A 57,671-nucleotide genomic window follows, 5' to 3' on the forward strand; every position below is an offset into this window, starting at 1 on the left:
CCCAGAATCAGCGCGTGCCCCCTCATCGCGGCGAGTTTCCCCTGCCCGGCCGACGCTGCCAAGTCCTTGATACAGAAACGTGACGGGGACCGCGGCTTGGGGCGGCCGGCGGCTATACTGATTGAGGAACGAGTTCAGAGGAGTGAGGAGTGAGTAAAAGGCGGTGCTGCCAAGCTTCCACTCACTCCTCACTCCTCTGAACTCGTTCCTCGCTCGCCCCCTCCTAGCCACTCCGGCGCGGATTAACCGCCGCCCTCCCCGGAACCGGATCGCCATGACCGACCTGCATCCCCTGCCCACGGCGCCCGCCGCGGGCGCCGCCCGGCCCTCGACGCCGGGCGCCAAGAAACTGTTCATCGAGACCCACGGTTGCCAGATGAACGAGTACGACTCGGCCAAGATGGCCGACGTGCTCGCCGCCAGCGACGGCCTGGAACTCACCACCGACGCCAGCGAAGCCGACGTCATCCTGATCAACACTTGCTCGATCCGCGAGAAGGCGCAGGAAAAGGTGTTCAGCCAGCTCGGCCGCTGGAAGCAGCACAAACAGGGCGAGCGTCAGGTCATCATCGGCGTCGGCGGCTGCGTCGCCTCGCAGGAAGGCGCGGCCATCGTCAAGCGCGCGCCTTACGTCGATCTGGTGTTCGGCCCGCAGACCCTGCACCGCCTGCCCGAGCTGATCCGCGCCAAGCGCGAAACCGGGCTGCCGCAGGTCGATATCAGCTTCCCGGAGATCGAAAAGTTCGACCGCATGCCCGAGCCGCGCGCCGAAGGCCCCAGCGCGTTCGTCTCGATCATGGAAGGCTGCAGCAAGTACTGCTCGTTCTGCGTGGTGCCCTACACCCGCGGCGAAGAGGTCAGCCGCCCGTTCGAGGACGTGCTGGTCGAGGTCGCGCAACTGGCCGCGCAGGGCGTGCGCGAGGTCAACCTGCTCGGCCAGAACGTCAACGCCTACCGCGGCCCGATGGCCGGCGAAGACGGCGCGGCCGAAGGCGAAGTCGCCGACCTGGGCCTGCTGATCCGCACCATCGCCCAGATCGACGGTATCGACCGCATCCGCTTCACCACCTCGCACCCGCTGGAGTTCAGCGACTCGCTGGTGGAGGCCTACCGCGACGTGCCGGAGCTGGCCAACTACCTGCACCTGCCCGTGCAGGCCGGCAGCGACCGCATCCTGGCGGCGATGAAGCGCGGCTACACCGCGCTGGAATTCAAGCAGAAGATCCGCAAGCTGCGCGCGGTGCGTCCGGACATCTCGATCTCCTCGGATTTCATCGTCGGCTTTCCCGGCGAGACCGAGGCCGATTTCGAGAAGACCATGAAGCTGATCGAAGACGTCGGCTTCGACCAATCGTTTTCCTTCATCTACTCGCGCCGCCCCGGCACCCCGGCCGCCGACCTGGAAGACAGCGTCACCGACGCGGAAAAGCACGCGCGCCTGTCGCGCCTGCAGGCGGCGATCACCGCCCATTCGATGACGATCTCGCAGTCGATGGTCGGCAGCGTCCAGCGCGTGCTGGTCGAAGGCCCGTCGCGCAAGGACCCGAACGAGCTCACCGGCAAGACCGAGAACATGCGTTCGGTGAACTTCCCCGCCCCGCAGCGTTTGATCGGCCAGTTCGTCGATGTGATGATCACCGAAGCGATGCCCAACTCACTTCGCGGCCGGGTCCACCTCGGCGACAGCCAAGCCGCCGCCTGACCGGCGGCGCACGACAGGAACCCACGCATGGATCGCGACTTCCACATCCGCGAAATCGGCCCGGAAGAATTCGAACGGGTCTGGCCGATCTTCCGCGAGGTGCTCGCGCGCGGGGAGAGCTACAACTACCCCGCCGAACTGTCGATGTCGCGCGCGCGGGCGATGTGGACCTCGCCGCCGTACCGGACCTTCATCGCCGAAGTGGACGCGGGCGAGATCCTGGGCTGCTACAAACTCGGCCCCAACCAACTTGGCCGCGGCGATCACGTCGCCAACGCCAGCTACATGGTCGCCGAAGCCGCCTGGGGCCAGGGCGTGGGCGGCGCGCTATGCGAGCACTCGCTGGCGCAGGCGCGCAGCGCGGGGTTCATCGCGATGCAGTTCAACTATGTGGTCAGCAGCAATACGGCCGCGGTGCATTTGTGGCGCAAGCACGGGTTCGAGATCGTCGGGCGAATTCCGGGCGCGTTCCGCCATTCCTCGCTGGGGTTGGTGGATGTTTATGTGATGCATCGGGTGCTTTGAGGGGGGCGAGTTCTGCTTCCGCATTCGACTCTGACTCTGACTCTGACTCTGACTCTGACTCGGATTCGGGATTCGGGATTCGGACTAGGACTAGGACCAGTCTCCCGGAGCCAGCGCCCCCTACCAACCCCACCGCACCCACCTGCCGTCATTCCCGCGAACGCGGGAATCCAGTGCCTTTCGTGCGAGAACGCCTGAAGTCGCTGGATTCCCGCGTTCGCGGGAATGACGGCCTGGAAAGATGGCGCTGAAGTCTCTGGATTCCCGCCTTCGCGGGAATGACGGTCTGGAAGGATGGCGCTGAAGTCTCTGGATGTTCGGCTACCGCCGAAGTAAAGCAGAGCCCGCTTCCGCGGGAATGACGGCATTGAGGGGTCGCGCTGAAGTCTCCGAACTCCCGCCTTTGCGGGAATGCCAGCGGAGCAATGCCCCGGAAAAGACGTCCCCGCCCTACCCCATAAACCCCAAATCCCGCCGCGGCGAAAAATTCCCCAGGTTCGGAAAGATCAAATCCAGATCCGTATCCGCCACCCCGAACCACTTCGCCAGCGTCGCCGCATACAAATCCACCGGCGTGGTCGGAATGATCTGTCCCCAACCCGCATCGTCGTTGCCGCCATTGACCAGCGTCGGCATCTGGCCGAAGAAGCGTCCGCCGCGCACCGCGCCGCCGACGACGAAGTGATGCCCGCCCCAGCCGTGATCGGAACCATCGCCATTCGACGACAAGGTCCGGCCGAAATCCGAAGCCGTGAACGCGGTGACCTTGTCGGCCACGCCCAGCTCGACCGTCGCCGCATGAAACGCCGTCATCGCCTGCGACAGGCGCGACAACAACGCCGGCTGCTCGCTGAGCAGACGATCGTGGTTGTCGAATCCGCCCATCGACACGAAATACACCTGCCGCTTCAGCCCCAGCACTTCGCGCACCTTGATCATGCGCGCCACCATCTGCAGCTGCGCGGCCAGATCGTTGTTCGCGGGAAACACCGTCTGCAACGGCGTGGACGAATCCAGCGCCGTGCCGACCGCATCGGCGTTCTCTCGCGCGCGCCGGAACGAGTTGGCGTAGCTGCGGCCGAAGACATGCGGCTGCGCGTTGGGCGCCATCAACGCCAGGAACGCGCGGCGGCTGTCGCCGTCCCATTCGAAACGGCTGAAATAACGCGGGCCGTCGTTGCCGATCACGTACTGGCTGCCGGTCGCCGCGCGCTGCAGGATGCTTTCGAAATTCAGCGACACCGACATCGGAATGAAGGCATCGGGATTGGCGTCGTGCAGCAGATCGGCGATGCGCCCGCCCCAGCCCAGATTGCGGCCGTCGCCGGTACGCGACACCTGCCAGTACTGCTGCTGATCGTTGTGCGAGAACAACTGCGGCGGCAGTTCGACCGCGTGATTGGCGTAGTCGGCCTTGCTGGTCGGGCGAATCAGCGTGCCGACATTGCCCAGCACCGCCGCCTTCCCGTTGTTGAACAAGCCCTGCAGCCCGCTCATGCCGACGGTGTCGTCGCCGATGATCGAGGACTGCAAACCGTAATCGGCGCCATCCGACGCGCCGCCTCCGGTCTGCGGCACCAGCGGCAGCAGTTGGCTCTGCTCCACCGCCAGCGTCGCGCGGGCGGTGCGGTATTGCTGATAGTGATCGTTGTCGCGCGGTATGACCATGTTCAACGAGTCGTTGCCGCCGAACATGAAGACGCACACCAGCGCCTTGTAGTCGTCGAAGCTCGATGCCCCGTAGGCGCGCGTGGCCGCCTCGACCAGGCGCAGGTTGCCCAGCGCCGAATACAGGCCGGCGCCGCCGAGCGCGGTGCAGATCGAATTACGCAGGAATTCACGACGTTTCATGGCGTTCTCCTCAGTCCTGCTTACTTCTGCACGATGTATTCGGGCGAATTGACGATCAGGTACAACGCTTCCTGCACCCGTTCGCGCTTGGCCGCCGTCGTGTTGGCCGGCATGCCGTTGAGCCGTTCCAGCAGCACCTGACGCATCGGCGCCGACATCTGCCCGGACAGGAACAACAGGTTGTAGCGATCGATCAACGCACCGGGATTGGTCGCCAGCGCCACGTCGCGGCTGAGACTGATCGCGACCTCGTCGTTGCCGATGCCAGCCGGATTGCCGACATAGGAATCAAAGATCTTGCGCATCAGATAGCCTTCGTTGGCCGGCAACATGTAGTCGGTCGCCAACTGCAGTTCCGGCGCGGCCAGATTCAGTTGCGAGGGCTCGCCCATCGGCCGGTAGTTCGGGCTGAAGAAATTGAACACCGAAGAGGCGTACATCGGCGCCTGGCCGAGGTTGCCGTCCATGGTCCAGAACTCATCGAGAAAGCCCGACTTCGACTTGGCGCCGAGCGTGCGCCACAGATGGGTCAGGCGCAGGATCGGCTCGCGCACCTTGCCGAAATTCTCCGGCTGCGAGGCCGGATCGCGCGCCTCAGGGTCCATCAACACCGCGGTCACCACCGCGCGCAGATCGCCGCGCACGCCCTGGCCGTTATCGTTGAACGCCGCCGCGACGCGGCCGACATAGGCCGGACTGGGATTGCTGGTGACCAGCCGCTGGATCAACTGCCGGCCGATGAAAGGCCCGACGTTGGGATGATTGAAGATGTTGTCGAGCGCCGCGGCCAGATCGCCGCGCCCGCTGCCACCGCCGGCGAGCTTGCCGCCCGGCAGGCTCACGCCGGTGTATTCCAGCAACTGCTTTTCCTGCGCCGAGGCGTGATAGGCCGCCTGATTCTCCATCGGCGTCACCCACGCCGGCGCGCTGGAATCGTAGTAGTAGCAATCGAAATAACCTTGCGCCTGGCAGCCGTTGAAGGTCCAGCCGGTGAACACGTGGGCGAAGCCTTTGACCGTGTCCTGGTTGTAGGTCGGCACCGGCTGCTGATTGGCATCGAGGATCGGCGTGCCGTCGGGATTGAGCCGCACCAGGCCGACGCTGAACAACTGCAGCACTTCGCGCGCGTAGTTTTCGTCCGGCCGGATGTTGTTGACCGGATCGGGCTTCTGGTTCTGCATCATCGACAGGTAGATGCCCATCACCGGATGCAAGGTCACGTCTTCGATCAAGGTGCGGAAATTGCCGAAGGAATCGCGCGCCAGGGTGTCGTAGTAATGGGTCATCCCGTGCGGCGTGTTGCCGAGCAGATCGGAGGTCGCATCCGAAACCACGAAGATTTCGCTGAGCGCGAACGCCACGCGCTGGCGCAGCTGATCGTTGTGCACGATCTGGGTCGGCTTGATCGGGTCCTTGCCGCCGATCGCGTTGACGAACCAGGCATCCAGGCGCCAATCGCGACGCACATCGGTGCCCGCGCGCGCCGCCGCGTTCTTCATGAAGGTCAACTGCGAGGACACCGGATAACCGACCTGCTCGTTGATCCACGCGGTGTAGCCGACCTGTCGCAGCTTGGCGATGTCCTCCAGCGTCGGCCCGAATGTCGCTTGCGTCAGGAATCGCGCGGCCTCGGCGTCGGTGGCCGGAATATCGGCGACCTTCGCCACCGGCGCGGCGCCACCGGCGCGCGACTCGATGCCCTGGCTAGCTCGATCCCGCGCATCCGGATACGGCCCCGCGTACTCGGGCAGCGGCGTAACACCGCGCAACACGGCGAAGATTCCCAGCACCAGCAACAGGCGCGGCGACGCGCCCATCCACGCTGAGCGCAGAAGTGTCGATTTCATTGCGGGCCCCCAAGGCTGGCGATTCGGGAGCGATGCTAGGCGCGTGACAGGTACAGAAGTTTGATAGCCGACACGCTTCGAATTCGGACTACGGCTTAATTCCGGATTGACAATCACGGAATCTAACGTCGGTGACAATCGTCATCGGCGGTGAGTGATGGCCGCAAGGCTGCGGAACTCAACCTGCCTGTAAGCCCTCCGACTACATTTATTTCAACTTCTTTCAGTGTGAGCCACTCTCACAATTAATCCGCTCACAACTTACAAACCAACCTCTACAACATAGCCTCCATCACTCCGACTCGCACACGCGACCTTCTTTTAATTCACCGACCAAATAAACGCACTCGGATTTTACACAAAATAACTCGCGCAGCACTCCTCGGCGGAGAACCGGACATTTTGGAATTCCCTCCTCATTTCGCAACGACTTAAGTATTTCGGCCTTCGCCGCCAATCCCCCAGCATCAAAACCAGAACTGTAAAGCTCAGTTCGCCCACCCACATACAATGCAACAACAACCGCCACCATAATAAGCGAGAAAAGCGCAAATATCGTACCCGGCCTCGCCCGTTTTATTTTACCAATGAACATGCACACCTCCGAACCACCGGCTTATTTTTCTCGCGAAACCCCCAATCATTCTCTACGACACTCCTGTCAACCGAGGCAGATATAGTTTTCCCATCACCCACATAGATTCCAACATGCCCAGCCATTGCCACCAGGTCACCCGGCATAATCTCCTTACCCGCCTCAACGATCGGCCAACCGGGCACGTCATAGTCAGGATCAGACAAAGATTTCGCACCTGGAGGATACCGACCCACTAAATTAGAAATGATCCCACTACCAATACTCGGAAGATCATATGCGGACGCCCCGCACATTATACCTGCCAATAAATTACATTTATTCTGCCCGCAACAAATACCGAATTAACACCAGATCGATGCGGACGCATCCTTACGTAAGCGGCACACATTAAATGCAGACGCCAACATTCAGTTCGCTTTTGGCTTTTATCGTATTGGCGCCTCAATATCGAAGCGGCAACCTTCGCCACGGAGCGTAAGAACTCCTCAGGTAGCGGCACCACCTCCGAAAATCCGGTGGTTTTTGCACCTGTAATTTGGGGCGTAAGTTCGGCGTTTCTTTGCGTCGGGAGGGCGGCTAATACAATACCCGCAAGGGAAATACGCCTACCATCTACTTGCGGCTCTTAATCTCCCGACTCCTCGCCTGCGATTTCACGCAACGCGGGCCAAAGGTCTATGAAAAGGAGAACCACCATGTCTCGCAAAACGCCGACCGCTGTATTCGCGAACAACGTCCTGCTACCCGTCGATGCTTATTTACATCTCCAGGCATCCCACCACGAACTAGTGGGCATCGCCCACACCATCGCTCCCACCGCCCCAGTCACGACGCCTGTTCGTAAGCACAAACAATCGCGCCGCCGTGCTTTGGCCCGAGTGTTCCGCTTATGGCTGGGCAAATCGAGCGCCCGCTTACTTCTGCACGCCAGCCTTGAAACCCATCGACCGCCGTCGTGTTGGCGACGATCTGTGGTCAATACACAATTGGTTATGATGAAAAATAAAATTCCTGACACTTCGCAGGAAGACATCAATTGCAGCCAGATCGCTTCCGAAAATTATTGACAGAAAATCCTGATTACTTCAAGCAGCCCTAAAGCCTTGCAACAAACCCAACCAGCGCGGTTGCGATTAGTTGACTAACCACAACCATTGCCAGAAAATTATTTCGAATTAAAGCTGCCGACAACAATCCAGCAATAAGCGAAGCGACAGATGTAACCACGCATATTGTCACAAGCAATTCCAGATCAACTCTTCCTAAAGCTCGCATTGCCAGCCCTTGAAATGCCAGCATCAACCAAGTCGAACCAACTGCCAGCATCGCACGATATGTAAAGCCCTGCTTATTTATCTGGCGGTCCATAAATCCATTCCCGGGCAGAATTGAACCAGTTAGGGCACCCTTCTTGACTGGCGTTATCAAGCATGACGACCGGCAAATCATAAAGACTGCGCATTTCAGCATGCCCCGTATACATTGAATTCAATAGTTCGAGAGCCTGATCCGCGCAAGCTCCTGACCTCGTGAATATCCAGCGGCTTCGCACTCATCTTTCAACCTGATCTCCGACGCCAACTCGTTCGCATCGTGCAGGTCACTAATCAGACGCTTGAGCGGATCGTAGTTGCGATCCGTGACGCGACCAAGAGCATCGGTGGCGGTATCCGGTGAGCAGCCGCCTTTTCAAAAATCAATACCGAAGGAGCCCTGTCCATTCGTTAACCAGCCTGAAAAGCATGCGTCATAAAAATTTGAAGCACCAAATATTCGGAACTGCATTGAATCTGTGATTTCGTGTCCAAGCAGCTCAACACCGTAGTTTGCCCGGACCGAAGGATCTATCGCGCCAGGCATATCACTTGCTAGCGTCCTGGGCATGACTTACCGGAAAGCGCCGGGCGGCAATTGTTTGGACAAATCGCGCTATCGCTTCCCGCCTGCGATTCCGACAATGAGAATTGCAAGAGATGAAAATAAAACAACAATCTTAACCGGCATCATTTCCTTATTCATCCTGGCCAGCCCCTCAACATATTCAAATGTGCGACCTTCAGCCCTGGCAATGTCCGCGAGGGCGCGTAAACTCCCGCCCCCAAATGCCAACTCGAAAATTATAAAGGCAAAAATCGCGATTACTATAACGCACCTAGTCCCATGAACCCTTGAGCGCACACCAACAAAGGTCAGGACAGATAAAATTAATATTGCAATAATTAAGCTAGTCATGGCGGATTTTGGCCACACCCACATGTAGAAAGCCCATTTTCAATTTCATTTCTTGCCCGGCGGGCTCCGTTTGCGATGTCTTCCCTGCTATCCAGATCAAATTGAAATTTTGAAATCGGATTGTCTTTAAAGTCATAGAGCACGCCGCCCCACATCATGGCAGCCAATCCATATGCGCCTTCATAATAGTAACCCGCATATCCCGCAATGTAGTTTCCAAACTGAGCGTTACTCATCTTTTGGCCGCCGTAGTTAAATGTATCAGCATTACTGAATCTAGTTTTTATATCCAAATATCCAATATCCGGCCCATGAAATCCAAACTCGGAATGATTAGAAAGCATGGCATTTGTTCGTTTGAGGATAGAGCCTGTGACCGCTCCGATCCTGGCAACATCTAACAACTTCTTCGTTTCGCAAACAGAATAATCTTTTAAGCCAGCGGGGTCGATTCTCGTCGCTGGACTGGATCGACCATAAGAATATGTATTTACGCCTCCAAACAACCCAATCGGATCACTCTGCCCATACCGCCCCGTAGCCGCCTCGTAATCCCGGAAGTAGTTGTAGTTCAAACCACTCGCCGCATCGTACCGCTGTCCCGGGAAACGCATGTCTAACACGAACTTGGCGCCGTCCAAATCCGGATCCTGATTCGGCTGGCTGTTCCCGAACGCTTCGCCCTTCAAGTCCCACTTCCAAACGGCAGCATTGCGGCCCGGATCGATCACCACGCGCGGGCTGCCTAGGTGGTCGGGTTCGATATAGAACAGCTTCTGCGCGCTGCCGATCCCGCTGATGACGCCCACCGGCAGATCGTCCAGCCAGATGACTTGCTGATTCGCCACGCCGGTGTCGCCGTACTCGCCCAACCAACGGCCGTCCTCGGCGTAGATCGAGTGGAGAATGCTGGTGCTGCTATAGCGGCGTACCTGCTGACCTTCGCCGTTGTAGGCGTAGTACATCTTGGCGACACCATCGACCTTGTACTGGCTCAGGCGACCTAGGTCGTTGTAGACCAGTTGCTGCGCGGTGCCGCCGATGCTGGTGGTGTTGCCCGTGGCGTCGTAAGTGCGGGCGATGCCGGCCACGCTCTGCAGGCGGTGGCTGTCGGTCGGATAGACGTAGGTTTGCGGGCCCGCCGCGCCGCTCTGCACGCTGGTGCGGTTGCCGGTGGCGTCGTAGGCGTAGGTCTCCAGCGGCGTGCCGGTCGGGCCGTCCTGGGTTTGGGTCAGGCGGTTGAGCCGGTCGTATTGGTAACGCGCCAGGATCGTGGTCTGGTTTTCGTTGCTCAAGCGGCTCACGTTGCCGACGGCGTCGCGCGTGAGGTGCAAGGACAAGCCGTCCGCGGATGCACCGGCCACCCGGGCAACCACGTAGTTGCGATCGATGTTGCGGGTCATCGGCCGGTTGTTGCCGTAGACCCAGCCGGCCGAGGGGCCATAAGGCGCATAGCCCACGGCAGTAAGCAGGATCTCGCGCGTGCTGCCCGGACGGGTCACGCCTATCTGGGTGATCTGGCCGTGGGTGCCGCGCACATAGTCGGCGACCGTGCCGTCCGGGTACGTCACTGCTTGCAGTGCACCGGTCGGCGTGTAGGCATATCGCAGGGTCAGCAGCGGGCCGGTGGTCTGCACGATCTTGCGGACCATGCGGCCGAAGCGGTCATAGCAATAACGGAACACACCGCCGGTGCCGCTGGTCTGGCTCAATCGGCCATTGGAGAAGGTCTCACCAGCCGGGCAACCGGAGGCGACCGTGTCGTAGGTGTAGCTCGTACCCAGCACTGCGGTGGGATAGGCCTGCTGGGTCATCCGGCCCAGCGCGTCATAGCTGTAGGTCACCGTGACATTGCGTGCGTCGGTGCGGGTTTTGACGTTACCCGCCGAATCGTAGGTATAGGCCGTGACGCCGGTGTCCGGACTGGTCAGTTGGGTCAGCTCGCCCAGGTTGTTGCGGGCATAGACCGTCTGCAGTCCCTTGGGGTCGATGACCTTGGTGACTTGATCAAGCGCGTCGTACTCGACCTTGGTCTCCGCGTTGATGCGTCCGACGCCGACGTCCTGCAAGGTCCGCACCAGCCGACCGAGCGGATCGTAGTCGTTGTCGCTGACCCGCCCGAGCGCATCGGTGGTCGTATCGGGATGGTCTTCGGCGTCGTAGGTGTAGCCGGTAGTGTTGTTTAACCCATCCTTGTGGGTCTGCAACTGACCCAGGGCGTTGAAGACGCGAGACACCGACTTGTAGACGGTCCCGGCGGCGTTCTTGAAATCCTCGGCCTTGCGGTTGCCGGCCAGATCGAGGGCGTACTGGATCGTGGCGCCGGATCGATCGGTGATGCCGGTCAGACGTTGTGCGGCGTCATAGGCGTAGGTGGTGAAATTGCCGTCCGGCAACGTCACTTGCTTGACCAGGCCGGTGGGGAAGTAATCGATGCGGGTGATCAGATCGTCGGTTTCAGCCCCAGCATCACTCCCGCGCACCTTGACAGCGGTTAACCAGCCCTGCGCGTTGTATTCGCGTTCGGCGACAACGCCATTGGCATCTCTCGACGACAAGACCCGCCCCGCGCCGTCATAACTCAATACTTCATCGACCATGCCACCGGCGTCTATTACTTTCCATAAGTCGCCCCTTCGATAAGGGCAACCCCAGGGAGTAGACGCGCATTCGACCGCATCACCAGAGCGGTACACATAGGTTGTTACATCGGAGACATCGGTTCGCGGACCGTCCACGGAAGCCAGTAATCCGACTCTCGGGCAAGCAGCGGCATCCACCTGAGCCTGCTCGCAATAGGCTTTCGTCACCGCGCGAACTGAACCGGTTGCAGGATCGATGTCAGACGTCGTCAACTCCTGCCCACGTGCGTTGTAAGTCCAACTTGTCCTGGTCATCAGGCTCCCGGATACGCCATAGATCCTACGCTCCTTCGGCACTGCCCAGGTTGGATCCCAATCCGTCTCCACCGTTCGCTTGGCAGATGCGGAATTCTTCGCTTCGACGATGCGCTCCGGCAGCCCGCGCGGGCTGTAGTCGTAGTCCGTCACCACCCCCAAAGAGTCGGTCTTAGTGTCAAGGTAACCGTTGGCATCGAAGGTGTAATTGACTATACGGCTAACGCACCCCTGGCACTGCTCGGACACAGAAGAAGCCTTCTTCACGCCATAAATAGTGGTGAAGGATCTGACCTGAGTGCTGCCATTGGGAGTGGTTACCGTGGTGCTACCGCTGCCGTACTGAGCCGTGAACTTGTCAACCCCTCCCGCATGCTCACTGGAAAGCGCGCGCCCGTCGGCCTGATAAGTGAATGTCGCATAGCGCCCACCGTCCTCGCGGGTGATGCCAGTCAAACCATTCGGCAAGTTCGCACCGTTAGTGTACGTTGACTCATTGTAGTGATAGAGCCGCTGGGAACCACCTGGGTATGTAATGGAAGCCAATCGCCCAAGACTGTCGTAACCGTATTGGTACTCGCTGCCCCTAGGATCGAACACCTTGCTGACTCGCAAGCTGGAGTCGTATTGAAAATTCAGGCCGCGCCCGTCCTGGCTTTCAACTCGCGAGAGCAGAAAATCGGCCTCGGTATTCGATATAGGTGAGCCGTTTGCGTAGGTGAAGAACAACCCACTGCCGTCGGCGCGGATGATGCGCACCAAGCGCCCGATCTTGTCGTACTGCTCCGTCTCGCGCCCATCTCGCGGAACGTACGTCCAGCCCGTCAATGTCCCGGACACATCGTTATGCTGGATCAGACTCGCATATACATCTGCGTCCGCGCGCCATTGCCCGGCGATGTAGCTGAATGCAACTCCATTTCCGTCAGGCCGCACCATCGCTACCGCCTTGGTACCGATCGAGTCGACCATGTAGTTCAGGCGGTAATCATAGCTATGCGTCCACTGACGGCCTATGTGCCGCTCAGGGGTCGCGGCATGACTGTTGTAATGACGCGAAAAGGAAAGACCGGCTACCGGCCCGATATCGTCTTCCCGCTGATATTTATTGCCGATCGCGACGTTGATCGGATTGCCGCAATGGGTCCCTGGCGCAGAACATGTGCTTGGACCAAGGTTTTTGTCGGGATCGTAGGTATATCCCGTCGCATACCCATATGCCGTGCCGCTACAAGGCGCGCCGGGAGACATGCTGACGACCGCTCCGCCGTTCGTCTTTGGGTCCAGGAGCTTGAAGGAATAGCCACACGAAACATCGGCAGGCCAATGAATTTTCCAATCATTCCACCACGCTGTAACGGTCGCCGGAATCGATGGATGAGGCCCATTGTCGCCATAGCTATTGTGCTGGTAAGGCGCCCGATAATAGCTAGTCGCTTGGGCGTGGGCTGCGCCGGAAAACCCCTCGATTCCGATTGCAACAAAAGCAGTTACAGCAAGCAATCCATACTTAATCATAGAACGTCCAAGACAACCAATTAAACACAACCGAAAATTCTCGACACGCAATTGGCACCATTAAAATGCCGCTGCACGCTCAGAACCCGCCAGAACCTTACGCGGCCAATGGCATACCGACAAACACCCCTGCCATTACTACGTCCATGTCATTGTTCAAGAGTTGGCCACGCAACGAATGCTCGCACGCTGATTTGATTATTCGCCAGCGTTTTAAGCATTTATTGTGCCAAATAGCGTTGTTGCTCAATTTACTGGCTAACGTGTCCGGTCCAGACTGATCGTCCATCGACATACGTCGCCAACAAGACAAGTTGCTTAAGCTGTCGAGCCTCCACCGCAAACAGGTCCTGCTTGAACACAACGAAATCCGCGCGCTTGCCCACCGCCAAACTCCCCACCTCGCCTTCAGCGAACCCCGCATACGCCGCATCGAGCGTGAATCCGCGCAGGGCTTCGAACGCGGTGAGTTTTTCCTCCGGATGCCAGCCGCCGAGCGGCTTGCCGTCGGCGTCGGCGCGGGTGACCGCGGCGTACAGGCCCAGGCGCGGGTCTACCGATTCGACCGGGAAGTCCGAACCCAATGCCAGGCGCGCGCCGCTGTCGCGCAGTTGCCGCCAGGCGTAGGCGCCATTGATGCGGGCGGGGCCGATGCGCTGCTCGGCCCAGGGCATGTCGCTGGTGGCGTGGGTGGGTTGCATCGCGGCGATGACGTGCATCGATCCCAGGCGCGGCAGGTCTTGCGCGGCGATGATCTGTGCATGTTCGATCCGCCAGCGGTGATCGCTGCGCTGGGCGTCGGCGCCGAGCGCTTGTTCGTACAGGTCCAGCACCTGGCGATTGCCGCGATCGCCGATGGCGTGGGTCGCGACCTGCACGCCGCAACGCTTGGCTTTGGCTATTGCCGTGCGCATCGCATCGGGCGACATACGCAGCAGGCCACGGTTGCCGTGATCGTCGCTGTAATCCTCCAGCATCGCCGCGCCGCGGCTGCCGAGCGCGCCGTCGGCATAGAGTTTGACCGTGCGCAGTTTCAGGCGGCCCGAGGGATGCTGGTACAGGCCTTCGCGGCACAGCAGTTCGAGCACGTCGTCATCGCCGTCGGCGAAGGCGGTGATGCGCAGCGGCAGTTGCTTGCGATCGGCCAGGCGCTGATAGGCGCGCAGCACGGACATGTTGACCCGCGCGTCGTGCACGCCGGTGAGGCCTTCGGCGACGGCGGCCTGCATGCCCAGGGTCAGCGCGCGTTCGGTGGCGGCCGCGTCCAGGGGCGGACGCGCCTTCTCCAGCAACAGCATGGCGTCGTCGATGAAGATGCCGGTGGGCTTGCCGTGGTTGTCGCGCAGGATGCGGCCGCCGTCGGGCTGCCAGTCGCCGGACAGGTCGCGGCCGATCGCGTTCATCGCGGCGCTGTTGGCCCAGCCGGCGTGGCCGTCGATGCGCTGCAGCCATACCGGGCGATCGCTGAATTCGGCGTCGAGATCGTCGGCGCTCGGAAAGCGCGGATCGAGCCAGTCGTTCTGGTCCCAGCCGTAGCCCAGCAGCCACTGTCCGGCTTGCAGATGCGCGGCGAACTCGCGCAGCCGCTGCAGCGCTTCGGCCTTGCTGCGGGTGCCGGTGAGGTCGGCGCGGATCCGGTTGAATCCCAGTTCGAACACGTGCGCGTGCGAATCGATCAGGCCGGGCACGACGGTGGCCGCGCCCACGTCCAGCCGCTGTGCGCGCGGATAACGCCGCAGCAATTCCTGTTTGCCGCCTACCGCGAGAATCTTGCCGCCGTCGTCGTAGGCCATGGCCTCGGCGCGCGGCTGCGCAGGGTCCATGGTGTGGATGCGCGCGGCGGTGAGGACGGTGACGGGCGCGGCCGGCGCGGCCGTACTGGCGCTGAAGAGCAGAACCGGCAGGACATACCGCAGCATCCGCATCGCGTTTCCCCGAAGCCGTCGCAGCCGCGAATGTGCGAGAAAGCAGCGGGGCGTGCAAGTGCTCGCCCCGCCGCCGCCGGATCAATCCAGGCGCTTGGTGAACCTGGCCACCGCCAGAGTCATCATCACCGCGATGAAGCCGACCAGATACGCGACGTCGCGCCACAGCTCCCACAGACTGGCGCCGCGCAGCATCACGCCGCGGATCAGCCGCAGGAAATGGGTCATCGGCAGCACTTCCGCCAACCACTGCGCCGCCACCGGCATGCCGGCGTAAGGGAACATGAAGCCCGACAGCAGGATCGACGGCAGCAGGATGAACACCGTCATCTGCATGGCCTGGAACTGCGAGGCGGCCTTGGTCGAAATCATCAGGCCCAGGGCCAGATTGGCCAGGATCAACAGCACCGCGGCGGTGTAGACATCCAGCACGCTGCCCTTGATCGGCACCGCGAACAGCCACACGCCGAGCAGCAGCACTACGGTGGTCTGCAGCAGTCCGATCAACGCATACGGCAGCACCTTGCCGATCATCAGCTCGGAGCTGCTGACCGGCGTAGTGATCAGCAGTTCCATGTTGCCGCGCTCGCGTTCGCGCACGATCGCGATTGATGTGAACATCACCATCGTCATGGTCAGGATCACGCCGATCAGGCCGGGCACGATGTTCACCGGCGAGCGCCGCTGCGGGTTGTAGAACGCGACTACGCTGATCGGCGCGGTCTTGCGCGGCGCCGTCACCGAGCTGTCGATCGGCAACTGCGCCAATTGCGCGGCCGCGCTCTGCACCACGGTGTCGCTGCCGTCGACCATCACCTGCGCGACTTCGCGGCCGTCGACGCGACGGCGCTCGAAATCCGGCGGCAGGTTCACGCCGACGCTGATTTCTCCGCGACGCAGCATCTCGACCAGTTGCTGCGGCGTGTCGGCATCGGCGACCGGCTTGATCACGCCGGTGGCGACCATGTCCATGATCAGCGCGCGCGAAGCGGCGGTGCCGGATTGATCGGCGATGGCCGCGGTCAGCCCGCGCGGGTTGAGGTTGATGGCATAGCCGAACAGCACCAGTTGGCCGACCGGGATCATCACGATCATCGCCAGAGTGATGCGGTCGCGGCGCAACTGCCGCACTTCCTTGAGCACGATGGCCCATAAGCGTCGCAGTCTCATGCCGCGGCCTCCGCGGCCGGCGCGGGCGCGTCGCGGCCGCGCGTGGCCGATACGAATACGTCTTCCAGATTGGGCTTGGCCTTGTTCACTTCGGCATCGAGGCCGGCCTCGCGCAGGGCGGCGAGGATATTCGACTCGGCGGTATCGGCATCGGCCAGCAGCACGCGCAGGCTGTTGCCGATCTGGGCGACGCTGAGCACGCCGTCGAGCGCGACCAGCACGCGCTGGGCCTTGCGCGGCTGCGCGGCCAACACTTCGACCGAACGCCCGGCCAGCGCATCGGTGAGTTCGGCCGGGGTGCCGTCGGCGACCAGCACGCCGCGGTCGAGAATCGCCAGACGGTGGCAACGTTCGGCTTCGTCCATGTAATGCGTGGACACCAGCAAGGTAGTGCCGCCGTCGGCGAGTTCGAACAGTTTTTCCCAGAAGTCGCGCCGCGATTCGGGATCGACCGCACTGGTGGGTTCGTCCAGGAACAACAGCTCCGGCCCGTGGATGACCGCGCCAGCCAGGGCCAGACGCTGTTTCTGGCCGCCGCTCATGGTGCCGGCCAGTTGTTTCTGGCGATCGCCGAAGTGGTATTGCTCGATCAACTGATCGATACGTTCGCGCGCCCGCGCCTTCGGAATCTCCTGCACGGCGGCGAGGAATTCCAGGTTCTCGCGCACAGTCAGGTCTTCGAACAGCGAGAACTTCTGCGTCATGTAGCCGATGCGCCGACGCAGCGCTTCGGCCTGCTGCGGGATCTTCAGGCCGAGCACTTCGATCTCGCCCTCGGTCGGCGTGAGCAGGCCGCACAGCATGCGGATGGTGGTCGACTTGCCCGAGCCGTTGGGCCCCAGGAAGCCGTACACGCAGGCGCGCGGCACGGTCAGATCGACCCGATCGACCGCGCGCAAGGCGCCGAAGTGCTTGCTCATGCCGCGCGCCTTGATCGCCGGTTGCTCGCTGCCGGCATCGGCCGGTGACGGCGATTGCGCCGCGGCGTTGGGATCGACAGGCCGGTCGCGGCTCATGGCGCGAACTCGACCCGCACCGGCAGACCGGCCGGCAAATCGGTGGCCTTGGCGTCGGTCAGTTCGACTTCAGCCAGATAGCTCAGGCGCGCGGCGTCTTCGCCGGTCAGCGCGTAGTACGGAGTGAAGCTGGGTTCGCTGCGGATCATGCGCACGCGGCCGGTCCAGGCCTGTTCGCGCCCTTCGATATAGACCCGCGCGGCGCGGCCGACGTGCACGTCCTGGCGCATCGGCTCGGGCACATACACGCGCGCATAGGGATGTTCGCCGACCAGCATCACCGCCAGCGGCGAACCCACCGGCGCCTGATCGCCGAGTTTGTACGGCAGGCTGTCGATCACGCCGTCGCGCGGCGCGATCACGTCCAGCTTGGCGAATGTCACCTGCTGCACTTGCGCCTGCGCCTGCGCGGCGGCGAGCGCGGCCTGGCCTTGTGCGATCTGCTCGCGGCGGGTGCCGTGTTCGAGTTCCAGCAATGCCGCCTGCGCGGCGCCGACCTGGGCCTGCGCGTTGCCGGCGGCGGCGCGGGCGCGATCGACTTCGGAAGCGGCGATCAACTGGCGTTTGCCCAGCGGCTGCACGCGGGCGTAGTACGCCGCCGCATCGCGCTGTTGCGCCTGCGCGGCGGCGAGATTGGCGCGCGCCTGGGCGATAGTTTCGCTGCGCGGGCCGGCTTCGAGTTCGGCCAATGCATCGGCGGACTGACGCGCCTGCGCCTGCGCGGCGCTCAGTTGCGAGCGGGTGCGGTCGAGTTCGAGTTGCAACACGCGGGTGCCGGCCTTGACGCGCTGGCCTTCGCGCACATCGATGCGCACGACTTTTTCCGCGGTCGGCGCCGGCAAGGTGACGCGGTCCCATTCCAGGGTGCCCAGCGCCTGCGGTTTGTCTTTGCCGCAGGCGGTCAACAGGGCGAGCAGGAGCATGCTCAATCCCGCGAACTTCACTGAGGCGCGATAACCGGTTCGCGATGAAGCCCCGAAGTCTTTTGTGGGAGGGGCTTCAGCCCCGATGCTGTTCGATCCAACACTGCGATCCGGCAGAAAAGCGTCGGGGCTGAAGCCCCTCCCACAAAAGGTGCCACCCCCACAAACGCCGCCAGCATTCATCGCGGTCATCTCGTCGTCCTCGCGCTTCATGGCATCAACCCCCGGTCGAGCAACGCCAGCGCGTGGCGGCGCTGCGTATCCAGATCGAGATCCTCGGCATCGAACATGAAACGCCAGATCGGCGCGCTCGCGGCCGGGAACAAGGTCAGGCCGATCAGGCTGACCATCAGCAGGCGCGGGTCCAGCTCCGGGTTGATGCGGCCCTCGGCCTGGGCCTGTGCGAAGCGCTTTGCCATCATCTGCGGCAGCACCGGGCCGATCTTCTGGAACAGCACGCTCTCGCGCAGCGCGCCGCCTTCGCACAGCACCTCGCGCACCCACAGCGACGGCAGCCAGGGATGCGCGGCGACGATGCGGCCGATCCCGGCGACGAAGCCGCCGATCAGATCGAACACATCCTTGCCCTCGCCCATCAGCCCGTCGCGCAGGCTCATGAGCACCGGAATCAGGCGTTCATTGCTGACCGCTTCCTGCAGCTGCTCCTTGTCGCCGAAGTAGTAATGCAGCAGCGCCGGATTGACCCCGGCCTCGGCGGCGATGGCGCGCAGCGAGGTCGCGGCGATGCCCTGGCGGGCGTAACAGGCGATGGCGGCGTCCAGCAGGCGCGCGCGCAGGTCGGGATTGTCGGCTGCGGCCGGGCGGCCCGGGGCGCGCTTGGGCGCCGAGGTCTTATGCGGCCGACCGCGTTTGGCGGGGGTGGGCGTGTCCATGACTCATATTTAATTCAATGATTAATTAGATCGCAAGGGCGGGCCGACGGGCGGTCGTTCTGGCTGGGGTGGGACGGGTCGGGCCAGGGGTGAGTTGATGGCCGGGGTTTGGCATCGGGCCCTCTCCCGCCCGGACCGGTAGCGCGGGTTGAATCACGCCGATTCGGCAGCTGAGATGCTGCGGACAATACGAACGAACGCCGCCCAAGGCGGGGCGGGCAACTCACTGAGGTGGCACCGCTCGGAGGCGAGCGACGAATCAATAAGCGTCGCTTGAGCCCGGCCCGCGGCCAATCGTCCGCAAGCCTTCCATCACCCCACCGACACCGCCGCCTGCGGCACCTCATCCAACACCGATTGCGGATGCCGATCCCGCCACGCCGCCAAGGTGTCGGCGCAATGCGAAGGAATCACCCAGGCCCCGGGATGCGTATCGCGAAACCGGGTCAGGCGCCGCAAGGTCTCGCGATAAGCCGCGGCATCGTCCATCACCACGCGCTGGGTCAGCCACGGCAAGGGTTGATCGCGATCGAGCTGCTCGCGCCGCCAGAACGCATCGGCCGCCAGCACCACTCGCTCGCCGGTGCGCGTACGCAGCGCCAGACCGATCTGGCCGCGCGCATGGCCCGGCAACGCAACCGCGTGCAGGCTGCCGTCGCCGAGCAGATCCCAGCCCTCGCCCAGCGTCGCCAGATCGCCGTCGAGCGCGCGCCGGCCGTCGTCGTCGAGCAATTGCAGGCGCTCGGCGAAATCGGCCGGCAACAGTTCCTTCCAGATCTGCGCGTGCAGCAGCCCGAACCAATTCGACTCGGCGACCTGCCGCCAGGCCTGCGCATGGGCGACGAACCGCGCGCGCGGAAACTGGCCGAGCCCGCCGATGTGATCGGGGTGAAAATGGCTGATCACCAGCAGGCGCACGTCGTCGCGGCTCAGACCGCGCCGGTGCAGCAACTGCGCGGCGTCGGTATGCGGCGTGGAACATGCGTGGATGGCGCGACGATAAATCCAGCGCACGCCGCTGCGCATCGCCGCGCGCGCATCCGGCCCGTAGCCGCAATCGAACAGGATCGGGCCCTGCACCGGATGCTCGATCAAAGCCCAACCGGCGGGGAAATGCATATGCGGGCCGGCGGCGAACCCCAGATGGCGCGGATCGGCGCAACTGTGCCCGGACGCGGCCAGGGTCAGCGCGACTTCGCCGCTCACCGTCGCGCCTCCACGCGCGCCAGTTCGCTCAAGGTCCTGTCGAGGGCTTCGTCCATGTTCACGCGAGGACGATAACCCAGTTCATCGCGCGCGCGCGTGATGTCCAGGGTCATGTCCACGCTCAGCAATTCGACGCCATAACGCAGCAGCGGCGGCTCGCTATCGGGCTTGAATCGCCGGTAGAACGCTTCCACCGTGCTGGCCATTGCCAGCGCGAGAGGCTTAGGTATGCGCTTGTCCGGACGCGGCAACGACAGCGCGTCGGCAAGCCGGTCGATCACGCTCCAGATATTCACCGGCTCGCCGTTGCTGATGTTGTAGACGCGGCCGTTCAAGCGCCACGAGGCGTCCATCGCCAGCACGATCGCATCGACCACATTATCGACGTAACTCAGATCGACCATGCAGTCGTCCGCGCCGATGCGGCGCAGACGTCCGCTGCGCAGCGCTTGCGCCAGGCGCGGCAGGATCGCGGTATCGCCGGGACCGAAAATCGCCCGCGGCCGCAGCGCCAGCGCCGACACGCCGCCGGCCGCGCAGCGTTCGAACACGCGCCGCTCGGCGATGAGCTTGGTCGCGGCATAGTCGTTGACCGCGCGCGCCGGCAGCGGATGGTCTTCGACGATGCCGCGATGCGGCGCGCCGTCGTGATAGATGCCGGGCGTGGAGATATGCACCAGCCGCCGCACCTGGCGCGCGATGCAGGCCGCGATCACGTGATCGGTGGCGCGCACATTGGCATCGACGAACGCTTCGCGCCGGCCCCACGGACTAGACAGCGCGGCCGCGTGCACGACGATGTCGGCGCCGCGCAGGACGCGGTGCACGGCACCTTCGTCGGTCAGGTCCAGCGCCTGGAATTCGACACCTTGCGCCTGCAGCGCACGGCCGCGTTCGAGATCGCGGCCCAGCCCGACGACCTGCGTCCACGGCCGCGTAGCCAGCAGATGCCGCGCGAGCGCTCCACCGAGAAACCCGGTGGCGCCGGTGATGACGATGCGCTGCGTGGTCATGGCGCACGTCCCGAGACAGCACCGAAGTCTTTTGTGGGAGGGGCTTCGGCCTCGACAACCGAAGCGGTGCCGCGCCAATCCGTTGCGTTGCGACCGAAGCGAACCGGGCGTGAAACCGTAGCCGCAAACGCCCTGGCGACAGCACCGAAGTCTTTTGTGGGAGGGGCTTCAGCCCCGACAACCGAAGCGGTGCCACGCCAATCCATTGCGTTGCGACCGAAGCGAACCGTGCTTAAAGCCGCAACGGCAAGAGACTTCATGGCAAGCCACGACACACTGCCAGCCGCGCACTTCACTGCTGTAGTCGCAATCATCGGCCCGATCCGCTCCCGCGCGTCAGTAAGTCATGGTCAAACCAACGCCGGACAACCCCGCGCCGGTACCGAGCAGCACCCCGGGCTCGCCGCGGCGGATCGTACCCTCGCGCACGCCCCGCTCCAGCGCCAGCGGAATCGACGCGGCGATGCAATTACCGGTGTATTCCAGCGTGCGCACCATCCGCGCCTGCTCGAAGCCAATCTGCTCGATCACATCCAGCGCGGCGCGGCTGGCCTGATGCGGCGCGACCCAGCGCAAGGCGCGGCGGGCGTTGCGATCGTCCAACCCGAGGCTGCGCATCACGTACGGCACCAGCCGGATACCGCTGCGCAAGGCGGCCTGTCCCTGCATCGAAAACAGCGCGTCGGCCGGCGTGGTCAGCGGCCCGAGCGGCGGGCGCCAACTGCCGCCGCCGCGCAAGGTGGTGATCTCCACGCCCTCGCCCATCGTGCGCCAGGCGATGCGATGGATGCGGCTGGCGCTGTCGGCCGGCGCGCGTTCCAGTACCGCCGCGGCGGCGCCGTCGCCGAACAGGGTGCAGACCTCGGGGCTGTCGAAATCCAGCCCTACCGAGGCGATTTCGCTGCTGACGATCAACGCGCGTTCGATGCGGCCGTGGTGGATGCGCTCGGCCGCCAGTTCCAGCGCGGCGACGAAGCTCAGGCAGGTCGCATGCACCGACAAGGCCGGAATGCCGGAACGGCCCAGGCCGAGCTCGCGTTGCAGCAGCGGGCCGCCGTCGGGAATCGCGCGCTCGGCCGAGCCTGAAGCGTTCACGATCAGATCCAGCATCGACGGTTCGATACCGGCTTGCTCGCAGGCCTGCATCGCCGCTTGCGCGCCCATCCAACTGGCGCGTTCGTGCTCGGGCTCGGCCCAATGGCGGAAGGCGACGCCGCTGTTTTGCAGGGCCCAGCCTGGCGACAGACCGGCACGCTGTTCGATTTCGGCGCTGGCGACGCGGCGCTGCGGCAGATAACGGCCGAGCCCGGCGATGCGCACGCGCCAGTCGAGATCCGGCCCGGCGCGCTGCCCGCGTCTGTGGCCGCTCGCGCCCGCGTTCAACGCATCCGACGACGGCATGTCCTGCGATTGGGTATCCATGTGCGGCGGCAGTATGAGCCAGCGGGGCGCGTTTGCCGATATGGGGCCGGGTGTGAGTCTGGATTGGGGAGGTGCGTTGAGGTGGGGCAAGGCAACTGGGTGTGGATTGAGGCCAAGAAGCACTGCGAAGCGCCGGGGACCGCGGCGACCGTGAAGATCGTTATGCAAGGGCCTTGATTTTTGTGGGAGGGCCTTTCAGGCCCGATGCTTTCCTCTCAGCAGCGATGAAGCTTCCACGCGAGCGTAGCGAAGAGCATCGGGCCTGAAGGCCCTCCCACAAGAGCAAGAGCCCTGTCGAACAAGACGGCGAGACTTGGCTTGGTGCCGCTGGGTGCTGCGAAGCATCGGGGATCGTGGCGACCGTGAATGGCTTTGTGGGTGCGCCTTGGATTTTGTGGGAGGGCCTATCAGGCCCGATGCTTTCCTCTCAGCAGCGATGAAGCTTCCGCGCGAGCGGAGCGAAGAGCATCGGGCCTGAGGGCCCTCCCCCAACAGCGAATGGCTATGAGGATGCGCGGGCAAGCGCGACGACACTGGCGCCGCCCTGCTCGCATCGCCCATGCTGACCCGATCAATCGCCGCCGGACCCGTTACCGCAGATGCTCGCCGCAGATGCCCGCACTCGCACCAACGCCGGCACCAGCGCCGATACCGTCGCGCTGTCGCGACGTATCACCATCGTGCTGATCGCGATGGCGATCAACGGCGCGCTGTACCTGGGCATCAACGCCTTTCCGCCGCGCGAACCGCAGTTGTTGCCGCGCAGCGTCGTGGACGACTGGCTGGGCTGGCAGGCCTGGACCATCTGGCCATACTGGCTGTTGCTGCTGGCGGGGCCGGCGCTGACGCTGGCGATCGGCGAGCGCCACCTGCTGCGCGCGACCATACGCGCTTACGCGATCGCCATCGGCTTGAACGCGACGATCTGGCTGCTGTGGCCGACACGAATCGTGCGCCCGCCGCTGCCGCAGGGCCTGGATGCGTTGACCGAGGCTGCCTGGCGCTGCCTGTACGCCCTGGACGGGGTGAACAATTGTTTTCCGTCGGGCCACATCACCATTCCGGTGGTGGCGGCCATGGGCTTCGCCGCGCAATATCCGTCGATGCGGGCGGTGGCGTGGATCGCGCTCGCGGCGCTGGCGCCCAGCGTCGTCAGCACCGGGCAGCACTACGCCTGGGATGTGCTGGGCGGATTGGCGACCGCGACGATCGGCCTCTTGCTGGCAGGCCGGCCGCTGTGGCGATCTGCACGTCCGTGAGTGCTGTCCATGGAGGCAAGACATGTCCGATGAGCGCGATTCAAGCGATGCGGCCCGAACCGATCCGCCCAGAGCGGGCCAACCCGGCGCGGTGACGCCCCGACCGGAAGGAATGGAGACAGGCCGACCGCGATCGGATGAGGCCGGGGTGGATCGAGCGGGCCCGGGCGCATCGCAATCCGACGCCCCGCCGCAGCCCCTGCAATCGAGCCTGCTGTCGCGCGGCGCGATCGGCTTCTGGTTCCTGGGGTTGGGTCTGTTGGGTCTGCTGCGCTCGTGGATGCGCGCGACCCGCCACGGCGCCTTCGATGCCGACGCCATCACCTTGCTGTGGCTGATCGGTTCGCTGCTGCTGACCTTGATGGGCGCGCTGCGGGTCTGGCGCACGCTGCGCGAAGGGCCGCCGCGCGGGTAAACACCGGCGTCGCGCACGCCGGCATGTGAAGACGATTTGACGGCGCCTCGGTTCGCGCTGCCGATGACGGCAAGGCAACGATTCGCCATGGCCGCGACCTCAGCCCCGAACGGCGCCGCGCCGCACCGCCACGCTTTGCGAAAACGCCCCGACAGGCGCAAGCTGTGACGCCCCAGCACGCATTGTGCGTGCGAATCTGCTTACGCTTTCCCCATGCCCGCCCGAACCGCCTCCGAATTCACTCTAGACCCGGCCGACAGCGAACGTCTGGCCAACCTCAGCGGCCCCTTCGACGGCCACCTGCGCATGATCGAACTGCGCCTGGGCGTGGAAATCGCCAATCGCGGCAACATCTTCCGCATCGTCGGCCCGATCACCGCGGTCGGCCAGGCCGAGAAGCTGTTGCGCCGCCTGTGGAAGGACGCGGGCGAGGAAACCTTGAACGAAAACGCGATCCATCTGGCCCTGACCGAAACCGGCGCCGAACAGGCGGTGCTGGAAGAGATCGAGCCGCAGGAAGTGGCGATCCGGGTCAAGCGCGGCACCATCCGCGGCCGCGGCGCCAATCAGGCCAAGTACCTGCACGCGATCGCCACCCACGACATCAATTTCGGCATCGGCCCGGCCGGTACCGGCAAGACCTTCCTGGCTGTCGCCAGCGCGGTCGAGGCCCTGAACGAATCGCGCGTGCAGCGCCTGATCCTGGTGCGCCCCGCGGTCGAAGCCGGCGAAAAGCTCGGGTTCCTGCCCGGCGATCTCAGCCAGAAGGTCGATCCGTACCTGCGTCCGCTGTACGACGCGCTGTACGAAATGCTCGGCGTCGAGAAGGTCGTCAAGCTGCTGGAGAAGAACGTCATCGAGATCGCGCCGCTCGCCTACATGCGCGGCCGCACCCTCAACGACGCCTACGTGATCCTGGACGAAGCACAGAACACCACCATCGAACAGATGAAGATGTTCCTGACCCGCATCGGTTACGGCAGCACGGCGGTGGTCACCGGCGATCTCACCCAGATCGACTTGCCCAAGCACGTAAAGTCCGGCCTGCGCGACGCGCTGGACGTGCTGCGCGAGGTCAACGGAATCAGCTTCACCTTTTTCGAGGCGAAGGACGTGGTCCGCCATCCGCTGGTCGCGCGCATCGTCACCGCGTACGACGCGCGCGATGCCAAAGACGCGCAGAGCGGCCCGAGCCCCTGATCCATGCGCCCGGCCCGGCGCGCGACCCAGGTCGCGACCGGAACCGGCGCCGGCTGATCGCCGCCGATCGCAACCGGCATCGGCGGCGGCTTCCCGATTTCCGCGCGGCCCCCGGCCGCGCGCACGCAACGAAGAGTGAGCGCCGCGATGACCCAAGGTCCCGTACGACTCGATGTCACCATCAACTACGCCCTGCCCCGCAAAGGCCTGCCGGCCGCGGCCAGTTTCCGCAAATGGGTCGCCGCCGCGCTCAAGGGCCGCATCCGCGAAGCCGATCTGGCGATCCGTATCGTCGACAGCAAGGAAGGCCGTTCGCTCAACCGTCACTACCGGGCCCGCGACTACGCCACCAACGTCCTGAGTTTTCCCGCCGAGCTTCCCGAAGGCCTGCCCAAGGGCGTGAAGCTGCCCTTGCTGGGCGATCTGGTCATCTGCGCCCCGGTGGTCGCGCGCGAGGCGCGCGAGCAGAAGAAAGCCCTCAACGAGCACTACGCGCACCTGACCGTGCACGGCACCTTACACCTGCTCGGCTGGGATCACGAGGACGAGCGCGAGGCCGAGTGCATGGAGCAGTTGGAGCGCGAGATCCTGGCTTCGCTCGGGATCGCGGATCCTTATCTGGAAGATTGAGCCGATCCCGGTTCGGATCGAACCGGCGCTTTCACAAGCAATCGACCAATCCGTCGTAGATCGACACCGAAGCGCCCGGTAGTCGCGCATGCAGCGGCTGCTCGCCGGCCAATGCGCCGAGCAAGGCCGACGCGGTCGTCTTGGCCGCGAGCGGCGCGCGGCAGCGCCAGACCTTCGGCGTCACCCGGATCGCCCCGGTCGCCGGATCGATTTCCTCGTTGCTGCCCGCGAACACCCATACGCAGCGTCCGATGACGCCGCTGGATTGTTCGACCGAGCAACGAAAGCGCAAGGACTCGATATTGCTGTAGCCGCCTTCGCAGAAGGTATCGCCGCAGATATCGTCGAAGTTGCGGCGCAGCCGATAGCGAAGTTCATACCAAGCGTTGAGCTCCGCGTCGGTGCGCAGGTAGCTGTCGATATCCGCATAAGTCGCCTGCATCGGCGTGGACCGGGGCGTGCCGGTATTGGCTTGCGCGGGGCTCCAGGCCACAACCGTGCAGAACGACATCAGCGCCGAGATGAAAAACGTGCGTGCTTGCATACATCCTCCTTGATGGGTTTCTTCCAGATCGCGAGCGATGGGCGTGCCGCGACGGTTTGTCTAGCTTGCCGTACCGATCGAGCTGTGTCTTTCGGACATCGGCTCGATCTTGGGTAGGAATCGTTCCATCGAATCGAGTTCACTCGCACCGTTCGATAACTGTCGAGCGTAGACGAACGAAATACCTTCAGCAGTTCGCGCGCGCGTGAGCTACTGATGCTGTGGCACGGCCGTGCGCACCGGCCCGGGTCGAATCCGCGTCGCAACGCTCGACTACGGCAAGGCAATGCGATCGCCCACAAGAAAATCGGAAAACGCCTATCGCCGGGCCGCACTCGAAACTCCGACACTGCCTCCATCCACCAACCAAGGAAGGCCGATGAAGCGTATGCAGGGAATTTCCGTTATCGAGGTATTGATAGCCTTTTTGATCGTCGCGATACTGGCCGGCGTCGCGCTGCCCGCGAGCGTCTCGATGTATACCCGCTTCGGCTTCGACCAGACCGCAATGACCTTGGGCGAAAGCGTGCTGACCTCCAGCCGGACCGCCGTCGCTACCGGCAGCGCCACGATCATCTGCCCGACCGCGCAAGACGGAGGTTGCCGGCAGGACTCGGACTGGAGCCAAGGCTGGCAAGTGTTCGCCGATGTCGACGACGATCGCGAATTCGGGCCGCGCGACACGCTCATCGGGCGCTACGCGCCGTGGTCGCAACGGCTGCGTATTTCCAGTAACGATGGGCGCAAGCGCATCGTGTTCCAGCCCGACGGCGGCAGCGCAGGCACCAATCTGACCTTCACTCTATGCAGTCGCGACACCCGCGAAGCACGCGTGCTGGTTTTGGCGAACTCGGGACGATTCAGGATCGGGGCGACGCCGGGAGAGGTGGCGCAGCGGTGTTGGAATCAGTGAGCCTTATCCAATTACGGGATCGTGGTCGCGGGCGCTCATCGCGGCACGCGGCTTGCGAGCGTTGCTGGCGGAGGTGTTGCGCGACTACTCGCAAGCCGCCGGCTTCACCCGCACTTGGCCGCTGGAGGCGACGGTGATCCGGCGCGCATCGTTCTGGCCGTTCGCGCAAGACGCGTAGGTCAAGGCGAAATCGCGTTGCCGCCCGTCCGACAGGCGGCCGCGACGGTCGAACGCCAGGGCGGCCGCGGCTGCGGGGGCGCCGGTCGCTTTCAGATCGATGCGATCCTGCGCGGCCGTGCGGCGCAGGATTTCACCGGCCGAGGGCATCCGGTCCTGGTTGCGATCGAACCAGACGATCCAGCCATCGTTCCAACTGCCGCTGCAATGTTTGCCGTCGGCGCTCGCGCACACCTGGCCCTCGTGCAGGCTACCGAACGAGCGGTTCCTGGCCAGGCTGAGCGCGACGATGAATTCGTTGGTCGAGACCGCCACGCGATTGGCACGCATCGACTGGCGGATGTCGGGCAACACCATCGCCAGGACGATCGCGGCGATGGCGGTCGCAAGTAAAAACTCGATCAAGGTAAAGCCGCTTTCACGATGGCTGCGCATCGTCGTTTCCCCGATAAATCACAGGGAAATCGTCGAGGTCCTTTGAAGCGCGCGGCGTGAAGTCGGCGACCGGCGGCGCGGATATCGGGACGAACGGAAAAACATCATAATTATCCGTGCCGGGTGGTATCTCAGCGATGCATCGTCATCGGCGTCAGCGCTGAACGGCTAGTTTTTTGCACGGAATTCATGACTGACTTTTAATCGCGGAACTATCACTTGCTACTTGGAAGACACACAACTTGTTGACTGATCTGTCGATGGGGCCAACGGCGTTTTTCGCCGCGCTACCGATTCCGCCTTCTGCCGGAAAGCCGTGATGGTGCCGGTGCTGAGCCGGCGCCGCTCGGCTTGGCCTCAACCGATCGAGTCCGATCGCCCCAACCCGACATCGCGATGTCGCGCGGTGCGCCTCGGCTTGCGACCACGGCGAACCATTGCCCCCGCATGTGGAAAGCTGTGTCCGGACAGGTGCAGGCGTCGCGTTGGAATCATCGAGTCCGCGCCCGGGCAAGGACCAGTCCACACCAAGCGAGCAAAGCGATCCCGCCGCCCACCCGTGCTCCCTCGCCCCGAACCCCGCATTCAGAATCCCCCCGGCCGCCCCCGGCTGGCTCCGCCCGAAACGGTCTTCCGGGTTAAACTCCCTCCTTTCGTCCCTCCCCCCCGAGGGACATAGCGCAAAAATCGAATGTCCGAGGACGACAGTAGTAGCACCCACCCGCCGGAATCCCACGAGAAACGGCGCTCCTGGCTCGACCGCATCAGTTCCGCGCTGTCGGGCGAGCCCAGTTCCCGCGAAGACCTGGTCGAGTTGCTGCGCGATGCGCAATCCGATGGCCTGATCGCCGCCGACACCTTGCGCATGATGGAAGGCGCGATCGCCGTATCCGACCTCACCGTCGGCGATGTGATGATCCCGCGCTCGCAGATGGTCGCGTTGCCGGCCGAAGCCAAGTTCCTCGACCTGATGAAGATGGTGGTCGAATCCGGCCATTCGCGCTTCCCGGTGCATGGCGAGGACAAGGACGAGATTCTCGGCATCCTGCTGGCCAAGGATCTGCTGCGCGGCGTGGTCGCCGACAACGGTCCGGGCAGCATCCACGAATTGCTGCGGCCGGCCGTGCTGATTCCCGAATCCAAGCGCCTGGACGTGCTGCTGCGCGAGTTCCGCCAGTCGCGCAACCACATGGCGATCGTGATCGACGAGCACGGCGGCGTCGCCGGCCTGCTGACCATCGAGGACGTGCTGGAACAGATCGTCGGCGAGATCGACGACGAGCACGACGAAGCGGAAAACCCCGACGCGCTGATCGCGGCCCAGGCCGACGGCCAGTACGTGGTCGATGCGCTCACGCCGATCGACGATTTCAACGAGCGCTTCGGCGCGGATTTCGACGACGACGAGTACGACACCATCGGCGGTCTGGTGACCGCGGCGATCGGCCATCTGCCCGAAGCCGGCGAGGAGCTGACGCTGGACCGGTTCGTGTTCCGCGTGGCCAGCGCGGATGTGCGGCGCGTGCATGCCTTCCATGTCGGGGTGTTGGGGAACGGTTGAGTTCGGGTGCCGGCTGAGTCGGCATCGGCGGGGCTGGGTTGACGTCTGTCCCCAGCCCTTTCGGTGCGGCTTTGCAGCGCCACACTTTGTTCCGAACTGCGTCGCGGCTGATCGAAAAGCGTCGGGGCTAAAGCTCCCTCCCACAAGAACCTACGGAAGGTTCGAGTCGCGCCCGCCCTGCCCGGCACTGCCGCCCAGGCTGTTTACAATGGCCGCCACCCGCCCCGCCGGACCAGGCTCCCCGTGACCTCTCTTTCCCGTTTCGTCCGGCTGTACGCCTTCGCCGCGCTGGTGCTGATCCAATCCCTGGCCTACGCCGCACCCGGCGCGAGCAGCGCCGCGGCCACGCCGTCCACCGCGACCCAACCCGCCGCAACGGCCCGGCCCGCGGCCGGAACCACCGCCACGCCGCAGCCGCCGCGCGTGGGCATGGTCACCATGCAGCCGGGCCAGGAGTTCTGGTCGCGCTTCGGCCACGACGCACTGGTGGTGCTCGACCAGGACAGCGGCGCGGCGATCTCGTACAACTTCGGCTTCTTCGATCCGAGCGAGCCCGACTTCATCCAGCGCTTCATCGACAACAACATGCGCTATCGCCTGGTCGCGTTGCCGTTCGACCAGGACATGGCCCAGTACGGCTACGAAGGCCGCGGCGTGTCGATCCAGTGGCTGAATCTGAGCCCGGCGCAGGCGCGGCAGATCGCCGAGGCGCTGCGGGTCAATGCCCTGCCCGAGAACGCCTTCTACCGTTACCAGTATTTCGACGACAACTGCGCCACCCGCGTGCGCGACGCGATCGACACCGTGCTGGGCGGCGCGCTGCGGCGCCAGATCGAGGGCCGCTCGCACGGCAATACCTTGCGCGGCGAAGCGCTGCGCCTGTCCAAGCCGGACCTGTGGATGTGGGCGACGCTGGACATCCTGATGGGGCCGGACACCGACAAGCCGCTGCCGGTGTGGGCCGAGTCCTATGTGCCCGCGCGGCTCGCCGACGCCCTGCGCGAGGCCAAGAACGACCAGGGCCAGCCGCTGGTGCAGGGCGAGCGCGAGCTGCTGCCGCACCGTATCGCGCCGGCGCCGGAGGCGACGCCGCTGCCGTGGTGGCCCTGGGCCCTGGTCGGGCTGGTGTTCGGCGTGGCGCTGGCCTGGATCGGCGACCGCAGCCCGCGGGTGCTGGCGTTCGCCGCCTTGCCGCTGTGGGGCCTGCTCGGTCTGGTCGGCGCGATCCTGGTCTACGGCTGGCTCGGCACCGGCCATAATTACCTCTGGGGGAACCGCAATCTGCTGCTGTTCAACCCGCTGTGCCTGCTGCTGTGGTTCGGCGGCTGGCGCGCGCTGCGCGGGCGCGAGACCGGGCCGGTGTTCGTGTGGCTGACCGCGCTGGCGGCCTTGAGCGCGGTGGCGGCCTTGTTCCTGTACTGGCTGCCGGTGTACCCGCAGCGCAACGCGCATTGGATCGCCCTGTGGCTGCCGATCCACCTGGGCCTGTGGTTCGGCTTCCGCAAAGCCGCCAAGCTGCGCCTGGCCTGACGGCTTGCCCCTGCGGGCGCGCGAGGGCAGGATTCGGCCATGAGCGATCCTTCCCTCCCCCAATGCGTCATCAACTGCGCGGCCTATGGCCGCGACGGCACCCGCCGCGACATTTCACTCGATGCGATCAGCGACGTGCTGGCCGTGGACGACGGCAGCTTCGTCTGGGTCGGCCTGTACGAGCCCGATGAGGGCATCCTGGACAAGCTGCAGGAAGAATTCTGCCTGCACGATCTGGCGGTGGAGGACGCGCACAACGCCCACCAGCGGCCGAAGATCGAGAGCTACGGCAACTCGCTGTTCATCGCCATCCACACCGCGCAGAAGATCGACAACCGCATCCGCTTCGGCGAGACGCATATGTTCGTCGGCCCGCGCTATCTGGTGACCGTGCGCCACGGCGCCTCGATCAGCTACAAGTCCGCGCGCGCGCGCATGGAGCGCGAACCGGACTTGCTCGAACACGGCCCGGGCGCGGCGCTGTACGCGGTGTTCGACAGCGTGGTCGACAACTTCATGCCGATCGTCGAGGGCTTCACGCAGGAGCTCAACGAGCTGGAGAAAGACATCTTCGCGGAAGATTTCAGCAAGGAGACCGTGCAGGAGTTGTACGACCTCAAACGCGAACTCACCCGCCTGCGCATGGCGGTGGCGCCCCTGCAGGACATCCTGGGCCAGCTGACGCGTTCGCGCGGCGGCCTGATCGACGAAGAAATCCAGTTGTACTTCCGCGACGTACTCGATCACGCCGTTCGCATCAACGAAACCACCGACACCTTGCGCGAGATGCTGACCGCCGCGGTCGGCGTGAACCTGTCGCTGGTGACGGTGCGCCAGGGCGAAGTGGTCAAGCGCCTGGGCGCATGGGCGGCGCTGCTGGCCGCGCCCACGCTGGTCGCGAGCTGGTACGGCATGAACTTCGTGCACATGCCGGAACTGCCGGGGCAATGGAGCTACGCGGTGTTGATAGGCGTGGTGATCACCGCATGCGTGGTGCTGTATATCGGGTTCAAGCGGGCCAAGTGGTTGTAAGACGTACGTTACCGCGGCGAACGCATCGCCTGGACGATGCGTTCGCCTCTATGTCGCGAATGGTTTCGCCGATCCGGCGAAACCTTGCCGATGACGACCGGCGATATAGTCACCCCGCCCGATCGAACCCGCTAGCGCCGGCGTTCATTGCCAGCACGCCGGGTCGTCGGGGCGCTTCACGCCGGTCGAATCGATCGACAGCTCGCCGCAACGATCCTTCGTCTGCGGTCCCTGCGGCGTCGCTTTGATGCCGAACTTTTGCGCGGTCGGCGCCTTGTCGAACGCGATCGCATACTGAATGTCGCCGGTCTGCGGCGACCGATTGAACAACAGGCTCGCTCCCGCGTAGCTGCCGTTGACCGTGTAGTAGCGCTCCATCGCCTGGGCGGCTTCGACCAGGTCGGCCTTGGCCTGGCCGCGACGGCTCTTGCGCACGCTGTCTTGATAGGTCGGTATCGCGATGCCGGCGAGTATGCCGACGATGGCGACCACCACCATCAGTTCCATCAGCGTGAAGCCCCGCTCAAGCGACGGTGCCCTTCGTATCGATCGTGTTCTCATCTCGTATCCCCCGGTCAACGCAGCTGACGCCAGGATTGCCGGCCGCAGGCGCGAACCCATTTCACGGTGGGCAAATCCGGGGCGCGAACGATGGCGTAGCAACGCTGATCCGCCTCGGCGGGTTCATTGCCCGCGGCATAAAGATCCGGCGGTGGAGAGGTCAAGTTCAGGCTGGTGCCCTCACTCGGGCCCTTGGCGCTGCCGGAACCCTCGGCCTTGCTGCGGATCGCCCCCACCGGCTCGCCCAGAACGCTGCCGGTCTCGGCCACGTTGCCATTGAGCATGCTGGCCGCGCCGGTGACCACATCCAAGGCATAGAGCCAATTGCTGCTGGGCGAACCGCAAGTTCCGATGGCCAGAGGCTCGTAGGTCGGGAACAGCAGCTTGCCGCTCCAAATCCGCGGATTGCCGACGAAACGCTCGCCCACCTCGATCGGATTGCCGCTATTGCCCGAATCCACGCCCAGGTCGAGGAACCAGCCGGACTGATTCACCGAAGGCCGGAACTGCGTGATCGATCGCTGGTCCTCGGCCGCCGCCGTCTGCTTGTAGACGAATTGCTGCAGCAACTGCGAGCGCCCTTCGATCGGCATATCCCGATCGAGCAAGCCATACATCGTCTGCATGGACTTGTCGCTGGGATCTTGCGTGAACGAATAGCTGCCGGTGCCGAAGAAGATCATCACGTCCTGGCCGATCGAGGTCGCCTCGAAGCCGCCGGTGACCGGCTGGCGTTTGGCGTAGTCGTCCTTGTAGCGCGCGACGAACAGCGGCTTGCCGCCCAGGGCAACCTGGTCGTTGCGCAGATCGAATTTCCACACCGCGCCGTTCAGATCGCCGGCGTACACCGTGTCGGCATAACCGTCCGCGGTCTTGTCGTCGCTGACGCCGCTGTAGCGATCGATCGCCACGATATTGCCCAGACCGTTCTTGGGCCGCGTCGGCAAGGTGCCCTCGCTCTCCTTGGCGCGAATCATCTTGACCGCGCCGGTCGCGATATCCACCACGAACAACACCGCATCGCCCTTGGCGCTGCCGTAGCCGTTGCCGAACACCGCTTTCCAGCTCACCGTACCGCTCGCATCCTTGACCGGAACGACCGCGGCGTCGCCCAGCACGCTGCCGACGTCCTCGCCGCCATTGTCCGCGGATTGGCGGTCATTGAGTTCCCATAACACGTCGAGCTTGCTCTGGTCGGTCACATCGAGCGCGAACACCCCATGGCCGCCGGCGCCGACGCTCGCGACCACGACCGTCTTCCAGCTCGAACCCCAGTAGGCGTCCTGCGCCGTGATCGGGCCGTCCACGTAGTAGCGGTGCTTGAACACCTGATCGGTGCCGTAATCGGCCTGGTACGGAAACAGCAGATTGCCCATGTGGCCCAACGAGGTGGACGGGATGTAGGCGAACGCCTCACTGCCGGAGGTTCCGTCGAAGGCATGGAACATGCCGTCGTTGGCGCCGACGTAGACGAAGGGCTTGCGGTTGCTGCTGCGCTTGGCCTTCAGGTAGTCCTCGTACTTCAACTTGTCCGCGTCCAGGGCCATGTAGCCGTAATCGTCGTTCGCGCCGGTGACCAGCGGCGTGGAATTGACGATATCGCCCAACACCGAGGTGCGCCGGCGCAGCTTGCCGCCGTCGTTGGCGCGGTCGCCGCTCAGATAGGCGACGGCTTCGTCCGCGGTTACCCCGCCGATGCGGTCGAACTTGCCTGCGCAGTTCTGCAGGCGGTCGTTGCTGCTGCACAATGTCTGCTGGAATGTGGTGCCGGCGCCGATGTTGGCCGAGGTAAAGGGCTTGACCTGCGGCTTGATCCCGGCGCTGCTGTCGCCGTAACTGATCTGCCGGCCCGCGCCCAGCAGCGTGCTGGCCTCCCAGGCCTGCGTCCAGACACCGTTGACCAGGCGGCTTGCGCGCAAGCGGCCGTACCAGTCGGTGCCGTTGTTGCCCGCAGCATATTCGGGCTGGACCGACAGCGTGCCGCTGCCGACGCGCGTGCCGGTCATGCCGGTGGCGCCGGAGGGAACGCTGGTGTTGGCGTTGATCGAGCTGACGATGGACTGCATCGCCAAGGTGATGTCGGTCGGCGTCGCCGCGTCGATATAGCGGCCGCGGCCGGTCAAAGTGGCGTGCCACAAGTCGTCGACCGCGGACGCGGTGTTCGGCACGTACTGCGGCCACGCCGGGTAGGGAGCCACGAATGGATCGGGGCGAGCGGTGCCGGGACCATTGGTCTTGCCGTAGAGAGAACCGGGCACGCCCATGGTGATCGCATAGAAGTTCATATGCGGATCGCTACGGCAGTCGAGCCGTGGATCGTTGGGAGTGGTGGCGCAGGCATCCTCGGGGATCGGCACCTTGCCCTTGGGCAGGTCGGAACGCAGGTTGCCGAGGTAATACTTGGCCACGTAGTCGGCCAAGGTGTTTGAGTAGTCGTCCTTGAGCGGCGCGGGCAAGCCACCGTCCGCGTTGCCGACGCCTCCGGGGCCGGCATCCGTCGCCCAACCATCGGTCACCAGCATGCCGATGTTCTTTTGGCAGGCTGCTTTGACCGGCGCACCGGGATCGGTGCGCATGAACTGCTTGCCGATACCGTCCACCGCATAGATATTCGGGGTGCCGCCCATCGTCAACTGCCCGACATTGGCTATTTCGTTCCGATAGAAATCAGCCTTTTCCTGTGCCTTGGAGAAGTCCCTCATCGTCACGTTCGGATACGTCACCGTACCCAGGGGCGTGCCGGGCTTCGCGTTGCGCAACGCCTGGAACGCGGGCGCTTCGTTGATGGTGAACAAGCCGACCCGCATGTCTTCAACACTTTCCAGGGCGATGCTCAGTCCACCGTGCGCGGTCAGATTGCGGTCCCGATAGTAGACGAACCAGTTCGCGAAATTATCGATGGCACGCTGGTAGTCCGCTTGATTGTCGTAATTGTCGGCTTCGATCCGATAGCGATACATCGAACATCCGGTGCCGCAACCATCGTCGATCCGCACGACCTTGCTTTGCTTATATCCGGAGCCGGCCGATAGCGTATCCGATTTGCTGTAGTACGTCGCAGGGAAGTACGGAATCACGGCAACGCAACGGTCGGCTTTTACGATGAGGTCGTCCTTTTCGACCTTTTTCCAAGCAGTGCTGCCAATATTCACGGCGACTAGACCGCCACAGTCGCCTACCGGATCGTTCGCATTCAGCGGCATGTAGTACGGGGTTCCCGCCGGGATGCGCATACCACGAGCGAAAGTGAAGTAGCCCCAAAAGTTACTGACTACGTCCGGCGGAATATAATTTTGAGTCAGATTGACAGAGCCCTTATCCGGTCGATCCGGGTCGAGCAGCGCCGCGGCGGGAACGGCTTGCGGATAGTCTGTAAACCCGCCCTTCCCATCCGCATTCGGCTTGCGCCAGCGCCTGTAGGTAACGAGCGGATTGAAATAAGTTCTGTTGTAGTCGCTGGACCTCGCGGCAGCCGCCTCGTCCAACGGAGGTATGCCCCAACCCGGGCCTTCCACGTTCGTCGTCCTATGAGGTATCACATAGCCAGTGTAGGTCACTGCCCCCCAACCCTTCGGATCCGGCCCGTTGAAAAAGCCATTTTTGTTGGTGATGGTAGGGGGGTCGAAACCCAGCCCGGCAGAATTGGTCTGCGTCAGAATCTGGTAAGTCATCGACCGCGAATCATCCACCGCCATGATGAAAGCCGGCGGCACCACGACCGTATTGCTCAACGGCGCCTGCGCCAGCTCGCCATCGCCCTGGGCGGCCTGGGCGCGATAGTAGAGATAGCCGCCCGCCGCCATTGCCAGCAGGGCCGAAACCGCAACGATGTAACGAGTATTGGACATGGCTGCGTCTCAGGGAACGAAGATGGTGTCGACCACCGCATCGGAAGCGGTGTCCTTGATGCGATCGGCGGCATAGGCGCTGACCTGGAAGATCAGGTTCGGGTCGTCGTTCAACGGCGCCTTGCCCTGCGATACGCTGGAAATGCCGGAGGTGCATTTGTCGATCCGGCGAACGTAGGTATTGGACGTACGCGGCTTGGCGTCGGCCCACTTGACCGGATCGAACCCCGCGCTGGTACACAGCGGCTGGTCGATCTTGATCGACCCGACCGCGCCATTGACTTGGCTCATCAAGGTTCTTTCGACGCCGCGAGCCACTGCCTCGGCGTTCTGGAAGGCCTGGCTGGTGGCGTAGTAATCGGCGGTCATTCGCTCCTGCAGGCTCGTCACCTGCATCGCGGCGATACCCAGCAACGCCAACAGCACCAGGATCACCAGCGCGACGTACAGCACCGCGCCGCGCTGGCTCTTTGACCCAGGCGCCGGCTTAAGCTGCATTGGCCCGATCCGTCCCATATCCCACCTCAATTGCCGCTGAGCCGATTGCGAGCGGCGATGCTGACTTCATAGACGCTGCGATAACGTCCGTCGGAAGGCGCGGTGAACTGCGTCCCCTGCGCGAGCATCGGCGTGCCGCGCGCCACCGCGCTGGCCGGGTCCTTGCTGCGCACGACCAGGCCGACCTGCAACGACCCCACCCGCTGCCAGGCCAATTGCGGCAACCAGCGGTCGACCTCGGGACGACCGCTCGCGGTCAGTGCGACCTCATCGGCCCTGACGATTTTCCCAAGCCGCCCCAACACCAGCTTGCCGGCGGACGTGGTCACGTCGAGCCCGTACAGCAATTGCAGACTCTCCACGCCATCGACCAGCGCTTCGCTGTTGACGGTGATGGCGGCGGAACCCGGTTCGGCGTTGAAACGCGCGCGATACAGTGCCGGCTGGGAAGCGCCGGTCTTCACTCCGACGTAGTAGACGAAGCTGTCGGCACGGTACAACCGCGCCTGGCCGATGCTGAACACGTCGCCGCCGTCGAAACCGCTCTGGTTCAAGCCGCCGGTACGGATATGGATTTGCGCCGCGCCGCTGCCGGCCGATACCGAGTCGGCATGAAACAAGGCCACCGAGCGGCAATCGGCGATGCCGAACAACCCCGGCGCGTCGAGTTCGCGCTTGAGCACCGGCCATTGCTTCGAATCGACCTCGACGGTGGCATGCGCGGGGTCGGCGCGATCGACGGTGAATCCGGTCACCTCCACGCTTTCGGGCGACAGCGCGCGCAGCACTACGATGTCGCTGCCGCGTACCGGCGCAGGGCTCAACCCGGCGATCGCATCGGGCAGCGCGGGAGTCCAGTCGCCTGAGGCGCCCCGAACGGGTTCGCCCAGGCTCACGATTTGCTTGGGCCCGGTGCCCTTCGCCTCGTAACCGTACAAGGACAGATCGAAACTCAGCGCTTCCTTGTTGGCGACGGACGGAATCGTTTCGAAGTCGGTGGGACTTTTGAGGAACAGCTCGCGGAATCCGACCGCGCCGTTCTGGAAGTGCAATTGATCCGAAGAGCAGCCGAAATGGCCGGCTTCGCGAAGATCGCGTTGCAGATAGTCGAAAGCGAAACGCGAACTCTCCTGCACCCGCGCCGCGCCCTGCGCCAGCGAATACGACGCGCGCGAAGCGGAGAATATCTTGACCAGGCCGAGCAGCAGCAGGCCGCTCAACAGCAGCGCCACCATCAGTTCGATCAGCGACAAGCCCGTTTGCCGCGTCGTGCTCATAACTGGCTCTCCAGGCGGAAGGTGGTGGTGGGCGCCAGCGGGTTCCAACGCTTCGCGTCGCCCCATTCGATCTGTACCGAAACCTTGCCGGTGCCGCGATCCACCGCGACCACACCGCTGGCCGAATCGCCCAGCTTCTGCTTCATCGCGCAAGCGAAACGGGCCATGCGAGCGGCCACGGTGGTCGCATCGACGGCGACGCAATTGGCGTCCTGTGCCTGGGACGCGAGGTAGGTTCCGGCGTAGTTCGCAGCGAACATCCGGTCCCTGCGCAGTTGATCCAACATCTCGTTGGCCAGATTGGTCGCGACGGTGCGGTTGTTGCTGCTCTGGGTGAGGCGCAGATTGGTGGTCTGCAGCATCGCCAGGCCCAGCAGGCCGAATCCGAGCACGAGCAAGCTCACCAACACTTCGATCAGGCTCAGGCCGGCGGCGGAAGCGGGCGAGCGCGGCGAGTCGCGCCGTATGCGCATGGCCTTCATGGGCACTCCTCCCGGTTGATGTCGGCATGTCCGGCGGCGTTGATCGCGATAGAGCGGCGATTGGCGACGCCTTTTTCGCAGACCTCGCTCTTGATTTCGATCACCGTATTGGCGGTGCCGATGCGGCGACCGCGCGCGCTGAAAGCGATCGACTCGGCCCCTTCGACGACATTGGCGCCGGCGACGTTCACGACCACGCCGCTCCGCGGCTCGACGATCCGGCGCACCTCATCGCCGTTCAGGCCGCCGCTGCGGTCTTCGTCGGTCCACACCAGCAATCCCTGGGACCAGTTGCCGCCGCAGGCGCCTTTGTTGTTCGGGCAGATCTGCGCGGTCTCCTTGCTGCGCATGGCTTCCATGCGGGCGAAGTTGATCGTCGCCAGCAGCGTGTTGGCGGCGGAAGACACGCGGTTGGAACGGATGCTGGCGGTGAAGGACGGCAAGGCCAGCCCGAGAAGGATTGCGGCGACGGCGATGGTCACCATCAACTCGATCAGGCTGAAACCGGCCTGCCGCCCACAAGTCGCGGCGCCGCCGCGACAGTTCCCCTGTTCTTCCGGAATGGATATCCGGGTTTCATGCGGTGAACGCATTGCCATCGCCCCTTCCTGCACAACTTAGGTTCCGGGCCGCGACGCCCGGAGATAATCGCGACACCGACGCTTGCCTTGCCGTTGAAACTCACGGCCATCGCCGTTTGCCGCAGATGCGGCGACAACGAGGCCTTGGCGATAAGGCAAACGATCAAATCGCGATATGAGGCTAGACAAATGCGATTACCGCGTCGATACGCGGATTCGACGCGCTCATGCCATTAGTTCATGGCCCACGGACGTATGCCGCCGAGGCACGTTGCGCGCCCTGGAAGCTCGCCTTGCTCCGCCGACAATCGTTTCGCTCGCCGGGGAGGCGCTGATGCGGGCAAATGAAATACGTATATGATTGACTTACATGAGGTTTAAGAAACCATCACAGCCGCAGCACCGGTGCTAACTGGTGCATATGAAACGCAAAAAATAAATAGCCATGATGTAAATTAAATTATATTTCCGCACCAGAAATACACATAAACAGCTCGCGCAGCCGAACGAATAAGTACGCACTTATTTCAGCAAAACATTACCTCTCACATAAAAATAGCAATCACGCGGCACACATATTTATATTTCCTAGCACCCGGACCGACCGTTTTCTCTGACGAACGCGCACTTGCCCCGGACAAAAGGTCAAGCCGCTCGATCGCTTTATCGGTGGCCGGCAATCTTTCAAGTCGTTGTCCTTGCGCTGTGCGCCGCACGCCGCACTCGCGTGCGCTCATCCGCAAGCAGCATGCGAGCGGGCAAGGCGTTCAATGCGCACACGATCCGCAGCGCGGGGAGCAAACGGACACTGGAGCGGATCGTCCGCTATCGGCTCGCAGTCGGCCGTCCGGGTCCTGCGCGGGCGCGCCCGAAGCGGTGAGCCGCAGCCACGCAACACCGGCGGTTCATCGCTCCAGTTGGCTTTCGACCGCTGAAGACGCGGACCGGCCGGCCCGGAGCCTATCGTCCGGAGCGCAGGTTCCCGATCGCCTTCACTCGATCCAAGCCCGAAACCATCGAGCGGCGACACGCATGCCTAAGACCAAAGTATCAGCCGCATTTGCGTGCCTTTGCCGCGCTGCGCATTGACCCGCCCGGTCGCAGGGGCGACGCTTCGGGAGTTCAAAACCGGGAGGGTCGTCATGAAAGGTGGTCTGGGCAAATTGGGCTGGGCGGCCCTCGCAATCCTCGGGGCGTTCTGCCTCGGCACGATCGCGCTGCGGCGCGGCGAACACATCAACGCGCTGTGGATCGTGGTCGCGGCGGTGTCGATCTACCTGGTCGCGTATCGCTACTACTCCCTGTTCATCGCCAACAAGGTGATGCAGCTCGACCCGACCCGGGCCACGCCCGCGGTCATCAACAACGACGGCCTGGACTACGTTCCCACCAACAAGCACGTGCTGTTCGGCCATCACTTCGCCGCCATCGCCGGCGCCGGCCCGCTGGTCGGCCCGGTGCTGGCCGCGCAGATGGGCTACCTGCCCGGCCTGCTGTGGCTGATCGTCGGCGTGGTCCTGGCCGGCGCGGTGCAGGACTTCATGGTCCTGTTCGTCTCCAGCCGCCGCAACGGCCGCTCGCTCGGCGACCTGGTTCGCGAGGAGATGGGCCGCGTGCCCGGCACCATCGCCCTGTTCGGCGCGTTCCTGATCATGATCATCATCCTCGCGGTGCTGGCGATGATCGTGGTCAAGGCGCTGGCGGAAAGCCCGTGGGGCATGTTCACGGTGATGGCGACCTTGCCGATCGCGGTGATGATGGGCGTGTACATGCGTTACATCCGCCCGGGCAAGATCGGCGAGATTTCCGTGGTCGGCCTGATCCTGCTGCTGGCGGCGATCTGGTACGGCGGGGTGATCGCCGCCGATCCGGTGTGGGGCCCGCGCTTCACCTTCACCGGCACCCAGATCACCTGGATGCTGATCGGCTACGGCTTCGTCGCCGCGGTGCTGCCGGTGTGGCTGGTGCTGGCGCCGCGCGACTACCTGTCCACGTTCCTGAAGATCGGCACCATCATCGCGTTGGCGATCGGCATCGTCATCGTGATGCCCGACCTGCGCATGCCCGCGCTGACCCAGTTCACCGACGGCACCGGGCCGGTGTGGAAAGGCGGGCTGTTCCCGTTCTTGTTCATCACCATCGCCTGCGGCGCGGTGTCGGGCTTCCACGCGCTGATCTCCTCGGGCACCACGCCCAAGCTGCTCGCCAATGAAGCGCACATGCGCTACATCGGCTACGGCGGCATGCTGATGGAATCCTTCGTCGCGATCATGGCGCTGGTCGCGGCCTCGGTGATCGAGCCGGGCGTGTACTTCGCCATGAACAGTCCGGCCGCGCTGGTCGGCACCGACGTGCACGCGGTCGCGCAGACCATCAGCGGCTGGGGCTTCAGCGTGACCCCGGAAATGCTCGAAGCGACGGCGAAGGACATCGGCGAACACACCATCCTCGCCCGCGCCGGCGGCGCGCCGACATTGGCGGTCGGCATCGCCCAGATCCTGCACAACGTGTTGCCGGGCGAGAACACGATGGCGTTCTGGTATCACTTCGCGATCCTGTTCGAAGCCTTGTTCATCCTCACCGCGGTCGATGCCGGCACCCGCGCCGGGCGCTTCATGCTGCAGGACCTGCTCGGCAGCTTCGTGCCGGCGCTGCGCCGCACCGAGGCCTGGGGCCCGAACCTGCTCGCCACCGGCGGCTGCGTCGCCTTGTGGGGTTACTTCCTGTATCAGGGCGTGGTCGATCCGCTCGGCGGCATCAACACGCTGTGGCCGTTGTTCGGCATCGCCAACCAGATGCTCGCCGGCATCGCGCTGATGCTGTGCACGGTGGCGCTGTTCAAGCTCAAGCGCGATCGCTACGCCTGGGTGACGATCCTGCCCGCGGTGTGGCTGTTGATCTGCACCAGCTCGGCCGGCCTGATCAAGATCTTCGACGGCAACCCGTCGGTGGGCTTCCTGGCGCAGGCGCACAAGTACAGCGCCGCGATCGCCAAGGGCGAAGTGGTGGCGCCGGCCAAGAGTATCGATCAGATGCAGCAGATCATGGTCAACAGCTACGTCAACACCGGCCTGACCGCGCTGTTCCTGTTCGTGGTGTTCAGCGTGCTGGTGTATTCGATCGGCGCGATCGTGAAGGCGCGGGCGAACCCGCAGCGCAGCGATCGCGAGTCCCCTTACGTGGCGCTCAAGCCCAACGAAATGGCGAACCTGTGACATGGGCACCGAACTCGTACCCGTCAGCCAGTACCAGATCTACAAGCGCACCTGGCGCCGCCTGGTGCAGACCGCGCGGCTGTGCTGCGGGGTGCCGGATTACGACAACTATGTCCGGCACCTGATGGAGAAACATCCGGAGCGGCCGATTCCGGATTACGCGACCTTCTTCCGCGAGCGGCAGAAGGCGCGTTATGGCGGTGGGCGGATCGGCTGTTGTTGAACTAACGCCGATGCGAATGAGCGAAGGCCGCCCTCGGGCGGCCTTTTCATTGGATGGGTGCTGGCGATTCGATGCTTGCGCCGCTATGCATGGCAGTGCAGCCGAAGACACGCCGCTGCAATACACATCGCCTCTCTCCCATACACGGACTTCAAGCCGGCGAAGCGCCGGCCAACGAACGCAAGGTGATTCCGACCACATACGCCAATCCCGTACCCGTCGCATAACCCAAGGTCCCGAGCAACGCCCCCACCGGCGCCAGCGAAGGATGGAACGCCGAAGCCACCACCGGCGCCGATGCCGGCCCGCCGATATTGCTCTGCGAGCCGATCGCGAAATAGAAGAACGGCACCCGCAGCAGGCGGCCGACGCCCCACAAGATCAGGATATGCACCGCGATCCAGATCAGGCCCAGCGCGAACAGCCACGGCTTGTCGAGCAAGGCCAGGATGTTCATCTGCAACCCGATGCAGGCGATCAGGAAGTACAGCAGCAGGCTGCCGATCTTCGACGCGCCCGCGCCTTCGAGTTCGCGCGCGCGGGTGAAGCTCAGCGCCAGTCCGGCGAAGGTGGACACCGCCACCACCCAGAAGAACGGTTCGTGCAGGCTGACCGTGCGCGCCCACGACACGTTGTCGGCGAACCAGGCCGACAACGGGCCGGCTATGGCGTGCGCCAATCCGACCACGCCGAACGCGATGCCGACGATCATCGCCAGATCGGTCAGGCTCGCCACGCGCTGGTGCTGAGCCTGGAAGCTTTCGATGCGCTGCTTGAGCTCCTCGATGCCGCGCGTGTCGGCGCCGCTGCGCTCGTCGATCTGCTTGGCGCGGCTGGCCAGGAAAATCAGCACCGCCATCCACACATAGCCCACGCCGACATCGACCACCGCGAACTGGCCGAAGGTGGTCGCATCGACCTGGAAGATTTCTTTCATCGCCAGCATGTTGGCGCCGCCGCCGATCCAGCTTCCGGCCAGCGCGGCCATGCCGCCCCAGGTGTCGCCGGAGACGGTTTCCGGATGGAAGGCGCGCATCGCCACGAAGGCGACGATCGCGCCGAACATCACGCTGAGCGAGGACACCGCGTACATCACCAACAGCTTCGGGCCCAGCCGGAGCACGCCCTTGAGATCGATGGTGAGCGTCAGCAGTACCAGCGCCGCCGGCAGCAGCACGCGGCTGGCGACCGGGTTGTAGAGCTTGGTGTTCTGGCCGTCGACCAGGCCGATGGTGTTGTAGATGCCCGGAATGAAGTAGCACAGCAGCAGCGCCGGCACGAAGGTATAGAACTTCTTCCAGAACCCGGTTTCTTTCGACGAGGTCCAGAACACCAGCCCCAGCGTCGCGGCGATCAGGCCGAGGACGACGATGTCGTTGCTGATGAGCGCCGTGTGGGCGGTGTCTGGCATGCGGGGATTCCGTTGCGTTGGCGTTCCCGCTTGTACTTCGAATTGGTCGAGGCGGGCAAGGGCCGGGAGTTGTCCGCGCGCGGAAACCATTGCCCCCCTTTGAAAAGGGGGCTGCGCGTTGCGTTGCTGGAGGTCTTGAAATGAATCGGCGCGCGGGGGATTTGCTCTTCGTGCGGCAAAAGCAAATCCCCCCTACCCCCCCTTTTCAAAGGGGGGAAACAAGCGAGGGGCACAAGCAAAGGGGGAACTGTGGTTACTGGCCGATGTGCTGCTTCAACCAGCCATTGACCGTGTCGTGCCACTGCACGCTGTTCTGCGGCTTGAGCACCCAGTGGTTTTCATCCGGGAAATACAGGAACTTCGACTCGATGCCCTGGCGCTGCAGCGCGGTGAACACGCCCAGGCCCTGCTCGACCGGAATGCGGAAGTCCTGCTGGCCGTGGATCACCAGCATCGGCACCTTCCAGTCCTTGACGTGATTGACCGGGTTGAACTTCTCGTAGCTGGCCGCCTTCTCGTAAGGCGTGCCGCCCTGCTCCCACTCGGTGAACCACAGTTCTTCAGTCGCGTAACCCATCATGCGCTGGTCGAACACGCCGTCGTGGGTGACCAGGCACTTCCACGGCTGGCTCCAGTTGCCGGCGATCCAGTTGACCATGAAGCCGCCGTAGGATGCGCCCAGCACGCAGGCCTTGTCGCCGTTGAGGAAGGAATACTTCTTCTGCGCCGCCGCCCAACCCTTCTGCAAATCTTCCAGCGGACGGTCGCCCCAGTGCTGGCTGATCGCATCGGTAAAGGCCTGGCCGTAACCGGTGGAGCCGTGGAAGTCGATCATCACCACCGCATAGCCCTGGCCTGCGTAGGTCTGCGGATTCCAGCGATAGCTCCAGCCGTTGCCGAAGCTGCCCTGCGGGCCGCCGTGGATCAGGAACGCGACCGGATACTTCTGCCCTTCCTGATAATTCCACGGCTTGACCACGTAGCCGTGCACGGTGTCGCCGTTCCAGCCCTTGAAGTCGAATTGTTCGAACTCGCCGAACTTCACGCCCGGCAGCAGCTCGCCCGCGTTCGGCGTGATCGCGCGCTGCGGCGCGCCGTCGAGACCGCCGACGAAAATCTGGTCGCCGCTTTTGAGGCTGTTGCGGGTGAAGGCCAGGGTCTTGCCGGCCAGCGCCACCGAACCCACGGTGCCGTCGCCGATCAGCAGGCTCGCCTTGCCGCTGGCGATCTCCACGCCGAACAACGGCTGCTGGCCCAGGTCTTCGGTGGTCGTGTAGATGGTCTTGCCGTCGTCGGACAAGACGATGCCCGAGGCCGAGCGATCCCACTGCGGCGCGATCTCGCGCGACTTGCCGCTGGCCAGATCCAGTTCGATCAGGCCGAAGCGGTCGGCTTCGAAGCCCGGGCGCTTCATCGCGCGGTAGTACAGGGTCTTGCCGTCCTTGCTGAACACCGCGCCGGTGTCCCAGGCGGGATTGGCCGCGGTCAGGTTCTTGGCCGCGCCGCCGTCGGCGCCGACCAGATACAGATCGAAGTTGGTCGACCACGGCTCCTTCGCATCGGCCTTGCGCGCGCTGAACACCAGCGACTGGCTGTCGGGCGACCAGGTGTATTCGCTGCTGTCGCCGAACGGACGCGAAGGCACATCGCCGATCACTTCACCGCTGACCAACCGTGCCGACGAAACTGTCTTGCCCGCCGCCGGCAGATCGGTCACGAACAGACGATTAAGGCGGCCGTCGTTCCACGCATCCCAATGACGCACGAACATGCGGTCGAAGACCTTGCCGCTGGCCTTGCTCTTCTCGGCCGCGTCGAACTTCTTCTTGGTGCAGGCCAGATCGGCTGCGCACTCGACGTAGGTTTCGGCATTGAAGGCCAGGCGCTTGCCGTCGGGCGAGAGCTGATAGCCGCCGACGTCGCCGTCGAACGCGGTGATCTGCCTGGGCGTGCCGCCGCTCAGCGGCAGCGCGTACAGCTGCGAGCTGCCGCCCTTGCTGCTGAGGAAATACACGGTCTTGCCGTCGGTGGAAAACGTCGGCGAATTGACGTTCCAGCCTTCCGGGGTCAAACGCTTGGGCGGCGCGGCATCGCGCGCGAACAGGTCTTCGATCCACAGCGAGGTCGAGGATTTGTTCGCGCCGAAATCCACCACGCGCTTGGTGAACACCAGCTGGCGGCCGTCGGGCGACAAGGTCGGCGAGGAGTAACGGTCCAGGCTGGCCAGATCGCGCGCTTCCAGGCCGCGCGCGAGCGCCGGGGTGAGGGCGAACGCCGGCGCGGATGCGCAGGCCAGGGTCAGGGCCAACGGCAGAAGTGCGTGGCGTGGCGTCATGGCGAAACCTCTTGCGTTATCGGATGTGCCGTGGGCCGCGCGAGGCGGCGAAGAGCACGGGACGGAAAGACGAACGGCCCGGCGTCGCGCCGGGCCGTCGATTCGAATCAGATCTTGGATACCGGCGCGTTGCGGCTGCTGCGATAGAACATCCCCACCACCACCGCCAACACCAGCAGACCGGTGCGGGCGCCGAAGTGGAAGATCTCGGGCAGCGCCAGCACGTCGGCGCGGGTGGAGATCACGATCGGGAAGGCGATGGCGATGCCCATCAAAGCCTCGCCGGTGATCAGGCCGGCGGCGAACAAGGTGCCGGGGCGATGCACGCGATCGACCTCGGCCTCATCGCTGTCCTTGGTCAGGCCGCGACGGCGGCCGACGATATGCGACAGCACGCCGCCGAGGAAGATCGGCACCATCAGTTCCAGCGGCAGGTAGATGCCGATGGCCGCGGCCAGCACCGGCACGCGGAACTTGGACTTGCGCGACTTCAGCCATTCGTCGAAGGCGATGATCACAACGCCGATGCCGGCGCCGATGCCGATCATGGTCCACGGCAGTTCGCCGCCGAACATGCCCTTGGCGACCGACGCCATCAGCGTCGCCTGCGGCGCGGCCAGCGAGTTCGGATGCTCGGCGGTGGGCGCGCCGATGCCGTAGGCGGCGGCGAGCAGGTTGAGGATCGGCGCCATGATCAGCGCGCACGAGAACGTGCCGATGCCGAGCATCAGCTGCTGCTTCCACGGCGTCGCGCCGACGATGTAGCCGGCCTTGAGGTCCTGCAGATTGTCGCCGCCGACCGCCGCCGCGCAGCACACCACCGCGCCGATCATGATCGCGGCGACCGCGCCGATGGGCGAGTCGCGGCCGAGCATCAGCACCAGCACCGCCGAGGCGAACAGGATGGTCGAAATGGTGATGCCCGAAACCGGATTGTTCGACGAGCCGATCAGGCCGGCCAGATACGCTGACACCGACACGAACAGGAACCCGGCGACGATCATGATGATGGTCATCGGCACGCTGACGAACCAGTTACCGACGATGGCCTGATACAGCAGCATCAGCGGCATGACGAAGGCGACCAACGCGATCAGCATCCACTTCATCGGCAAGTCGCGGTCGGTTTCGGCGACCACCCCGCTGCTGCCCTTGCGCGCCGCGGCCAGGCCGCTCTTGACGCCCGACAGCAGCGACTTGCGCAGCGAGAACAGCGTCCACACGCCGCCGATCAGCATCGTGCCCACGCCCAGGTAGCGCACCTTGGCCGACCAGATCGCGCGGCCGATCGCTTCGGCGCTGCCGTCGGCGATGCGCGCGGCCAGCTCGGGATCGGAGTTGAGGAAGAAGGCGTGATAGATCGGAATGGCGAACTGCCACGACAGCACGCTGCCGGACAACACCACGATGCCGACGTTGAGGCCGACGATGTAACCCACGCCGAGCAGCGCCGGCGACAGGTTGGTGCCCATGAAGCCCAGGTACTTGCCCATCCAGCCCGAGACGATGGCGTTGTCCGGGATCACGCGCAGGCCGCTTTCGGCCGCCAGCTTGACCAGCGCGCCGATGCCGCCGGCCAGGCCGAGGATCTTCAGGCCCGGGCCGGGATTCTCGCCGGCCTTGAGCACTTCGGCCGCGGCCTTGCCTTCCGGGAAGGGCAGCGGGTCTTCGACGATCATCGAACGGCGCAGCGGCACCGAGAACAGCACGCCGAGCAGGCCGCCGAGGCCGGCGATGGCCAGCACCCAGGAGTAACGGAAGTCCTGCCAGTAGCCCAGGATCACCAGCGCCGGGATGGTGAAGATCACGCCGGCGGCGATGGACGAACCGGCCGAAGCGCCGGTCTGGACGATGTTGTTTTCCAGGATGGTGCCGCCGCCGAGCAGGCGCAGCACGCCCATCGAGATCACCGCGGCCGGGATCGCGGTGGCGATGGTCAGGCCGGCGAACAGGCCCAGGTAGGCATTGGCTGCAGCCAGGATCACCGCCAGGAAGACGGATAGCAGGACGGCTCGGAAGGTCAATTGTGGCTGTGCGGACGAGGCCATCGGCGTCTCCATCGCGGGTGATCGGGCATATGCGGCAGCGTATGTGCGGAGCCGGCCGCCAGGGGCCGGGCGCCACGCAATCCGCCGATGATCGCATCCGCCGCGGGCCGCTGTAAAAGTGCAGTGCGGCAAAAAGCGGGATTGGGCAAAACCCCGGCGAAGGCGGTTGCAGCGGGTTTTTCCGGGGGATTGGGGGAAACGCGGCAAGGCGGCCCTCACCCCAGCCCTCTTTCGCAAGCGGGAGAGGGAGCTATAAGCACGCGCAGAAGATTGAAGACCTGAGCATGAGACGTAAACGCGAGGTCTCCCTTCTCCCGTTCACGGGAGAAGGTGGCCGACAGGCCGGATGAGGGCCGCCCGCCCCATCGCCCTATACTCCCGCCTCCCGGCCCATCCCAGGGACCGCAGAGAACCCGATCGTGCCCGCAGCCAGCACCGCTTCGATCCAGGCGCCCGCCGCCCCGCGCAATGACGACTTCCTCGGCCACCCCAAGGGCCTGTACGTGTGCTTCTTCACCGAGATGTGGGAGCGCTTCTCGTTCTACGGAATGAAAGCGCTGCTGCTGCTGTACTTGCTGAAGTACCACCTGTTCAGCGACGACGCCGGCTATGACCTCATCGGCGCCTACGGCGGCCTGGTCTACGCGGTGCCGGTGATCGGCGGCCTGCTCGCCGACCGCTACCTGGGCATGCGCAAGGCGGTGGTGCTGGGCGGCGTGCTGCTGGTGCTCGGGCATCTGGGCATGGCTTACGAAGGCCACGCGGCGAAGATGGTCAACGGCGTGGCGGTGCGCGACGAAACCGCGCTGCAGGTGTTCTATCTGTCGCTGGCGCTGATCATCGCCGGCGTGGGTTTCCTCAAGCCGAACATCTCCACCATCGTCGGCAAGCTGTACGAACTCAACGATCCGCGCCGCGATTCGGGCTTCACCCTGTTCTACGCCGGCATCAACGTCGGCGCGCTGTTCTCGGCGCTGATCTGCGCCTTCCTGGGCGAAACCTACGGCTGGAAATACGGTTTCGGCGCCGCCGGCATCGGCATGATCGCGGGCCTGGCGATGTTCCTGTGGGGCCAGCGCTATCTGCGCGGCCACGCCGAACCGGCCGATCCGGCCAAGCTGCGCGAGAAGGTCAATGGCCTGTCGCGCGAGGTGTGGATTTATCTGGGCAGCGTCGGCGGCGTGCTGGTGCTGTGGGGAACGATCCAGTTCGCCTCGCAGATCACCATCAAGCTCGGCGCGATCAGCTTCACCGCGGCGCTGGGCATCATGCTGGCGACCTTGCTGGTGTTCCTGATCTGGTTCTTCGGCTTCATCGCCCGCCAGTGCACGCGCGAGCAACGCGAGCAGATGCTGGCGCTGGTGGTGCTGATCTTCGCCGTGCTGATCTTCTTCACCCTGTACGAGCAGACCTACGGCTCGTGGGTCACCTTCAACGATCGCCTGATGACCAAGGACATGTTCGGCATGGCCCTGGGCCAGTACTCGCCGACGCTGCCGTGGTCGCTGTTCTCGATGGCCGCCAGCCCGCCGCTGATGGTCGCCGCGCTGGTCGCCAGTGATCGCGGCCGCAATGGCCTGGCCAAGGGTCTGGTCGCGCTGCTGGCGATCGGCCTGGCGCTGGCGACCGCGCACGACGTGGTGCTGGTGCCGCAGACCGCCGGTTCGCTGACCTATCTGGGCGCGTTCTTCATCGTCGTGCTGGCGCCGCTGTTTTCCTGGCTGTGGCCGTGGCTGGCGCGCAAGGGCCGCAATCCGAGCAAGCCGGTGACGATGTCGCTGGGGCTGATCTTCGCCGGCCTGTCGTTCCTGCCGTTGATGGCGGCGGCGAAGATTTCCGGCGGCGGCGAAATGGCCAGCGTGTGGTATCTGGTCGCAGCGTATTTCATCCTGGAAGTCGGCGAGATGTGCTTGTCGCCGATCGGCCTGTCGGCGGTGACGCAGTTGTCGGTCGCGCGCGTGGTCGGGCTGATGATGGGTGCGTTCTGGCTCGCCACCGCGTTCTCGGAAGTGCTGGCCGCGCAGTTCGCCAAGATCGCCTCGGTCGAAATTCCCGAAGGCGGCACCATCGACATGGCGGTGGCGTCGGTGAAGTACGGCGAATTGTTCTCGATGCTGATGTGGCTCGGCATCGGCTCGGGCGTGCTGTTCCTGCTGCTGTCGCCGCTGCTCAAGCGCTGGATGCACGGGGTGAAGTGAGCCGGCGTTCGCGCCGGGCTTGCGAACGAAAACGGCGCCCCGGGGCGCCGTTTTCGTTTCCGGCCGTGGCCGTCGCGCAAGCGGGTTACTGCTTGGTTTCCGGCTTCGGCGCGGTGGCGACCTTGCCGCCGAGCGAGCGCGACAGGAACGCCAGCAAACGCGAGTAGTACTCGCGCTTGTGCGCTTCCTCGTAGAAGCCGTGGCCTTCGCTCTTGTAGTACAGCGACTCCACCGGCACGCCGGCTTCGCGCAAGGCTTTCTCCATGCGCTCGCTGTGCACTTGCGGCGCGCGTTCGTCCTCGCCGCCGGCGGCCAGGAACACCGGCACCTTGATCTTGCCGGCCAGACGCGCGGGCGACACTTTGTCCAGCGCTTCGGGCGTGCCGATCCAGTCGCGCAGATAGCTCTCGCCGGAGCCACGCTTCTGGATGTCACCGGTGGTGTGCATCAGCGGCAAGTCGTAGACGCCGACATAGCCGGCCGCGCACTTGTACAGCCCCGGTTCGCGCGCCACGCCCATCAACGCGGCGTAACCGCCGTAACTGGCGCCGTAGATGCAGATGCGCGCCGGATCGGCGATGCCCTGCTCGATCGCCCAGCGCGTCGCATCGGTGACGTCGTCCTGCATCTTGCCGCCCCACTCGCGCCGACCGGCCTGGATGAAGGCCTCGCCGTAACCGCCGGAGCCGCGATAGTTGACCTGCAACACCGCATAGCCGGCCGCGGCCAGCACCTGCGCGTCGTCGTCGAACTGCCAGTGGTCCTGGATGCCGTAGGGGCCGCCGTGCGGCATCACCACCAGCGGCATCGACTTGCCGGCCGCGCCCTTGGGCGTGGTCAGCAAACCGGACAAGGCCAAACCGTCGCGCGCCTTCAACTCGACCTGCTTCACCGACGCCATCTGCGCCGGATCGAACCAGGAGCGGCGGCTGATGATGTGCGCGGCGTGCTTGTTCTCGTTGTCGAACAGATACACATCGCCGGGGCTGCGGTCGTTCCAGACCTCCACCAGCGACAGCTTGCCGTCCGCGCTCTGCGAGGTGATGCGCACCGCATCACCCGGGAACGCCGCTTCCAGGCTCTTGTACTGGCGCGCTTCGGGCGAGTTCTTCTCGAAGAACACCGTGCGCGGCTTGCCGTCGGCGAAGAACACGCCCACCGGAATCCGGCTGTTGGTGCGATAGATGATCCGGTCCGGATCGGCGACCTTGTCGCGCAGGATTTCCTTGCGCGTCTGCGTGGCGATGTCGAAGGCGACGATCGAATCCGGGCCCTGCGCGTGTTCGGTCTGGAAGTACGCGGTCTTGTCGTCGGCCGAGAACCCGATCGGCAAGTCCATGCCGTTCTCGCCGGCATCGGAACTGACCAAGGTCCACTCGGTGTTGTTGCCGGGGCGATAGAACAGCTTGCGCACGTTGTCGGTGCCGAAGCCGCGCGCGAAGCGGACCACGCCGGCGTTGTCGGTGGTGAAGCGAGTGTTGCGCACCGGCGACAGCGCCACCAGGTTGCGCTGGCCGGTGAAGGTGTCCAGGCGCTCGGCGCGCGAATAGGCATCGGCCTTGAACGGCTGTACCGAGATCACCACCGCGCGCTCTTCCGCCGGCAGGTCATCGACCAGGAACGCGGCCACGTCCTCGACTTTCTTCGGCTGGATGCGGGTGCCGGCGCCGCGGCCCTGCACGCGATAGCCCACCAGCACGTCGGCGCCGGTGCCGTTGGCGTTGATGGCGAAGATTTCGCCGGTGCCGATCGGCTCGTCGCGCGAGCCCAGCTTCTGCGCCATGCTGATCAGCACGCGGGTCGGGCTGACCCACCAGAAATCGTCCACGTGATTGTGCCGGCCGACGCGGAATACGCCAGTGCGCTTCATGTTTTCGCGGGTGAAGATCACCAGCGCGGTTTCATCGTTCATCGGCACGGACGCGGCGAAGAACTCGCCGGTCGGCGACAGCTTGATGTCGCTGAAGGTGTCGCCCTTGGCGAAGCTGTCGATGTCCAATGCGGCACTCGCCGCCGCCGGGGCCGCGATGCCCGCCGGCGCCTCCGCGGCCACGGCCGCGGTCGTGCTCAACGCGGCCAACAACATGCCGCCTACCCAGTACTTCATCCTTGTCCCCTTCTGACTAGCCATAACGTTGTTCCGGTGCCGTCGCGGCACCGCTCGTAAAGATCCGCCGATTCAATTCTTCGCCGTCGCCGCAGTCGCCGCGGCGGCTTGCGCCGTGCGTCCGCCCAGATGCCTGGACAGGAACGACAGCAGCCGGCTGGCGAATTCGCGCTGATGTTCCTGCGCGTAGAAGCCATGGCCCTCGGTCTCGTAATAAAGCGTTTCCACCGGCACGCCCGCCTTGCGCAGCGCGGCTTCCATTTTCTTGCTGTGGGCGATCGGCGCGCGCTCGTCCTTGCCGCCCGCTGCCAGGAACACCGGCGCCTTGATCTTGTCGGCCATGTGCACCACCGATGCCGCTTCCAGTTCGGCCGGCTCGCCCATCCACTCGCGTATCACCCGCCGGCTGTTGGTCTGGCGCTGGATCATGTTCAAGTCGTAGACGCCGACGTAGCCGACCGCGCACTTGTACAGCGACGGCTCCTTGGCCACGCCCATCAGCGCGGCATAGCCGCCGTAGCTGGCACCGTAAAGACAGACTCGCTGCGGATCGGCCAGCCCCTGCGCGATCGCCCAACGCGTGGCGTCGGTGAGATCGTCCTGCATCTTCGCGCCCCATTGGCGCTGGCCGGCGCGCTCGAACGCGGTGCCGTAGCCGCCGGAGCCGCGGTAGTTGATCTGCAGGACCGCATAGCCGGCCGCGGCCAGCATCTGCGCGTCGTCCTGGAAGCCCCACACGTCCTGTTCGCCGAACGGGCCGCCGTGCGGCATCACCACCAGCGCGGGCTTGGCGCCGGTGTTCGCCGCAACGGTCAACAGGCCGTGCAGTTGCAAGCCGTCGCGCGCCGCCACCACGATCGCGCGGCTCGGCGCCATGTGCGCGGGGTCGAACCAACTGCGGCGGCTGACGACGTGCTCGGCGTTGCTGCGGGTGTTGTCGAACAGAAAGAAATCGCCCGGATTGCGGTCGCTGGCCACTTGCACCAGCGACCAGCGCTCGTCGTCCGTTTGCGAGTTCAGCAGTACCGTCTGCCCCGCGAACGCCGCTTCCAGGCTGCGATAACGCCGAGCCTCGGGCGAGTTGGCGTCGAAAAACGCCGTGCGCGGTTTGCCGTCGGCGAGGAAGAACGCGCCCACCGGAATCCGGCTGTTGTTGCGATAGATGATGCGGGCCGGGTCGAAGACCGGATCGCGCAGGACCTCGGCGCGGGCCTTGCTGGCCGGATCGAAGCTGGTGATCGAATCCGGGCCGTTCTCGTGTTCGCTGCGCATGTAGGCGATGCGATCGTCGGCGGAGAAGCCGATCGGCAGATCCATCAGCTTCTTGTCGTCTTCCGCGCGCAGCAGTTGCCAGTCACCCTGGCCGGCGTCGCGGTGATACAGCTCGCGCTTGCCGTCGCGGTTGTAGCCCAGCGCGAAACGCACGTTACCGTGGTTGTCGTTGAGGAACACCGCATCGCGGATCGGCGCGCTGGAAATCTTCGTGCGCGTGCCGGTAAGGGTATCGAGCTTTTCGACCCGGGTGTATTCGCTTCTGTAGGGCTGCAGCGAGATCAGCACGTTGACCGGGTCTTGCGGCAGATCGTCGATGATCGCGGCGAATCCGCGCTCGCCGCGATCGGGCGGCATGACGGTCTTGCCGTCGGGCTGTTTCAGCGAGCGGCTGCCCATCAGCACTTCCAGTCCGCTGCCGTCGGCGTTCATGGCGTAGATATCGCCCGATTCGATCGGCTGATCGCGCTTGCCGCGCTTGTAGGCCATGCTGATCAGCAGGCGTTCGGGCGCCGACCAGATGAAGCCGGAGACGTGGTAATCCTTGGCCAGGCGGAAGCGGCCGACGACCTTGGCCTTGCGCACGTCGGCCGACGCCGGATCGCGCTTGAACACGGCCAGCATGGTCTCGTCTTCCAGGGGCACGGTGGCCGCGTAGTAGGCGCCGGTCGGCGACAGTTTGATGTCGCTGAAGCTGTCGCGGATCGCGTAGGCGGCAACATCGATACCGCTCGCGGCGGTCGCGGGGGACGCGCCAGCGTCGGCGGTTTGCGCCTGCGCGATCGCCGGACCGGCCAGGTACGTGCAGCACAGCGCCGCCGCCCACATCCGCAGGCTGCGTTCGAATCCGATTCCCATTGCGCCCCCTATCCCTGATCGTTGCCGGGCAGTGCCATTCACCGCCGGCTCGCAGGCACCCTGCCCGCTACGCCGCGATCATAGGCAACGTGACCGGCCTCGCACAATCGGGCGATTCGCCTGGCCGGTCGCGGCCGATTCAGCCGTCCCGATCGAAGGTTGCATCCAGCGCATCGCGCCAGTCGGGAACGCTCAGCCCGTACTCGGCCCGCAGATGGCCGCTGTCGAGCACCGAATACGCCGGCCGCCGCGCCGGAGTCGGGTAGTCGGCGGTGGTGATCGGCAATACCCGCGGCGCGCGCGCGATCAGGCCGCGCGCCAGGGCGGTTTCGAAGATGGCTTCGGCGAAGCCGTGCCAGGTGGTCTGGCCGGCGGCGACCAGATGGCGCACGCCCGATTCGGCGATGCCCCGCTCCAGCACCCGCGCCGCCGCGTCGGCCAGCAGCCAGGCCGGGGTCGGCGAGCCGTGCTGGTCGGCGACCACGCGCAGCTCTTCGCGCTCGGCGCCCAGGCGCAGCATCGTGCGCAGGAAGTTCTGCCCGCGCGTGGCGTAGACCCAGGCGGTGCGCAGGATCAGATGACGCGCGCCGCTGGCGCCGATCGCCTGTTCGCCGGCGAGTTTGCTGTGGCCGTAGACGCTCAGCGGCGCGGTCGGGTCGGTGTCCAGGTACGGGCGCGTGCCGCGGCCGTCGAACACGTAGTCGGTGGAGTAATGCAACAGCGCGATGCCGCCGCCGGCGCACAGCTCGGCCAACCGCGCCGGCGCGGCGGCGTTGATGGCGAAGGCCGCATCGCGCTCGCTTTCGGCGCGGTCCACCGCGGTGTAGGCGGCGGCATTGACCACCCAATCCGGACGCACCCGTTGCAGCAATGGCGCGATGGTTTCGAGTTGGGCCAAGTCCAGCGCCTCGCAGGCGCCGCCGCCGTCGTTCAAGACGCCGCTGCGGGTGGTCGCGACCACGTCGCCGAGCGCGCCCAGGCTGCGGCGCAGCTCGAACCCGACCTGGCCGTCGCCGCCCAGCAGCAGAATCTTCATGCCGCGTAGTCCGGCAACCGCTCCGCGGCGATGTCCTTCAACAGCGGCGTGGCCTGATCCTTGGCCGACAGTGTCGGCTCGCTGATCGGCCAGTCGATCGCCAGATCCGGATCGTCCCAGCGCAAACCGGCGTCGGCCTGGGCGTCGTAGGTCTGCGTGCACAGATAGGTGAACACCGCCTTCTCGCTGAGCACGGCGAAGCCGTGTGCGAACCCTTCCGGTATCCAGAAATGGCGCTTGTTCTCGCCGCTGAGCACGGCCGCGGTCCAGCGGCCGAAATGCGGCGAGCCGCGGCGGATGTCCACGGCCACGTCCCAGACTTCGCCCTCGATCACCGAGACCAGCTTGCCCTGCGGCTTGGGCCACTGGTAATGCAGGCCGCGCAGCACGCCGCGCGCGGACGAGGACACGTTGCCCTGGGCGAAGCTCAGGTCCAGTCCGGCTTTGGCGAGCTTGTCGCTATTGAACGACTCGTAGAAATAGCCGCGCGAATCGCCGAACACCTGCGGTTCGATGATCAGGCAGCCCGGCAGGTCGGTTTCGATGATCTTCATTCGTTACTCTGCGAAAAACATAAGCATTACGGCACCGGGCCGCGCTCGATCAGGCCGAGCAGGTACTGGCCGTAGCCGTTCTTGGCCAGCGGCCGCGCCAGTTCGGTCAGCTGCGCCGCGTCGATCCAGCCGTTGCCGAAGGCGATTTCCTCCGGGCAGCAGATGCGCAGGCCCTGGCGCGCTTCGATGGTCTCGATGAAATTCGACGCTTCCAGCAAGGACTGGTGCGTGCCGGTATCCAGCCATGCGTAGCCGCGGCCGAGTTGCTCCAGATGCAGCGAGCCCTCGTCCAGGTACATGCGGTTGAGATCGGTGATCTCCAGTTCGCCGCGCGCCGACGGCTTGAGCTGGGCGGCGAAATCGCTGGCACGTCCGTCGTAGAAATACAGGCCGGTGACCGCATAGCGCGAGCGCGGCTTCAGCGGTTTTTCTTCCAGGCCGATCACCCGGCCGTCGCTGTCGAACTCGGCCACGCCGTAGCGTTCCGGATCGCTGACCCAGTAACCGAACACCGTCGCGCCCTCGCTGCGCGCGCCGGCGCGCTTGAGGATCGCGGTCAGGCCGGGGCCGTGGAAGATGTTGTCGCCCAGCACCAGGCAGCTGGGCTCGCCGTTGACGAACTCGCGCCCGATCAGATAGGCCTGGGCCAGACCGTCGGGGCTGGGCTGCTGCGCGTATTCGATGCGCATGCCCCATTGCGAACCGTCGCCGAGCAGGTTCTTGAACAAGGCCT

The 57,671-nt window shown here is 64.5% G+C and carries 44 protein-coding genes and 2 pseudogenes (2 of these 46 cut by a window edge); 16 read left to right on the forward strand and 30 right to left on the reverse strand.

Going from position 1 to position 57,671, the window contains the following annotated elements; translation table 11 throughout:
• Positions 1 to 26, reverse strand: partial view of a lytic transglycosylase domain-containing protein gene (locus AB4Y92_RS05720; RefSeq protein WP_441818747.1) — the start only. It extends 988 nt beyond the left edge of the window; the window shows 26 of its 1,014 coding nt (coding positions 1-26); the start codon lies at positions 24 to 26; its stop codon lies beyond the left edge, outside the window.
• A gap of 248 nt (positions 27 to 274) precedes the next feature.
• Here AB4Y92_RS05720 and miaB point away from each other — a divergent pair, with 248 nt between their 5' ends.
• Positions 275 to 1,702, forward strand: coding sequence for a tRNA (N6-isopentenyl adenosine(37)-C2)-methylthiotransferase MiaB (miaB, locus tag AB4Y92_RS05725; RefSeq protein ID WP_441818748.1), 1,428 nt, complete (start codon positions 275 to 277; stop codon positions 1,700 to 1,702).
• 27 nt (positions 1,703 to 1,729) lie between these two features.
• Positions 1,730 to 2,227 (forward strand): GNAT family N-acetyltransferase, encoded by a 498-nt coding sequence (locus AB4Y92_RS05730; RefSeq protein WP_441818749.1) that lies wholly within the window; start codon positions 1,730 to 1,732, stop codon positions 2,225 to 2,227.
• A 450-nt stretch (positions 2,228 to 2,677) separates the two neighbouring features.
• Here AB4Y92_RS05730 and AB4Y92_RS05735 read toward each other — a convergent pair whose 3' ends face one another.
• The 3 genes from AB4Y92_RS05735 to AB4Y92_RS05745 all read right to left on the reverse strand — a co-directional run bounded on the left by AB4Y92_RS05735 (position 2,678) and on the right by AB4Y92_RS05745 (position 6,520).
• On the reverse strand, positions 2,678 to 4,078 hold the full coding sequence (locus tag AB4Y92_RS05735) for a DUF1501 domain-containing protein (protein WP_441818750.1): 1,401 nt from the start codon (positions 4,076 to 4,078) through the stop codon (positions 2,678 to 2,680).
• 20 nt (positions 4,079 to 4,098) lie between these two features.
• Positions 4,099 to 5,925: a DUF1800 domain-containing protein gene (locus tag AB4Y92_RS05740; protein WP_441818751.1), complete on the reverse strand. Its 1,827-nt coding sequence runs from the start codon at positions 5,923 to 5,925 to the stop codon at positions 4,099 to 4,101.
• Positions 5,926 to 6,217: 292 nt separating this feature from the next.
• Positions 6,218 to 6,520 carry a hypothetical protein gene (locus tag AB4Y92_RS05745; RefSeq protein WP_441818752.1) on the reverse strand — a complete coding sequence of 101 codons (303 nt, stop codon included), beginning with the start codon at positions 6,518 to 6,520 and terminating at the stop codon, positions 6,218 to 6,220.
• Between the two features lie 698 nt (positions 6,521 to 7,218).
• Here AB4Y92_RS05745 and AB4Y92_RS05750 point away from each other — a divergent pair.
• The gene (locus AB4Y92_RS05750; RefSeq protein WP_441818753.1) at positions 7,219 to 7,590 is read left to right on the forward strand and encodes a hypothetical protein; all 372 of its coding nucleotides are present in this window, start codon (positions 7,219 to 7,221) and stop codon (positions 7,588 to 7,590) included.
• A gap of 28 nt (positions 7,591 to 7,618) precedes the next feature.
• Here AB4Y92_RS05750 and AB4Y92_RS05755 read toward each other — a convergent pair whose 3' ends face one another.
• The 10 genes from AB4Y92_RS05755 to AB4Y92_RS05800 all read right to left on the reverse strand — a co-directional run bounded on the left by AB4Y92_RS05755 (position 7,619) and on the right by AB4Y92_RS05800 (position 22,738).
• Positions 7,619 to 7,891, reverse strand: coding sequence for a hypothetical protein (locus tag AB4Y92_RS05755; protein ID WP_441818754.1), 273 nt, complete (start codon positions 7,889 to 7,891; stop codon positions 7,619 to 7,621).
• A gap of 860 nt (positions 7,892 to 8,751) precedes the next feature.
• Positions 8,752 to 13,170, reverse strand: a complete 4,419-nt coding sequence (locus AB4Y92_RS05760; protein WP_441818755.1) for an RHS repeat-associated core domain-containing protein — start codon at positions 13,168 to 13,170, stop codon at positions 8,752 to 8,754.
• A 251-nt stretch (positions 13,171 to 13,421) separates the two neighbouring features.
• The gene (locus AB4Y92_RS05765) at positions 13,422 to 15,089 is read right to left on the reverse strand and encodes an amidohydrolase (RefSeq protein WP_441818756.1); all 1,668 of its coding nucleotides are present in this window, start codon (positions 15,087 to 15,089) and stop codon (positions 13,422 to 13,424) included.
• Positions 15,090 to 15,176: 87 nt separating this feature from the next.
• Positions 15,177 to 16,265 carry an ABC transporter permease gene (locus AB4Y92_RS05770; RefSeq protein WP_441818757.1) on the reverse strand — a complete coding sequence of 363 codons (1,089 nt, stop codon included), beginning with the start codon at positions 16,263 to 16,265 and terminating at the stop codon, positions 15,177 to 15,179.
• Positions 16,262 to 17,185: an ATP-binding cassette domain-containing protein gene (locus AB4Y92_RS05775; RefSeq protein ID WP_441818826.1), complete on the reverse strand. Its 924-nt coding sequence runs from the start codon at positions 17,183 to 17,185 to the stop codon at positions 16,262 to 16,264. Before AB4Y92_RS05775 ends, AB4Y92_RS05770 begins: the two co-directional genes overlap by 4 nt.
• A gap of 92 nt (positions 17,186 to 17,277) precedes the next feature.
• Positions 17,278 to 18,204 (reverse strand): HlyD family secretion protein, encoded by a 927-nt coding sequence (locus tag AB4Y92_RS05780; protein WP_441818758.1) that lies wholly within the window; start codon positions 18,202 to 18,204, stop codon positions 17,278 to 17,280.
• 209 nt (positions 18,205 to 18,413) lie between these two features.
• Positions 18,414 to 19,097 carry a TetR/AcrR family transcriptional regulator gene (locus AB4Y92_RS05785; RefSeq protein ID WP_441818759.1) on the reverse strand — a complete coding sequence of 228 codons (684 nt, stop codon included), beginning with the start codon at positions 19,095 to 19,097 and terminating at the stop codon, positions 18,414 to 18,416.
• Positions 19,098 to 19,409: 312 nt separating this feature from the next.
• Positions 19,410 to 20,303, reverse strand: coding sequence for an MBL fold metallo-hydrolase (locus AB4Y92_RS05790; protein ID WP_441818760.1), 894 nt, complete (start codon positions 20,301 to 20,303; stop codon positions 19,410 to 19,412).
• Entirely contained in the window at positions 20,300 to 21,316 is a 1,017-nt protein-coding gene (locus AB4Y92_RS05795) for an NAD-dependent epimerase/dehydratase family protein (protein ID WP_441818761.1), read from the reverse strand. The genes AB4Y92_RS05790 and AB4Y92_RS05795 overlap by 4 nt, the downstream gene beginning before the upstream one ends.
• 336 nt (positions 21,317 to 21,652) lie before the next feature.
• Complete coding sequence (locus AB4Y92_RS05800) at positions 21,653 to 22,738, reverse strand: 3-oxoacyl-[acyl-carrier-protein] synthase III C-terminal domain-containing protein (RefSeq protein WP_441818762.1); 1,086 nt, start codon at positions 22,736 to 22,738, stop codon at positions 21,653 to 21,655.
• A 237-nt stretch (positions 22,739 to 22,975) separates the two neighbouring features.
• On the opposite strand from AB4Y92_RS05800, the pseudogene AB4Y92_RS05805 reads away from it, so the two are divergent.
• The 6 genes and pseudogenes from AB4Y92_RS05805 to ybeY form a co-directional block, all read left to right on the forward strand.
• A pseudogene (locus tag AB4Y92_RS05805) lies at positions 22,976 to 23,104 on the forward strand (DUF6053 domain-containing protein); the annotation flags it as partial.
• 83 nt (positions 23,105 to 23,187) lie between these two features.
• Positions 23,188 to 23,304, forward strand: a pseudogene (locus tag AB4Y92_RS05810) (hypothetical protein); the annotation flags it as partial.
• A gap of 33 nt (positions 23,305 to 23,337) precedes the next feature.
• Positions 23,338 to 23,997 carry a phosphatase PAP2 family protein gene (locus AB4Y92_RS05815; RefSeq protein ID WP_441818763.1) on the forward strand — a complete coding sequence of 220 codons (660 nt, stop codon included), beginning with the start codon at positions 23,338 to 23,340 and terminating at the stop codon, positions 23,995 to 23,997.
• 148 nt (positions 23,998 to 24,145) lie between these two features.
• Positions 24,146 to 24,412, forward strand: a complete 267-nt coding sequence (locus AB4Y92_RS05820) for a hypothetical protein (protein ID WP_441818764.1) — start codon at positions 24,146 to 24,148, stop codon at positions 24,410 to 24,412.
• Positions 24,413 to 24,625: 213 nt separating this feature from the next.
• On the forward strand, positions 24,626 to 25,612 hold the full coding sequence (locus AB4Y92_RS05825) for a PhoH family protein (RefSeq protein ID WP_441818765.1): 987 nt from the start codon (positions 24,626 to 24,628) through the stop codon (positions 25,610 to 25,612).
• A gap of 147 nt (positions 25,613 to 25,759) precedes the next feature.
• Positions 25,760 to 26,242, forward strand: coding sequence for an rRNA maturation RNase YbeY (ybeY, locus tag AB4Y92_RS05830; protein WP_215056979.1), 483 nt, complete (start codon positions 25,760 to 25,762; stop codon positions 26,240 to 26,242).
• A gap of 31 nt (positions 26,243 to 26,273) precedes the next feature.
• Here ybeY and AB4Y92_RS05835 read toward each other — a convergent pair whose 3' ends face one another.
• Positions 26,274 to 26,786 carry a hypothetical protein gene (locus AB4Y92_RS05835; RefSeq protein ID WP_441818766.1) on the reverse strand — a complete coding sequence of 171 codons (513 nt, stop codon included), beginning with the start codon at positions 26,784 to 26,786 and terminating at the stop codon, positions 26,274 to 26,276.
• A 379-nt stretch (positions 26,787 to 27,165) separates the two neighbouring features.
• Here AB4Y92_RS05835 and AB4Y92_RS05840 point away from each other — a divergent pair, with 379 nt between their 5' ends.
• A complete protein-coding gene (locus tag AB4Y92_RS05840; protein WP_441818767.1) occupies positions 27,166 to 27,699 on the forward strand; it encodes a GspH/FimT family pseudopilin in 534 nt (177 codons plus the stop codon).
• Between the two features lie 84 nt (positions 27,700 to 27,783).
• Here AB4Y92_RS05840 and AB4Y92_RS05845 read toward each other — a convergent pair whose 3' ends face one another.
• Positions 27,784 to 28,311, reverse strand: coding sequence for a GspH/FimT family pseudopilin (locus AB4Y92_RS05845; protein WP_441818768.1), 528 nt, complete (start codon positions 28,309 to 28,311; stop codon positions 27,784 to 27,786).
• A 691-nt stretch (positions 28,312 to 29,002) separates the two neighbouring features.
• Between AB4Y92_RS05845 and AB4Y92_RS05850 the strand changes: the two genes are divergently transcribed.
• From AB4Y92_RS05850 to corA, 3 genes are all read left to right on the forward strand, one after another.
• Positions 29,003 to 29,872 (forward strand): HlyC/CorC family transporter, encoded by an 870-nt coding sequence (locus tag AB4Y92_RS05850; protein ID WP_057943790.1) that lies wholly within the window; start codon positions 29,003 to 29,005, stop codon positions 29,870 to 29,872.
• A gap of 243 nt (positions 29,873 to 30,115) precedes the next feature.
• Positions 30,116 to 31,402 (forward strand): lipoprotein N-acyltransferase Lnb domain-containing protein, encoded by a 1,287-nt coding sequence (locus AB4Y92_RS05855; RefSeq protein ID WP_441818769.1) that lies wholly within the window; start codon positions 30,116 to 30,118, stop codon positions 31,400 to 31,402.
• Between the two features lie 39 nt (positions 31,403 to 31,441).
• Complete coding sequence (gene corA, locus AB4Y92_RS05860) at positions 31,442 to 32,434, forward strand: magnesium/cobalt transporter CorA (protein WP_057943792.1); 993 nt, start codon at positions 31,442 to 31,444, stop codon at positions 32,432 to 32,434.
• 144 nt (positions 32,435 to 32,578) lie between these two features.
• Here corA and AB4Y92_RS05865 read toward each other — a convergent pair whose 3' ends face one another.
• The 6 genes from AB4Y92_RS05865 to AB4Y92_RS05890 are packed head-to-tail and all read right to left on the reverse strand — an operon-like array spanning position 32,579 to position 39,714.
• The gene (locus tag AB4Y92_RS05865; protein WP_441818770.1) at positions 32,579 to 33,055 is read right to left on the reverse strand and encodes a type IV pilin protein; all 477 of its coding nucleotides are present in this window, start codon (positions 33,053 to 33,055) and stop codon (positions 32,579 to 32,581) included.
• Positions 33,010 to 36,843, reverse strand: a complete 3,834-nt coding sequence (locus AB4Y92_RS05870; RefSeq protein WP_441818771.1) for a pilus assembly protein — start codon at positions 36,841 to 36,843, stop codon at positions 33,010 to 33,012. Before AB4Y92_RS05870 ends, AB4Y92_RS05865 begins: the two co-directional genes overlap by 46 nt.
• Before the next feature lie 9 nt (positions 36,844 to 36,852).
• Positions 36,853 to 37,341, reverse strand: a complete 489-nt coding sequence (locus tag AB4Y92_RS05875) for a PilX N-terminal domain-containing pilus assembly protein (RefSeq protein WP_441818772.1) — start codon at positions 37,339 to 37,341, stop codon at positions 36,853 to 36,855.
• 26 nt (positions 37,342 to 37,367) lie between these two features.
• Positions 37,368 to 38,618, reverse strand: a complete 1,251-nt coding sequence (locus AB4Y92_RS05880) for a PilW family protein (protein WP_441818773.1) — start codon at positions 38,616 to 38,618, stop codon at positions 37,368 to 37,370.
• Complete coding sequence (gene pilV, locus AB4Y92_RS05885; protein WP_441818774.1) at positions 38,615 to 39,100, reverse strand: type IV pilus modification protein PilV; 486 nt, start codon at positions 39,098 to 39,100, stop codon at positions 38,615 to 38,617. The genes AB4Y92_RS05880 and pilV overlap by 4 nt, the downstream gene beginning before the upstream one ends.
• Positions 39,097 to 39,714 (reverse strand): GspH/FimT family pseudopilin, encoded by a 618-nt coding sequence (locus AB4Y92_RS05890; protein ID WP_441818775.1) that lies wholly within the window; start codon positions 39,712 to 39,714, stop codon positions 39,097 to 39,099. The genes pilV and AB4Y92_RS05890 overlap by 4 nt, the downstream gene beginning before the upstream one ends.
• A gap of 1,109 nt (positions 39,715 to 40,823) precedes the next feature.
• Between AB4Y92_RS05890 and AB4Y92_RS05895 the strand changes: the two genes are divergently transcribed.
• Positions 40,824 to 42,896 carry a carbon starvation CstA family protein gene (locus tag AB4Y92_RS05895; RefSeq protein ID WP_441818776.1) on the forward strand — a complete coding sequence of 691 codons (2,073 nt, stop codon included), beginning with the start codon at positions 40,824 to 40,826 and terminating at the stop codon, positions 42,894 to 42,896.
• Between the two features lies 1 nt (position 42,897).
• Positions 42,898 to 43,119, forward strand: coding sequence for a YbdD/YjiX family protein (locus AB4Y92_RS05900; protein WP_057943794.1), 222 nt, complete (start codon positions 42,898 to 42,900; stop codon positions 43,117 to 43,119).
• 151 nt (positions 43,120 to 43,270) lie between these two features.
• Here the strand turns inward: AB4Y92_RS05900 and AB4Y92_RS05905 are convergent, their stop codons facing one another.
• The 3 genes from AB4Y92_RS05905 to AB4Y92_RS05915 all read right to left on the reverse strand — a co-directional run bounded on the left by AB4Y92_RS05905 (position 43,271) and on the right by AB4Y92_RS05915 (position 48,913).
• Entirely contained in the window at positions 43,271 to 44,530 is a 1,260-nt protein-coding gene (locus tag AB4Y92_RS05905; protein WP_441818777.1) for a DUF819 family protein, read from the reverse strand.
• A 253-nt stretch (positions 44,531 to 44,783) separates the two neighbouring features.
• The gene (locus AB4Y92_RS05910) at positions 44,784 to 46,865 is read right to left on the reverse strand and encodes a prolyl oligopeptidase family serine peptidase (RefSeq protein WP_441818778.1); all 2,082 of its coding nucleotides are present in this window, start codon (positions 46,863 to 46,865) and stop codon (positions 44,784 to 44,786) included.
• 107 nt (positions 46,866 to 46,972) lie between these two features.
• Positions 46,973 to 48,913 carry an OPT family oligopeptide transporter gene (locus tag AB4Y92_RS05915; protein WP_441818779.1) on the reverse strand — a complete coding sequence of 647 codons (1,941 nt, stop codon included), beginning with the start codon at positions 48,911 to 48,913 and terminating at the stop codon, positions 46,973 to 46,975.
• A 419-nt stretch (positions 48,914 to 49,332) separates the two neighbouring features.
• Between AB4Y92_RS05915 and AB4Y92_RS05920 the strand changes: the two genes are divergently transcribed.
• Complete coding sequence (locus tag AB4Y92_RS05920; protein WP_441818780.1) at positions 49,333 to 51,111, forward strand: peptide MFS transporter; 1,779 nt, start codon at positions 49,333 to 49,335, stop codon at positions 51,109 to 51,111.
• A gap of 85 nt (positions 51,112 to 51,196) precedes the next feature.
• On the opposite strand, the gene AB4Y92_RS05925 is transcribed toward AB4Y92_RS05920, so the two are convergent.
• The 5 genes from AB4Y92_RS05925 to rfbA form a co-directional block, all read right to left on the reverse strand.
• Positions 51,197 to 53,197, reverse strand: coding sequence for an alpha/beta hydrolase family protein (locus AB4Y92_RS05925; RefSeq protein ID WP_441818827.1), 2,001 nt, complete (start codon positions 53,195 to 53,197; stop codon positions 51,197 to 51,199).
• Positions 53,198 to 53,290: 93 nt separating this feature from the next.
• Complete coding sequence (locus AB4Y92_RS05930; RefSeq protein WP_441818781.1) at positions 53,291 to 55,348, reverse strand: alpha/beta hydrolase family protein; 2,058 nt, start codon at positions 55,346 to 55,348, stop codon at positions 53,291 to 53,293.
• 139 nt (positions 55,349 to 55,487) lie between these two features.
• Positions 55,488 to 56,384, reverse strand: a complete 897-nt coding sequence (gene rfbD, locus AB4Y92_RS05935; RefSeq protein ID WP_441818782.1) for a dTDP-4-dehydrorhamnose reductase — start codon at positions 56,382 to 56,384, stop codon at positions 55,488 to 55,490.
• Positions 56,381 to 56,938, reverse strand: coding sequence for a dTDP-4-dehydrorhamnose 3,5-epimerase (rfbC, locus tag AB4Y92_RS05940; protein ID WP_441818783.1), 558 nt, complete (start codon positions 56,936 to 56,938; stop codon positions 56,381 to 56,383). The genes rfbD and rfbC overlap by 4 nt, the downstream gene beginning before the upstream one ends.
• A gap of 26 nt (positions 56,939 to 56,964) precedes the next feature.
• Positions 56,965 to 57,671: the 3' portion of a glucose-1-phosphate thymidylyltransferase RfbA gene (gene rfbA / locus AB4Y92_RS05945; RefSeq protein WP_441818784.1), read on the reverse strand. Its footprint extends 178 nt past the window's final position; only the last 707 of its 885 coding nucleotides appear in the window; its start codon lies beyond the right edge, outside the window; it ends in the stop codon at positions 56,965 to 56,967.

The sequence above is a fragment of the Lysobacter sp. TAB13 genome, assembly GCF_052113885.1.
GTDB classification, from domain to species: Bacteria; Pseudomonadota; Gammaproteobacteria; order Xanthomonadales; family Xanthomonadaceae; genus Lysobacter; species Lysobacter gummosus.

Coding starts and splice junctions, on each gene's coding strand:
- miaB (WP_441818748.1), top strand. CDS start 275: ATGACCGACCTGCATCCCCTGCCCACGGCGCCCGCCGCGGGCGCCGCC.
- AB4Y92_RS05730 (WP_441818749.1), top strand. CDS start 1,730: ATGGATCGCGACTTCCACATCCGCGAAATCGGCCCGGAAGAATTCGAA.
- AB4Y92_RS05735 (WP_441818750.1), bottom strand. CDS start 4,078: ATGAAACGTCGTGAATTCCTGCGTAATTCGATCTGCACCGCGCTCGGC.
- AB4Y92_RS05740 (WP_441818751.1), bottom strand. CDS start 5,925: ATGAAATCGACACTTCTGCGCTCAGCGTGGATGGGCGCGTCGCCGCGC.
- AB4Y92_RS05745 (WP_441818752.1), bottom strand. CDS start 6,520: ATGTTCATTGGTAAAATAAAACGGGCGAGGCCGGGTACGATATTTGCG.
- AB4Y92_RS05750 (WP_441818753.1), top strand. CDS start 7,219: ATGTCTCGCAAAACGCCGACCGCTGTATTCGCGAACAACGTCCTGCTA.
- AB4Y92_RS05755 (WP_441818754.1), bottom strand. CDS start 7,891: ATGGACCGCCAGATAAATAAGCAGGGCTTTACATATCGTGCGATGCTG.
- AB4Y92_RS05760 (WP_441818755.1), bottom strand. CDS start 13,170: ATGATTAAGTATGGATTGCTTGCTGTAACTGCTTTTGTTGCAATCGGA.
- AB4Y92_RS05765 (WP_441818756.1), bottom strand. CDS start 15,089: ATGCTGCGGTATGTCCTGCCGGTTCTGCTCTTCAGCGCCAGTACGGCC.
- AB4Y92_RS05770 (WP_441818757.1), bottom strand. CDS start 16,265: ATGAGACTGCGACGCTTATGGGCCATCGTGCTCAAGGAAGTGCGGCAG.
- AB4Y92_RS05775 (WP_441818826.1), bottom strand. CDS start 17,185: ATGAGCAAGCACTTCGGCGCCTTGCGCGCGGTCGATCGGGTCGATCTG.
- AB4Y92_RS05780 (WP_441818758.1), bottom strand. CDS start 18,204: ATGCTCCTGCTCGCCCTGTTGACCGCCTGCGGCAAAGACAAACCGCAG.
- AB4Y92_RS05785 (WP_441818759.1), bottom strand. CDS start 19,097: ATGGACACGCCCACCCCCGCCAAACGCGGTCGGCCGCATAAGACCTCG.
- AB4Y92_RS05795 (WP_441818761.1), bottom strand. CDS start 21,316: ATGACCACGCAGCGCATCGTCATCACCGGCGCCACCGGGTTTCTCGGT.
- AB4Y92_RS05800 (WP_441818762.1), bottom strand. CDS start 22,738: ATGGATACCCAATCGCAGGACATGCCGTCGTCGGATGCGTTGAACGCG.
- AB4Y92_RS05815 (WP_441818763.1), top strand. CDS start 23,338: ATGCTCGCCGCAGATGCCCGCACTCGCACCAACGCCGGCACCAGCGCC.
- AB4Y92_RS05825 (WP_441818765.1), top strand. CDS start 24,626: ATGCCCGCCCGAACCGCCTCCGAATTCACTCTAGACCCGGCCGACAGC.
- ybeY (WP_215056979.1), top strand. CDS start 25,760: ATGACCCAAGGTCCCGTACGACTCGATGTCACCATCAACTACGCCCTG.
- AB4Y92_RS05835 (WP_441818766.1), bottom strand. CDS start 26,786: ATGCAAGCACGCACGTTTTTCATCTCGGCGCTGATGTCGTTCTGCACG.
- AB4Y92_RS05840 (WP_441818767.1), top strand. CDS start 27,166: ATGAAGCGTATGCAGGGAATTTCCGTTATCGAGGTATTGATAGCCTTT.
- AB4Y92_RS05845 (WP_441818768.1), bottom strand. CDS start 28,311: ATGCGCAGCCATCGTGAAAGCGGCTTTACCTTGATCGAGTTTTTACTT.
- AB4Y92_RS05850 (WP_057943790.1), top strand. CDS start 29,003: ATGTCCGAGGACGACAGTAGTAGCACCCACCCGCCGGAATCCCACGAG.
- corA (WP_057943792.1), top strand. CDS start 31,442: ATGAGCGATCCTTCCCTCCCCCAATGCGTCATCAACTGCGCGGCCTAT.
- AB4Y92_RS05865 (WP_441818770.1), bottom strand. CDS start 33,055: ATGGGTTCGCGCCTGCGGCCGGCAATCCTGGCGTCAGCTGCGTTGACC.
- AB4Y92_RS05870 (WP_441818771.1), bottom strand. CDS start 36,843: ATGTCCAATACTCGTTACATCGTTGCGGTTTCGGCCCTGCTGGCAATG.
- AB4Y92_RS05875 (WP_441818772.1), bottom strand. CDS start 37,341: ATGCAGCTTAAGCCGGCGCCTGGGTCAAAGAGCCAGCGCGGCGCGGTG.
- AB4Y92_RS05880 (WP_441818773.1), bottom strand. CDS start 38,618: ATGAGCACGACGCGGCAAACGGGCTTGTCGCTGATCGAACTGATGGTG.
- pilV (WP_441818774.1), bottom strand. CDS start 39,100: ATGAAGGCCATGCGCATACGGCGCGACTCGCCGCGCTCGCCCGCTTCC.
- AB4Y92_RS05895 (WP_441818776.1), top strand. CDS start 40,824: ATGAAAGGTGGTCTGGGCAAATTGGGCTGGGCGGCCCTCGCAATCCTC.
- AB4Y92_RS05900 (WP_057943794.1), top strand. CDS start 42,898: ATGGGCACCGAACTCGTACCCGTCAGCCAGTACCAGATCTACAAGCGC.
- AB4Y92_RS05905 (WP_441818777.1), bottom strand. CDS start 44,530: ATGCCAGACACCGCCCACACGGCGCTCATCAGCAACGACATCGTCGTC.
- AB4Y92_RS05910 (WP_441818778.1), bottom strand. CDS start 46,865: ATGACGCCACGCCACGCACTTCTGCCGTTGGCCCTGACCCTGGCCTGC.
- AB4Y92_RS05915 (WP_441818779.1), bottom strand. CDS start 48,913: ATGGCCTCGTCCGCACAGCCACAATTGACCTTCCGAGCCGTCCTGCTA.
- AB4Y92_RS05925 (WP_441818827.1), bottom strand. CDS start 53,197: ATGTTGTTGGCCGCGTTGAGCACGACCGCGGCCGTGGCCGCGGAGGCG.
- AB4Y92_RS05930 (WP_441818781.1), bottom strand. CDS start 55,348: ATGGGAATCGGATTCGAACGCAGCCTGCGGATGTGGGCGGCGGCGCTG.
- rfbD (WP_441818782.1), bottom strand. CDS start 56,384: ATGAAGATTCTGCTGCTGGGCGGCGACGGCCAGGTCGGGTTCGAGCTG.
- rfbC (WP_441818783.1), bottom strand. CDS start 56,938: ATGAAGATCATCGAAACCGACCTGCCGGGCTGCCTGATCATCGAACCG.